Origin of the sequence: Longitalea luteola (assembly GCF_017356035.1) — a bacterium.
GTDB lineage: Bacteria > Bacteroidota > Bacteroidia > Chitinophagales > Chitinophagaceae > Niastella > Niastella luteola.
On record NZ_JAFIQX010000008.1, the window covers coordinates 230,686 to 288,356 of the forward strand.

Genomic DNA, 57,671 nt, shown 5'->3' on the forward strand with positions numbered 1-57,671 from the left:
CAACAAAGCAGGATGGAACATTCTCCATTAATGCACCTTCAGGAAGTGCAGTGTTACTATTCAGTTCTGTTGGATTTATTTCGAGAGAAGTACCAATAGAAAATAAAGCACAAGTGAATGTCGTAATGAGTGCTGGTGATAACGCCATGGACCAGGTGGTGGTCATAGGTTACGGCGCTGTTAAAAAGCGGGATGTGACAGGCGCTGTTGCCGGCATCAATGAAAAAGACATTAAATCAAGGCCGGTAAATGATGCCTTGCAGGCCATGCAGGGAAAGGTAGCCGGTGTTGATATCAGTTCCACAGAACGCCCCGGCACGGTGGCCACCGTGAATGTCCGCGGCGTACGGTCTTTAACGGCATCCAATTCACCGCTGTACGTTGTCGACGGCATTCCCCTGATGACCGGCGGCATTGAATACATAAATCCGAATGATATTGAATCCATCGATGTATTGAAAGACGCCTCTGCGACCGCCATTTACGGCTCCCGCGGCGCCAACGGCGTGGTGATCGTAACTACCAAACAGGGCAAAGTGGGTAAAGCATCGCTGAACCTGAATCTTGCCACTACCGCAGAAGAGATCGTGAATAGAATGGAAATGTTCAATGCCGCAGATTATATCACCTTTCGCCGCTGGGCCTATTACTACAAGAACCCGGCGGTAAATCCGCGTGGTGATCAGCCTAATATTGCTCATGACAGAAGTATTTTCCTGGCCACCAGCGATCCTTCGGCCTGGGCGAATATTGCCAGGGGGTGGGCTTCGGGAACATGGGATGGATCTCAGGTGCAAACAACGGATTGGTTTGGAATGGTAAGTCAGACCGGCATTACAAAGAACCTCACCCTCAGCGCTGGCGGAGGAAGTGAAAAAGCAAAAGCCTACGGTTCATTTGGCTATCTCGACAATACAGGTACACAAAAAGGACAAAGTTTTAAAAGATATAACGCCAACGTAAATGTTGACATAAATGCTACCAAATGGTTTTCATTCGGTACTAACATGACAGTTGCTTACAGTATACAGGAATATGGACAATCAAGAACAGGCGCCACAACAACACAGTCATCGCACAGCGTTTTTGAATCGGCAAGAGCGCTGTTCCCGTATGCGGTACCGTTTGATTCTGCGGGAAACCGGATCATTTATCCAGGTGGTGATATTGCCTTTAAAAATGTGGCTGACGAATGGACGCTGAATCAGGACCAAAGAACAACGCTGCGCGCATTCGGTAGCTTTTATGGCCAGCTTGACCTTGGAAGTATTCATTCCGCATTGGATGGATTGAAATACAGAGTGAACTTCGGGCCCGACTTTTCCACCTATCGGGATGGAACGTACATAGACCCAAATTCGGTGATCAGTACCGGTATAAGTTCTGCTTCGCTTACGAAGGCGCAAACATTCTCTTATACCCTCGATCACCTGATCTATTATAATAAAACCATCGGCCGGCATGATATAGGGCTGACTTTGCTGGGCAGCCAAACGAAGTTTAAATCAGACAGCAGTTATATCGCTGCCAACGGAATTGCTTTTGGAAGCCAGCGCTGGAACGCGTTATCCAAAAGCTATATTCCGGCCAATAACCTCACCGGATATACGTCAGGACTCACCGAAAGCCAGTTACAGTCTTTTATGGCCCGTATAAACTATACGTTTAACGACAAGTATGTGCTGACGGTATCTGCCCGGCGCGATGGCGCCTCCCAGCTGGCCGAAGGTCATAAGTATTCCTGGTTCCCATCTATGGCTGTTGCCTGGAAAATGAATGAAGAAAGATTTATGCAGAATGCAACCTGGCTGAATGACCTTAAGCTACGGTTTGGCGTTGGCGTTACCGGAAACTCCGCTATTAGTCCATATGCTACCCAGGGGCCCCTCACCTCGCTCTTTTACCCCTACACATCCACTATCACGCCAGGCGTTATTCCTTCACTAACTTTGGCCAATCAGTCGTTGGGCTGGGAAAAAACGACGCAATATAATGTGGGAATCGACTTTTCTGTGCTGAACAGAAGGATCTTTGGAAGCATTGACGTATATACATCAAGTACAAAAGATCTGTTAATGCAAATGTCTATTCCAACTGTTACCGGTTATCCGCAAACATTTGCAAATGTTGGGCAAACAGCCAATAAAGGAATGGATCTGAGTTTAACATCTGTTAATATCAGGACAAAGAATCTTACCTGGACAACCAATGCCAGTATTTCGTGGCAAAAAGACAAGATCGTTTCGTTAGCGAATGGCAAGCAGGATGATATCAATAACAACTGGTTTATAGGTCAGCCTATTGAGGTGATCTACAATTTCCAGGGCGCCGGCATCTGGCATCTGGAAGATTCAGCTGCTTACAAACAGTTTAACGCTAATGGAACGAATTTCACCCCCGGAAGCGCAAGACCTGTTGATATCAATGACGATAAAAAGATAGACCCCAATAATGACCGGACGATCATTGGGAATACAAGGCCAAGATGGATTGTGGGAATGACCAATACTGTCTCATTCAAATCGTTCGAGTTTTCCATTTTCCTGTATGGCCGTTTAAAATACCTCTACAATACCGGTGGCGAAGCACAAACCGCTCGCGGCACCCAGCGGGCGATCAGTTATTATAATGAGAACAATACGAATGCTGAATACCAGAAACCAATACATACTGAGGCAACCGGTGATCCATACTCGGTGGTGTTGGGTTTTAAAGATGCTTCATTTATCAAGATCCGCAATATATCACTCGGATACAGCCTGACCGGCAAGGCGTTGAAAAAAACGGGCTTGTCGAATTTAAAAGCGTATGTCCAGATCGCTAATCCCGGGATGCTTTTTTCGAAGATCGACTGGCTCGATATGGATGTAGTCACCGTTACTCCTGCTTTTAATGGTGCTACCTACAACAGAGGTATCACATTCGGATTGAACGCAACATTCTAACCAGAAAGTGTAACGTTAAAAAAATCATCAGCATGAAATCATTACAGTTAATTGTCAAGATATCCTTTCTTTCAGGCCTGATCTTTATGTCGTCCTGCAAAAAAGAATTCCTGAATGAGGAACTCACGACAGCCAGAGATATGGACTTTCTAAAGACCGATGCCGGTATCCTGCAGCTTGCAACAGGCACTTATTACCAGGTCTTCAATTTACCGTTTAGCACTGAATGGCCATATTGTACCCAAAACTACGGGGTGGATGAGTTTATGGTAGGCGGCGACGGGTCGAATGGCGTATGGAACAATTATGATGTCGGGTTCAGGTCTATTGTTACCATAAACAATGCGAATACCCAATTTGCCAACGCGCAGTGGGATAACCTTTATATCGGAATAGGTGATGCCAACCTGCTGATCGAGAATGCAACGGCCAGTACTTCCGGCGCTGATGCCATCAAAAAAACAGCGCTGGGCGAAGGCTATTTCTTCAGAGCATACTGTTACCTCAGACTCGTTTCCCAGTATGGTGCAGTTCCGCTGAAGACCACACCGAGTACCGCTGTTGAAAAGGAGTTTACCAGGGCTTCCCCTGAAGAAGTTTACAAACAGATAATAGACGATTTCAAAAAGGCCTATGATCTTTTACCTAATACAAATGCACCGGCAAAGATCACAAAAGATGCAGCAGCCCACTATTTAGCGAAAGCGTACCTGTTCCGAGCCAGCGAGATCAATGATTCCTGGAACTCGGCCACCAAAGCAGCCGATCTGGCTGCGATCATCCCGTTGTGTGATGAAGTTATTTCCAGGCATCCATTGACCACTAACTTCGCAAACCTTTGGAACTATACCGCCCCTGATGGACCAAACGAAAGACTGCCGGAGCTCATTCTTTCCGCGCAATTCACCGCAGACGTTTCTACCAACGGTACCAATCAACAACACCTGTACTGGGCATCCCGTTATGACGATATTCCTCAAATGCAACGGGATGTTACCGGCGACAGGCCGTTCAGCCGTTTGCGCACCAATTACTACCTATACAGGGTATATGACCAGGTGAACGACTCCCGGTTCTGGAAAAGCTTCAGAACAAAAAGCAGGTTGAACAAGTCAGCAGGCAATTATTATGTCAACGGTGATCTCGGTATAATCTACATTATAAACCAACCCGGCGATAACCGCTTTTCCAATTTCAAGCTCAACGACGTTGTTGTTTATTCCAAAACAGGAAAAACAATTCCGAACGCCTATATCGCTTTCCCTGCAGGCAGAACAACAAACGGCGCCATGGAGGCCGATGTTCGGTTTCCGTCCTGTAGCAAACATATGGATGGTTCAAGAATAGGTTTCAACGAAACCAGGGGACTGCGTGATCTGAACCTGGCACGCTCGGCAGAAACTTACCTGATTGCAGCGGAAGCCAAAATAAGGTTGGCAAAAGCAGGTACCGGCGCTTATACCGATGCATTGCCCTATATTAATGCAGTTCGCGTTCGTGCGCAATTTGTAACCGGTGAAGACCGCGCCGCGTATTATGACGGAGGCGGAGCGCTGGGCGCCTCCACTTCAGGCCAAAACCCTGATATCAATTCTTTCATGGCCGAAAATTCATATTACGAATCGAATAACATTCCTGTAACAACAGCTGCTACAAACCTGGCTATTACCGACATTAATACACTTCCTGCCAGCGACGAATATGTGATCGCTACGTTAGGAATAAGCGGCACGTATGACAGAATGCTGGCGCTTATACTGAATGAACGTTCTCGCGAGCTCTGTGGCGAATATAAACGCTGGGAAGATCTCTCAAGAACAAAGACCCTGGTTCAGCGGGTGAAGGCATTTAATTCGCAGGCAGCCCCTAATGTCAGGGAACACCACCTGTTGCGAGCGATCCCACAAACTTACCTCGATGGCATTCAACTAAACGGAAAAGCGTTGACGCCCGAGGAAAAACAATCGCAGCAAAACGCCGGCTATTGACCGCCGTGAAAAACTTAAGGTGTGCTACACTTCCAAAGTGCGGCACACCTTTACTTTTATACTTTGAAATTTAAGCTATGAACTTTGAACTATGAACGCCGCTGTATGCCTTCAGTTCAATAAGATCTGAGGAAGGATTGCTCTTATTCCACGATGAGTGAACCGACAAAGCAGCGCCCATTGCCGAGGCCTGCGCCATGGAGGCCGCATATACTTCGTGTTTGGGAAAAGCATTCGCCAGCAAATTCATGTATAATGGATTGCGGCTGAACCCGCCATCGACAAAGATCTTTTTGACCGGACTGTTATGCAGTACCAGGTTCAACGAGGCCACCTGCTGGCTCATGAGGTCGGCCATAAACTGGTGGTAGGCTGCTTCGTAAGTAGCAAAGCTGTTAAGATCGCGGGCGCCAAAGACCGATTCCTGCACCATGGCGGTTTTACCGGCTTTAGTGGCCTCGGCGTTTGCTGTTTGGGTAAAGCCAGACAAGAGGTCGGCATTAAACGCTACCTGCTTATAATAATCCAGGGCTACGTTAAAGTGCGCAGCCAGGCGTTTGGTTTGTTGCTCATGTTCATACCCGGCAAACAGGCGCGAAGCTTTAATAGGTTTGCCCCTGTACTCCATATAACACAAACAGTCCTGTTGCAGCTCTTCGTAGGTGAGCCTCGTTTGGTTGAACGGGTTTAGACTGATACACCAGGTACCGGTAGATAACAAAACAAAAGGTTCGGTGAAGTGAAACAGGTAAGGGATCAGGGCAGCAGAGCTGTCATGTAACCCCACCCCGGTAAGCAGGGCCTGTCCATATAATTGGGAAGGCATCAACTGGTCCGACGGAAAAATAGCCGCCAGTTTCTCATTGATGGCTTCGCGGTAGATCCATTCGTGGTAATGGTTCTGCGGAAAATTCCATAAGCCGGTGTGGCAGCCAATGCTCGTGATATCGCTATATGCACGGCCGGTGACCAGGTAGCTCATGTACTGTGGTAAGTGAAGGGAATAATTGATCTGATCGAAGAGTTCCGGCTTTTGGTATTTCAGCCGGTATAACTGCAAACCTGAGTTCAGATTGCCCAATACCGGTGAGGCCGTATGAATGGAGAAAGCTATTTCGCCACCATATTTTTTGTAAAATTCCTCCTGCAATTTGGCAGGATATGGCTTCAGGTAATTGTACAGCGGGGCAGCGGGTTTGCCTTCCTTATCGATATGAACAAAACTGGCGCCATAGGTGCTGAAATTCAGGGCACGCACCAGGAAGCGGTTGTCCTGGAACACCTCGTGCAAACAGGCATGCACCCATTTGGTAAGGGCCGTCAGGTCTTCACAGGCGTCGCCGTCTTCATCCTTTACTTCATCAAACTGCTCAGTTTTCTCCAGCACAATATTATACTGCTCATCAAAAAGAAATAACTTTTTATTGGTCTTGCCAATGTCGAATATTGCTATAACGGGAGTTTTGTTCATTAGGACGCTTTTTCTCTCACTTGTTCTTTCGTAGTATTATTAAAGAGTTACAGGTTGCAAGTTACAGGTTACAGGGTTTGCCAATCTTTTCACCTGTAACTTGAAACCTGTAACCTGTAACAGCTTTTTATAATCCAGTAGCAACAGTCTTTTGACCGCGCTCTTTTATCAGATTCTCTCTTACTTTCAACTGACGATACAATTGCAATGGCTGCAAAGCACCTCCGGCACGCATACGCGCTTCAGCCACGAGGGCACGTACATCTGTACGGTAAGCCTGTTGCAGAATTTCCTGGGCTTTGGCCACATCGCTTGCTTCCTGGGCGGCCTGCAAGGCTTTGGTATCTACCAGCAGGGCCTGTGCATAAGCGATCTTGATGGCTTCTACCGATTGCAGCAGATCTTCCAGCGGATCTTTTACGTTGTGCGATGCATCGATCATCCATCCCAGATCGGTAGCATGTTGCATACCACGGGCATCCATACCTTCTACCAGTTCATTGAAGATCAGGAACAGCTGGTAAGGATTGATGCTGCCGACAGTAAGGTCATCGTCGCCATATTTGGAATCATTGAAGTGGAAACCGCCGAGTTTGCCTTCGTTCAGCAACAGGGCAACGATCTGCTCGATGTTGGCATTGGGCAAATGATGGCCGAGGTCAACCAGCGTATAGGCTTTGGGACCCAGCTTGCTGGCATACAGGAGCGATTGGCCCCAGTCGCCCACCGTCATCGAGTAAAAGTTTGGTTCAAAGGCTTTGTACTCAACGAACATTTTCCAGTTATCGGGCAGCGCTGCATAGATCTCCTGCAGGCTTTCGAGGGTGCGTTGAAATGCCTTGCGGAAATTCAACTGACCGGGGAAACTGCTACCATCTGATAACCAAACGGTGATAGAATCCGAGCCCAGTTCTACCCCGTGTTTTATTACTTCAATATTATGATCGATCGCCTGTTTGCGGGTTGCTTTATCAACATGCTGCAGGGAACCGAATTTGTAACTCAGCTTTTGATCGGGCTGATCCTGGAAAGTATTGGAGTTTACAGCGTCGAAACGTAAACCGTGCTGCGCTGCCAGCGCTTTGATGGCTTTGGCATCTTTTGGAATATCCCAGGGAATGTGCAGGGAAATAGCGCCGCCGCTTTTGTTGAGGCTGTGTAACAAACCTACATCTTCGATCTTTTCTTCGAGTGTGCGGGGTTCGCCACCGCCGGAAAAGCGGCCGAAACGGGTTCCGCCAGTGCCCAACGCCCAGCTGGGAATGGCAATCTGGAAGTCAACCAGTTTTTTCAGGATACCATCTAAACCGGAAACACCTTCTGCGGCAAATTCGAACCGGCGTTTATGTTCTTTTAAAAGACTATTATTAAACTCGTCTATTTTATACTTATCGATCTGCATACGCAATCGTTTTTTATGTGTTTACTTATTACTTGACTGATCCTGGTTCTTAGGGTGCTTTACACTGAAAGTGGGGCGAAGCCCATGCCGGAAGTCGATGTCACCTCTGACTTCCGGCTTCTGACTAAGGCAGATAAAACACTTCCTTTAAAGGAACAGTAACTGGTGAGTTATCTGCATTACTCTCCATGATATCTTTCATGTACGCCCACCATTTCTGCATAACGGGGTGTGCAGGTAAGTCATCCAGCGCAGCCGGATCGTTCACATGTAGTACACCGAACAGGCTGTTGGTGGTTTCATCCAAAAAGATCGAATATTCACTGATGCCGGCTGCATGCAATAGCTCTTTCAATTCGGGCCATAAAGCGTCATGACGTTTTTTGTATTCGGCTTCCTGGCCTTTGAATAACTGCATTTTGATGGCAACTCTTGGCATAGCAAATGTTGTTTGTGGTTTGTAGTTCGTGGTTTGTAGTTATTCGAGTGCAGCTTCGCTACTAATGGCTTATGACTGATTTTACCGGCCATCCCAAAGCGCGAAGCAACAACAAACTACAAACCACAAACCACAAACGGTTAATTATCTTACAAACGCCGTAGCTACACCGCCATCAACATTGATGACATTACCGGTTGATTTGTTCAACAAACCACCTGTAACTGCGAAGCAGGCATTAGCGATGTCTTCAGGTAATATGATCTCGTTGAGCAGGGTGCGTTTGGCATAGTAAGCAGGTAATTCTTCTACTTTAATGCCATACGCTTTGGCGCGTCCTTCAGCCCATGCACCTTCCCATATTTTACTGTCAGAAATAACCGCATCGGGGTTCACCACATTCACCCGGATATGGTCCTTACCCAATTCGGCCGCATTCAGGCGGCTCAGGTGTAACTGGGCAGCTTTTGCAGAACCGTAACCGGCATTGTTGGGGCCGCTCATCAGGGCGTTCTTGCTTACGATGTTGATCACATCGCCGCCGATACCCTGTTTGCGCATCACTTCAACGCCAGCCTGGGTTACAAAGAACTGACCTTTTACCAGCACATCGTACAGGATATCCCAGTCCTTCTCGGTATGTTCTTCAATGGGCTTTGAAATAGATAAACCGGCACAGTTAACTACGATGTCCAAACCACCGAACGCGAGGGCTGCTGCATCGCAGGCGCCTTTAATATCACTGGCTTTGGTAACATCCAGAACAACGGCGGTAAATACGTCTTTACCGTATGATTTGTTGAAATCTTCTTTTGCTCCTTCGAGGCGTTGCGCATCATTGTCATTAATGATCACACAGGCGCCTTCGTCGGCAAATTTTTTGGCTATAGCTTTCCCTATTCCACCAGCACTACCGGTTACCAGCGCAATGCGGCCCGACAAAGCTTTTGGCTTGGGCATACGTTGCAGCTTGGCTTCTTCCAGCAACCAGTATTCGATATTAAAAGCCTCCTGGCGAGGCAGTGAAGTATATTCAGAGATGGCTTCGGCACCACGCATTACGTTAATGGCGTTGATGTAGAACTCTGCAGCCACCCGGGCAGTTTGTTTGTCTTTCGAGAAAGTGAACATACCTACGCCGGGGTACAGGATCACCACCGGGTTGGGATCGCGCATAGCCGGACTGTTAGGATGTTTGCAGGTATTGTAATAGTCTGCATACATAGCACGGTATGCTTCGAACTGCGGTGTCAGTTTCTCTTTGATCTTGCTTACATCGCTCAGGTCTTCGTTGGGTGTCAGGTTCAACACGAGCGGACTGATCTTTGTACGCAGGAAGTGGTCGGGGCAGCTGGTACCCATGGGTCCCAGTTTCTCGAGGTCTTTCGAGTTGATGAAGTTCAATACCCTTTCATCATCGGTGAAATGGCCCACCATTTTCTGGTAGCTCGAGCAAAAACCACGTAATACAGGCGCCAGGGCGGCAGCTTGTGATGTACGTTGGGCAGCAGGCAGGGAAGTAACTTTAGCACCGCCGAAAACAGCTTTCTGTTGGCGCACTTTTTCCTCGATGTATTCTGCGCAACGCTCAATCACTTCCAGGGTATTGATATAGCTTTCGTACGCTGTATCGCCCCAGGTGAACAAACCATGTGAGCCGAGCATGATACCGCGGATGCCGGGGTTTTCTTCCAGGCATTTTGCGAGTTTCAGGCCCAGGTCGAAACCAGGACGCTGCCATTCAACCCAACCTATTGTACCGTTGAATAATTCCTGGGTTATCTTTTTACCATCCTTTGCTGCAGCAATGGCGATGGCCGCATCAGGATGCAGGTGATCGATGTGTTTGAAAGGAAGGAAACCATGCAGCGGCGTATCGATGGAAGGCGCTTTTGACGCCAGGTCGAAAATGCAGTGATTGAACAATTCTACCATCTCATCTTCATGTTCGATACCCCGGTAAACATTTTTAAGGCTGCGTAAACGATCAACATATAAGGCAGCAAGACCGCTTTTCTTCATGGTGCCCAGGTCGCCCCCAGACCCTTTGATCCACATCACTTCAGTTTCTTTACCGGTTAAGGGGTCTTTTGCGATGGCTTTGCAGGAAGTATTGCCACCACCGTAGTTGGTAAGACGCAGATCGGCGCCCAACAGATTACTCCGGTAAATTAACAATGCTACTTCATCGCCCTTCAGGGAGGCCGCTTTGGCTTCGTCCCACAAATAGCTTACATGCTTAAACTTTACTGCACTTGTTGCTGACATAGTCTGTTCTTTATTTTGTTCGTTTAAATATTATCTTCTGCGGTGTGCCACACCTTCTGGGCTGCGGTAAAAAGGTGTGGCACACCTCCTCGAACCGTGGCACCCTTCATTGATATTATTACTTCAGCGAATTACCATATCCCACCAACAGTACTGATAAAATGATGGTAATAATGCCTATAATAACCGTTGTTTTAGTTTTCTTGCTTACACCTGCCCATTCTTTCAGTATCAATCCCCACGCATTGGCTATTAAGATAATGAAGGCCATATGCAGGATCCAGCTGCTGGGGCCATTGCCCAGTTTGCTTTCTCCCATGCCATAGAAAAAGAATTGCAGAAACCAGGTTGTACCGGCCAGTGCCGAGAATATGTAATTACGCAGCAGCGGGGTTTTCTTATTGGTGTAATCGCCAAATGTTCTGTTGCGGGCATTCAGGATCATACACCAGATAAAGTTAGTAGTTAAACCACCCCATAACACTACCACATAGGTAACATTGTTCTGATACAGGAACTCCCCCTCGCCGGGGTTGGCTGTCTTCCACAGTGTATTGGCTACATCGGCCATGGGCTTGCCGGCTTCCAGTCCGAAATTGAAGCAGGCGCTTAGCACCCCTGAAATGATAGAGACCAGTAAACCCAGACCGAACCGGTATTCGGTCTTTACCGCTACACCATGCGGATCGAGGCTGCCCTTCGACAACTCCTTTTCCTTACGGGTACCGGCTTTGCCGCAGATAATAATTCCGACTATACATACGGCCAGTCCCAATAAAACGGTGAGGCCCCATGTGGTGCCTACCAGGGCACTGAAAGTGTCTTTGCCGGCTGCGGGGAAAATGTCATAATAGATTGACGGGATAAGGGAGCCAAAGACCATGCAAAGGCCCAGGATAATGCTGCTGCCGAGCGAAACACCCAGGTATCGGACACCCAGGCCATAGGTTAAACCGCCAATTCCCCACAGTATGCCAAATAAGAACGTATAGCCTATTACGCTACCACCAGCCTGACTGATGATTTCTGAAAAGTTGGGGATGGTAAGCCAGGCGGCTAATGGCGGCACCACTAACCAGGAAAACAAACCACCCACGATCCAATAACTTTCCCAGGCCCAACCTTTAACTTTTTTGTAGGGTATATAAAAACTTCCGGATGCGAATCCTCCTAAAAAATGAAATATAACTCCAAGAATAGCATTCATTTGTAGCAATTTTCTATATGGCCAGCCTTTGCCGGATTAAAAAGGTGAAAGTATAAGTTACCGATTATTAGCCCATCATGGTCCATCATGGTCTTTTTTTACAAAACCAGCTTAATATTTAATGCTTTAACTAATTTTGATGGGTTTGATGAGCCATTGAACATCATGCGAGGTTATCATGAAAAAAGATTCCATATTTCAGCATTTATTTATCGATTACTATTCTGCCACCCCTAAATACCTGCAGCTTGCCAACTCTATTATTAAAGCCATTGGGGAGGGAAAGATCCAGAAAGATGAACTGCTGCCATCTATTAACGAACTTAGCTTTGAGTTCGAGATCTCGAGGGATACGGCCGAAAAAGGTTACAAACACCTTAAAAAGATCGGCATTCTGGGTTCGGTGCCGGGCAAAGGTTACTTTGTAAAGAACACCGAGGTGGGCCAGCACCTGAAAATATTTCTGCTATTCAATAAGCTGAGCCCGCACAAAAAGATAATATATGATGCGTTTGTGGCCTCACTGGGCGAAATGGCTTCCATAGATTTCTACATATATAATAATGACTTTGCTTTTTTCAAAAGGCTTATCCATAACAAGAAGAACGATTACAGCCATTATGTGATCATTCCCCACTTCCTCGATGGAGGCGAAAACGCCGTTGAGATCATAAATACCCTGCCTAAGGAAAAGCTGATACTGATGGATAAACTGGTGCCGGGTGTGGATGGCAAATACGGGGCCGTGTATGAAAATTTTGAAAAAGATATTTATGACGCCCTCGAACAGTCGCTTGAACCATTGAGCAAATACCATACGATAAAGATCATATTTCCGGAATATACTTATCACCCGGTTGAGATCCTGAAAGGTTTTTATCGTTTCTGCCAGCAATATGCGTTTAACTATAAGGTGGTGCACGACATCGCCAATGAGCCGATCAAGGAAGGGGAAGTATTTATTAACCTGATGGAAAATGACCTCGTGATCCTGATAGAAAAAATCCTGGCTACGAAATTAAAAGTAGGCAAACATGTGGGCGTGATATCGTATAATGAAACGCCTTTAAAAAAGATCATTCTCAATGGCATAACAACTATCTCCACAGATTTTCAGATGATGGGGGAAAAAACTGCACAACTTATACTGGAACAATCAACCGAACATATTGAAATCCCTTTTTACCTCACGCAGCGATCATCACTATAACGAACATACTAGAATAGAAAGAAATTGCTTTTAATCAAAAAATGGCCGGATGAGGGAATAGGTGTTCAAAAACGGGAAAAAGTTAATTAGCTTTGGTGAAAACCATTAACCTTATGGCTGGAAACAAAAAACACCACGCTAATACCAATCATTTTCCTGGTAATGGGGTTACTCACGCTTATGAAGATGATCATACGCCAACGGGTACCCTTTCCGCTCCGATGCCTGCAATTACACCCCGTGTACAAACGCAAACTACGGAGCCTTTTAATTTTGATTCATTAACTTCCCAGTACAAGATCGGCATTATCAGAAATGGTATCACCAAAAAACAACTGGAAGCAATTAAATCAGAAACCGATCTGGATTATCACACCCTGAGCACCCTGCTATCGGTATCCCGCACTACGCTTATTAAAAAGAAAGGCGATGAAAAGTTCGATCAGCCTACCAGCGAACGCATAATGCTTTTAGCTGAGCTTCTTAATTATGGTCGGGATGTACTTGAAGGCAAGGAGCGATTCAATGCCTGGATCAAACTGCCGAGTTTAACATTGGGTGGTAAGGCACCACTCGAATTACTTGACACGCTGTATGGCATTGAAGAAGTAAAAAAAGAATTAGGCCGTATTGAATACGGTGTATATTAACCTAACGGCTTCACCATTATGTTGCTTTACCGGATCGGAAAAACGAAATATGCCCATGACCTTACAGGTATGGGAGCCAAGTTGAATGGCGGAAGATGGAACCATGAAGGCATTCCCTGTATTTATTTGGCAGAAAGCAGGGCACTTTCGCTGTTGGAATACGCAGCCCATACAGGCATAGACAAAATACCTCCTACCCTTTCCTTTACCACGTTGGAAGTGCCTGACGATTCCGTGCATGAGCTATCGGCCGATGAATTACCAGCTAACTGGTTCCAGCGACCGCATAGTACTGAAAGCAGGGACATGGGCTCAGCACTGCTAACAAAAAATGACAGCCTGTTACTAAAGATCCCATCAGTGATCATAGAACAGGAGTATAATTTTATACTTAACATTTCACACCCACTGTTCAATTCGGTAAAAATCACTGAAGTGGAAAGATATAAGGGGTAGAGCACGTTACCGCTACTTACACATCAACTTACAACACCTTCGCGTTTACGGGTTCATCCAGGCACCGGGCAAGCCTGCAGGCAACTATTGCTCTGCCAGATGCTGTTCTATGCGTTTCCTCGCGTTAACAGCGGCGGCTTTGTCGTCAGGGTTAGCGTAGGAGCATGCATCTTATGCGCTAATAAACGGCATGAATAAACAGGCAGCATCTTACAGTAGTTTGATGCTGCTGAAGCAATAATGATTTTGCAATCAGTAGGCATTGCCTTATGCAGCACCCATTTTTGAGTTGTTGTTGCCTGTCGTTGGCAGGTTCAACCTGGGCTTTGTTTACTGATGAAGATCATAAATGGTAAACACTAAAGGTTATAAACCAGCCTGCTGTTCCTGGCCCGGTATTTTCATTACACGAGCAGGCAGCTTGCAGAAAGCTATAGCTAAGCGTAGATCGTAACAAGGGTTATGTTACTGTTACAGGGATAATTACCCTTAAAAAAAGTCACATTAATCCGTACATGATTTTGAGAATTTGTTTTTTACCTGTAATCTTGTAACCAGATACCCTGTATCTCCATTGGTAATTTTGAGATTTAGCGATCTTTTATAATTGAGCCTGTTGCAATTTGCTTTTAAGATATATAGAAATGACATACACTCCCTCATCGGCTCACCTTATCTTATTTTGACAAAGAAGACCGTTCCCCATGCCAACCTGATAACCAGAAACAAGAAGAGCATGCCATACCCGTGATGCGTATATAATTTACCGTAACTCGTTGTAAATTAGTTGAACTTTATTATCAAGGTTAGCAAAAAACAATCTTTCTGATGCGTTCACTTCCGTTGGAGAATGATATTATCGTGTCTTTTAAAAAAGGAGGTCCCGATGCTTTGCAATCATTGTTAAAGCAGTTCTATAATCCTTTGTGCCTCTTTGCCGAGCGGTTACTGGCCGATAGGGCAGCTGCAGAAGACATTGTTGGAGAATCTTTTATAAAATTATGGCACAAACGAACCGATTTTGAGACCTTGCAGAATATAAAGGCATTTATGTACATCACGGTACGTAATGCCTGCCTGAACTATTTGAAGCAGGCCAAACGCGATTCACTGAGCAAAAAACAACTGGCTTATTTAACAGGTGAAAAAGAGGAATTTGTATTGAATGAAATGATCAGGGCGGAGGTCTTGAGAGAAATAATGCATGAGATCAATAATCTGCCAGAGCAATGCGGGAAAGTATTGAAACTGGGCTATCTCGAAGGCTTAAAAAACCAGGAAATTGCAACGCTATTAAACATTTCGGTACACACCGTTAAAAATCAAAAAGCAAGAGCCATACAATTATTAAAATTAAGGCTTCGTAACCGCGATCTCATGACCTTCCTGTTGCTTTGTACCCTGTTACGAGTCACTTCTGATAGCTGCCAAAACATGAATCTTCCCGCCTAAACAACAAGTTCAGGGTAAAAAACAGCCTCGGAATAGGTGTAAATACCCATTTATCCATTTTTATTAAATTTTTTTTGATTTCGAATAGTAATAAAGGCGTGGAAAGTTGTTTTAATACTAAACTAGCAATTATTCGGCCGTGCGGGATATAAATACAAAGTTCTTTAAGCTTGAATATATTTAATGAGTATTGTTTTAAAAGTATAGCCATCTAAAACACTTTGGCAGTTTTATTAAATAATATTTAAGAACATACAGTGATTGTTGTACACAGTGAAGATTACAGTATAGCAATATGTAGTAACGAGAAAAATTACTGCTCACTGTATTATGTGTTTACTAGTGCGACGGGGTTAATTTGTTACGTGTATCAAACTTAACCCTGAACTATAAATGAACAAGTAGCCTTTATCAGGCCTTTTTTGTCCGCCCGATGTATGCATCTGTACTTTTCGTTCTTTCAGCCAGACGAGAAGACGGAATGTCGAGCGGGAATCTCATGTGACTGTTTGGTTGGGTCACTACAAGGGAGTGTTTCTACTCTCCCTTTTTTTTAAAAATTCGAACATCTCTATATAAAGTAATTGCCTTTATACCCTGCCTCGTCAGGTATTCATTCAAACCGAATCCATCTAATACACATTATATACGTGTATTAACTACATCAAAAGCATCTAAAGGCTCCACATTAGTAGAATTTTTCCAAAGGCATTTCTGATTAGTTAAACAATGCAAGGTTTGTACATCCATGCGGGCATACCAATGCCGAAATGGTTTATATACATCTTTAACCTAAAGCAATCAGGTAGTTTTTTTCTCATTCGCATTCCTCATGTGCATCAATTATCCCTCTTCCTGGTACAGAAGAGGCGCAGGAATCCCCCACGGCCGGGTAGTCTTACCCGGCTTTCCTTTTTCCTTACCGTTCCTGCCTTTTGCGTTCTGCTTACAGCCTATTTACCTTTTATCTATTATCTATTGCTTCCTGCCTTTTTTCCTTTTGAGTATTGCTTATTGCCTTTTGTCTATTGCCTTTAGCCTTCAGCCTTGTGCCTTTTGTCTATTACCTTTAGCTTTCAGCTTTCAGCCTTCAGCCTTGTGCCTTTTGTCTATTGCCCTTAGCCTTCAGCTTTCAGCCTTCGGACTTCAGACCTCCGCCTCCGACAAGAGTTTCCTTGATTACAATCATAACCTTTCAGGTTTTTACCAATTCGTTTAGGTAAATCCCCAATCTCATTTGTTTTATATTAATAGAGGATAAAGATTTTTTTAGCGCAGATGATTACAACCCGCTTGGTGATTGTCACTACATAAAAACCCGATTCACATTATCCGTATAAATAATACCTTCCCCGATCTTAGGAAAATTTTTATGTAAATTCCGGGTAAAATGGCTAAACCATTAGCATTCCTACCCATTTTTTGAAAATTATTCTGTAAACCTGTCAATTTATTAAAGATTTCTCCAAACCCTTTAGTACAAATGACAACAAATGTTGTTTTTACAATAATATCAAATGCAACATCATTTCCGCTGCACCGTTTTGCAGGATTGATCTTAGGCGTACCCTGGTTCCGACATACCCTGATTTACAACTAAAGCATTAAACTTATTCTGATGAATGAACAACAAATAGACAAAGTAACTCAAATCGCCTCCCTGATCGTCGGAAATATGCAGGAAAGGCTAACGCCTGCCGAACAGCAGCAACTGGATACCTGGCTGCAGGAGGATGACGAAAATCCGTTATTATTCCAGCAACTGATGGATGCCGAACTCCTGACCCACGACCTTAATGAAATGAACAGCTATGATCATAACCAGGCATTTGAAAAATTAACCCATCAGATCCTCCTCAATGAAGTGAGCGGCAAACGGGTATACTTCAGAATATGGTGGTATATGGTTGCGGCCCTTTTGGTACTGGTAGCCGGCGGTATTGCTTACTTTTCTTTAAACAAACATAAAAATAAAACCGCTACACCGGTCTCTGCTGTTGTTGCGCAAAAGAAAGCGGCCGGCGACCTCCCTGATACTAAAAAAGCTGTTCTGATCCTGGCCGATGGTTCAACTATAACCCTTAGCGAAATAAGTAATGGCAGCATTGCCCGGCAGGGTAATGTGATGATCCAAAAAAATCAAAATGGGCAGCTTGAATATAAGTTATCAGCAGCCACTGCCAATACAACCGGCTACAATACCCTTCGTACTCCACGTGGCGGCGAATACCAGCTTATATTGGATGATGGCACCAAAATATGGTTAAACTCCGCTTCTACCCTGCAGTTCCCGGTTCATTTCAATTCAGATGAACGCCGCGTCGTGCTCACCGGTGAAGGCTATTTTGAAGTACAATCATCCGTTATTCCCAACTCAGGCGGCCGTAAAAGATCATTCATAGTCAGCGTTGATAATATGGAAGTACAGGCAATAGGTACTTCCTTTAATATTTCTGCCTATAAAGAAGATAACCGTTCACAAACCACGGTTGTGGAAGGACTCGTTCAGGTAAACCGGAACAATAAAACCAACTTGCTCAGCCCAGGCAAGAAGCTAATTGCGCAGGACACGGCTGTTACCGTTGAAGATGTTGATGTAAAGCAGGAAATAGCCTGGACGCATGGAGAATTCGTTTTCAGGAACACCTCGCTTAAAATGGTCATGAACGAACTGACCCGCTGGTACGACATGGATGTTACGTATGATCCGGGTGTTCCGTCATTACACTTCAGCGGCGAAGTTCAACGCGCATCAGACATCAGGTCGGTACTGCATATGCTTGAATATACAGGAGGAGTAACCTTCACCATCAACAAACGGCTTATCACTGTTCATCCCGGTAAAAAATAATCATCCCGCCATAGATGTGATGCCGTCGATTTACACCGCGTTCATTATTTTTGTAGCTTGGCAGCTATGTTAAGCGGTACTGGTAAAAAATCATCAGCATATATTCCGAATAATAAGGTCAGGTTGGTCAGGGGAGGCAGGGACTATTTCACAACACTTGCCCAATTGATCAAAGAGGCGAAGCATTCGATACACCTGCAGGTGTACATTTACGAAGATGATGAAACCGGCCGGTCAATAGGCAATGCCCTCATGGATGCTGCCAAACGCGGTGTTCATGTATATCTGCTTACCGATGGTTATGCCTCAAAAGCCCTATCGGCCGGCTTTATAAAAGAGTTACTTACTGCCGGCGTTCATTTCCGTTTTTTTGAACCGCTTTTAAAAAGTGAGAACTTCTACTTCGGCCGCCGTATGCACCACAAAGTGCTGGTGGCAGATGGCCGTTATGGTCTCGTAGGCGGCATCAATATCAGCAACCGCTACAACGACCTGGAAGATCAACCCGCCTGGCTCGATTGGGCCTTATTTGTTGAAGGCCCGGCTTCCATAGCCCTGTATAGATTATGCATCGATGTATGGGCAAAGCCTGGGCAGATGGCTTTAAAAAGAAGCCTGCGGCACGAATTTCCTTCTATCCCACAAATGGGAAATACTCCCGTTCGCATTCGCCGGAACGATTGGGTGAAACGCAAGAACCAGATCTCGAGGAGTTATATCGACCTGTTGAAAAAGGCCACCTCGAGCGTGATCATCATGTCGGGTTATTTTTTACCAGGCACTATTATCAGGCACCACCTGTCAAGAGCCGCCAGGCGCGGTATTGACGTTCGCATCATCGTAGCTGAAAAATCGGATGTAAGGCTGGCCAAACATGCCGAACGGTACATGTACCGCTGGATGCTGAAGCGCAACATTAAACTTTACGAATACACCAGGTCGGTATTACACGGCAAAATGGCCACCCGCGATCGAAAATGGGTGACCATTGGCTCTTACAATGTCAATGACATCAGCGCCTATGCCAGCGTGGAATTAAATATCGATGTGAATGATCCGGAATTTGCCTCACAGGTGCACGAAAAACTGGAAGCCATTCTGGAAAATGATTGCGTGCTGGTGACGGAAGAAGAGTTCAATAAAAAGTACAATGCCTTCCAGCGGTTCATTCAATATTGTTCTTATTGGCTGGTACGAATTATTTTCTATTTATTTACATTCTACTTTAAACAACGATGAGCTAGTTAATTTATCGTGAAGCGACAGCTGAAGCTGATGCTGCAATTGTATCCATTGAGCCAATAGCACATTAGCTAATTGGCAAATTAGCACATTTGCAAATTAGCTAATTATGCCTACTCTCCTTTGATCCGTTGCAACATCGACATAAACGCGGCTTTATCCCAATTGGCAAAGCGGCCGCGCTGCACCACCATGTTATTGCCATAAGGCCGTTGCAGGTAATAATGAAAAACGAAACCGGCATTCGGTTTATACCAGCCTACCCGCTGACCAAAACGAAGATCGTTAAAGACAAGGTAATTGTCTTCCTTCTCAATGGTATAGTATCCCTGGGAAAAAATAAACAGGTCTTTCAGCTCTTCCAGGTCTTTTACCGGGTTTAATAACGAATCATTCCTGGGGAAATAAGTAAAATCAATATGCGGCTTGCGATCGAACACCGATCTGTACCCGATATGGTATCCGTTATCATCTTCCAGCACTACATACCATAGCAAATTGTTCAGCGGTGTAGGTGTGGTAAAATGACGGCGGTATTCTATTTTTTCCTTTTTTGTGACCCGTTGCACCGCCCCCTCTACAATCGCCTTGTTAAATACATCGATGCCTAAATAGAAAATACACCAGCCGATGGCAATGGTAGCCCAGCGTTTCCGGTTAAAATCCCGCCGCATAAAGAACAGCATTACCGCAATGATGGCCGGCAAAATGGTGAACAACGGATCAGCCACGAACATGGCATGCATACAAAACCGCCGGTGCGAGAAAGGCTCCAGCAAACCGGTGCCATAGGCATTGAAGCAATCGAGCAACAGGTGCGCCAATAGCTCCGTTGCAAAAAACCATAGCCAGATGGAAAAACGAATATCATGCGGACGCCGCCATCGGTCGGCCAGCCAGGCCAGCAGCGGCGTTACGATCAACACAAATAATAAAGAGTGGGTGATGCCCCTGTGGGCGATCAAATCGTGGGTAGGCGTCATCCAGAAGGAAGCAACAAAATCAATATCGGGCAGGCTTTGCGCTGCAGCTCCCATCACCAACGACCGTTTGCCCGCTTTCTTTCCTATAAACAATTCACCAATACAGGCTCCCAATACAATATGCGTAACAGAATCCATGGCGGAAAGTTAAGAAGTTATTCAATTATTCAGTTATTCGACATCGCGACAAATTACAAACCCAATAAGTCTGGAACCTAGAAACTATTAATTCAAAACGCAGCACTAAAAAAACCAGGTCCACCATTCCGCAAAAGTTTCACTATATTAGTAAGGGGGAAATTAAGTCGCTAAGTGGGGAAATTTCGTTTAACCGCCACCATTACTGCCATATCCATTCACATGACAACACTATTCATCGTATTGCTTTGCATTATTGCCCTGGTGCTGCTGATATCCTGGGTTAAGCTGAATCCGTTTTTAGCCTTCCTGCTGGTATCCATTGGCGCCGGCCTCGCGCTGGGCATTCCGCTCGACCAAATCACCACATCTGTTCAAAAAGGCATTGGCGATACGCTAGGGTCACTGGTTATAATTATCGGACTTGGCGCCATGCTGGGAAAACTGGTAGCAGAAAGCGGCGCCGCACAGAAGATCACCCGGGTGCTCATGCGCACTTTCGGGGAAAAGAACCTGCAATGGGCATTAATGATCACCGGTTTTGTGGTGGGCATTCCGTTATATTATAATGTTGGATTTGTACTGATGGTGCCGCTGATCTTTTCCGTTGTTTACCAGTATAAATTACCTGCGGTATATATCGGCCTGCCCATGCTGGCCGCGTTGTCGGTAACCCATGGGTTCTTGCCACCGCATCCCTCGCCCACTGCGCTGGTAACACAACTGAAAGCCGATATGGGCCTTACCCTGTTATATGGTATCTTACTGGCCGTACCAGCTATTATTGTGGCCGGACCTCTTTTCTCTAAAACGCTGAAGCATATCCGCAGCACGCCTTTGCAAACGTTTCAAACGAAACAGATCCCCGATGAGCAACTGCCTAATACGGCAAACAGTTTTTTAACCGCCCTGCTGCCCGTATTACTTATCGCCATCACCACCAGTATTCCGCTTATTATAATATTGCTCAACAAGATCCCGGCTATCCATATCACCTTACAAGGCACCGCCCGGCAATTCATTACATTTATAAGTGATCCGGTGATCGTCATGCTGCTCTCGCTGCTCACCGCCACCTTTACCCTGGGCATACACACCGGCCGTTCCATGAAAACGATCATGGATATTTATGGCGACGCAATCAAAGATGTGGCCCTCATCCTGTTGATCGTGGCTGGCGCAGGTGTATTGAAACAGGTGTTCACCGATAGCGGCGTAAGTAAGGCCATTGCAGAAAATATTAAAGGATGGCAGATTCACCCCCTCATCCTTGGCTGGATAATAGCAGGCGTCATCCGTATCTGTGTGGGATCGGCCACCGTGGCCGGCCTGACGGCCGCGGGCATCATTGCCCCGGTCATACCGCAAATGCACGTTAATCCGAATTTGATGGTATTGTCCATCGGGGCTGGCAGTTTGTTGTTCTCACACGTGAACGATTCGGGCTTCTGGATGTACAAAGAGTACTTCAACCTCAGCATCCGTGATACCATCAAATCGTGGTCGGTAATGGAAACGATCGTTTCGGTGGTGGGACTGATCGGCGTTCTGATCATGGATATTTTTATATAAGGTGGTTCTGCCATTTATTACCTTTGAAATGGTGAATGGTGAATGGTGAGTGGCTCACTATAATTGAAATTAATAACCGACCTTGCGCCGACCGAAATTCAAGGCCGATTGCCGTTTCACGACATTAAACGACCAACCATGCAAGCAAACTGGTACCAGATCCACAACATAGAAGAAATCGATTCCCCGGCGCTGGTCATATATCCTGAACGGGTAAAAGAGAATATAACCTTGCTCACGCGAATGATCGATGATCCGCAGCGGCTGCGCCCGCATGCAAAGACCCACAAATCAAAAGAGGCTACCCAGCTCCTGATGGCCGCTGGCATTGGCAAGTTTAAATGTGCCACCATTGCTGAAGCAGAAATGTTAGCCATGTGTGGCGCGCCCGATGTTGTGCTCGCATATCAACCTGTTGGTCCGAAACTGCAACGACTGGTAACGCTGACGCTGCAATATCCCGGCACCCAATTTGCCTGCCTGGTCGACAATGTAACCAGTGCAGCGGCCATTGCCAGTGCTTTTGCGGCAGCAAACGCTGTCATTACTGTTTATATCGATCTGAATGTCGGGCAAAACCGCACAGGCATACCACCGGGCGAAGAAGCGGTTGCCCTGTATAACTATTGCGCACAAACCAACGGTTTATCAATAGCAGGTTTACATGCCTATGACGGGCATAGCCGCGGCACGCTGGAAGAACGCACGGCCACCAGCAATGAAGCTTTTGCGCGGGCAGAAACGCTAAAAGCGACGCTGCAATCACTGGGCTATTCGGACATAAAGATCATTGCCGGCGGATCACCCAGCTTTCCCATACATGCGAAACGGGAAGCGGTAGAATGCAGTCCGGGCACTTTTATTTTCTGGGACAAAAGCTATCTCGATCAATGTACTGAACAACCTTTTCAAGTAGCAGCCCTGGTGGTAACCCGGGTGGTTTCGTTGCCCAATGCCGATCACATCTGTGTTGACCTGGGTCATAAGTCAATAGCGGCTGAAAACGAGATCGGCAAACGCGTTTTCTTCCCAGATGCACCCGCATTAAAAGCCGTTTCGCAAAGTGAAGAACACCTGGTTTTATATGCAGGCGAAGGTCATTCCTTTAAACCCGGAGATGTATTGTATGGCATACCACAGCATGTTTGTCCGACCATTGCCTTATACGAAAGAGCTTATACTGTTGAGCATGGCAAGGTCAGCGGCGAATGGATGATCGTTGCCCGTGACAGGAAAATACAGTTTTAAGTTCTAAGTTTTAAGTTCTAAGTTCTCAATACCCGTTAACTTGTCAGCTAAAAGCGAAATCATGAATTCCCCGATAAACGTTGGCTTAGTAGGTTTTGGCATTTCAGCAAAAGTGTTTCACGCCCCTTTTATAACTACCAATAACAATTACAGGCTGGTAAGTGTGGTAGAACGGCATAAAGCGGAATCCAGGGAGAAGTTCCCTTCTGTGCAGGTGGTGCGAAGCATTGAAGAATTACTCAATAACGATAGTATTGACCTGGTAGTGATCACCACGCCGAATGAAACACATTTTCCCTATGCCAAGGCTGCGCTGGAAGCGGGGAAACATGTGGTGTTGGAAAAACCGGTCACCAACACATCGGCAGAAGCCAAACAATTACTGGAGATCGCACAACAGAGCGGGAAGGTTTTGAGTGTTTATCAGAATCGCCGGTATGTAAGCGACTTTATAACCATACGCGAAGTGCTGGATAAAAACCTGCTGGGCGCCGTTCATACTTTTGAAGGCCATTATGACCGCTATCGCGCCGAGGCACGGCCACAGGCATGGCGCGAACATGAATTGCCCGGCAGCGGAATTTTATTCGATCTGGGCCCTCACCTGATCGACCAGGTATTGTACCTGTTTGGCATGCCCAATACCATTGCCGCCGATATTCGCCTGCAGCGGCCACATGCCAAAGTGGATGACTATTTTGATCTGCGGCTCGATTATGGATTTCTGAAAGTGATCTTGCAAGCCGGCATGCTGGTGCGGGAACCAGGCCCCCGGTATTTGATCCATGGCACTAAGGGATCATTTGTAAAATCAGGCGAAGACCCGCAGGAAGCCCTGTTGCGAGCCGGCGCACCACCGGTTGGCGATGACTGGGGTAAAGAAAACGAAGCTATTTACGGCATATTGCACACAGAGGCAGATGGAAAGCAAATCCGGGAGCGATATCCTTCGCATAAAGGAGATTATGCCCTGTATTATAAAAATCTGTATGAAACCATTGCAGGCAACAAACCCGTGCGGGAAAGAATAGAACATGGATACAATACGATCCGCCTTATTGAACTGGCTTTTGAAAGCCATCAGCAACAACGCACTCTTCCATGTACCGGATTAATGCCTGTTGCTTATCGGTAGTTCTTTCTGAACTACTCAAATTTCAATGGCGGGCCTACTATTTCCATGCCATGAATGCGGTATAAACGTTCAAAATCGCGCAAGGTGCCATCAGGCAGCTGGCTCGCCTGTAAGTAGAATTCATCCATCGTTCCGGCGGGTTGATACACCAGCACCATTCTGCCATTTGAATCACCTAGTTTGGCAAACGTATGGGGAATCTGGCGCGGCGCAAAAACCGCATCCCCTGCTTTGGCATTAAAGATATCATCACCGATCTTGAAAACGAATTCTCCTTCGAGGATATAGAACCATTCATCCTGCACGTAGTGAAAATGATAAGGTGGACCACCTTTAGCCATTTTAGTAGTATCATACACGCAAAAACCTTGTTTACTGTCATTAGAGGATACTTTACAGGCAAAGGTGCCACCTAAAAACGTGATCTGCTCATTAAAGCGATCATTGCCGGCATCTATTTTAAAGCCGCGCGTTGATTTGGTCTCCATGGCTGTATGTTAAATGGGGATTGTTCTCTGAAGTTACTAAAATAACTTCACACTTCATGTAGGAAGTTGCTAACCCTGCCAATGATGAACACAACGCCGGTTACAGCCTATCAGGTTATTTCAATAAAAAAAACCGCCATCCACAGTTGTTGGGATGGCGGCGTAGTTTATTTACGATTTTATTTTCCTTCTTCGATCATAACATCGGTAATGTCATATTTTGCCGTGGGCGGGCCATCGAACATCATACAATGAACACAATCGTTCGACTTTGGGCTGCTTGCTTTAAAGCGGATAGTAGCGCCTGCCTTAACGTCGGAAGGTATTTTACAGGCATTGCCGGCCGTAAATACATTATCGTATTGCGCATTGTTATTCGTCATGTCCTTCCAGCCATCCTCACCAAAAGAATCATTGTTCAATACCTGTACCACAAAGCTGGCACAGGAAATACGCACTACCTTTCCTCTTAAATAATCATCATTTCCCTTGTTCTTATTACATTTGGACGCCATTACGGGTAATGCAATCAGAATAAATAAAAATTTCATATCGGTTTTCTTTTAGCCTTTGACTAATGTTATGGTGCAATCGTTGCATACCAGGCTGTTAAAATCTATACACCTGCAATTAAGAGGTTACATCCCCTGATGTCGCTGGTATCTACCCGTCCCAGCACTTCAAAACTGCCATCTGGTTTAACAATGCCTACATCATCCGTTGCAATGAAAGAACAGGAATACAGGTTGGCGAGGTCAATAATATTGATCACCCCGCTGCCGGCTAGCCGAACATCGAGCGGATCATCATCCTGCCGCACCAGCACTTTCATCCAGGGCGCACAATTGAAAACGCCATGTCCGTATGAATAAGCCTGTGATAACAGCTCCGTCATGCCATATTCCGAATGCACAGCCGGGGTTTGAAAAGCAGTCGTCAACAATACATGCACTTCTTCCCGGGTCATTTCCCGGCGGCGGCCCTTCATACCACCTGTTTCCATTATTATCGTATGCTGCAGCGGCATCGGGAATTGCTCGGCAAAATCAAGCAACGCAAACGTAACGCCGATCAGTATGGTTTTTTGGCCCTGTTTTTCCAGTTCCTGTAAAACCGACGCCAGTTTCTCATATTCATATAAGTAAAACCCGCTATACGCATGCTGACTAAGCTTTATCATATCGTTGACCATAACTATCAGCGATGAGTTCTGCCGCTCGAGATAAGCAGGCAATAACCCGATAACACACCATTCCTGCAGCGGACCGTAAAATTTTTCCCAGGCCTTTAAAAAACTTTGCCGGTAAATATTCAGGTCCTTAACATAATGCCGGCTATTGATGGTTTGCGTGGTACCACTGCTCTCGAAAACAGCTTCCGGCTCAAAAGCGGTGGTTTTTATATCGGCCGTTTTGAAAAAACGGATGGGTAAAAAAGGGATCTGTTCCACCGAACGCACACCTGACCCAACTATTGACAGCGCGTTTACGTAATGCTGATAAATAGCATTATTATTGTACTGGAATTGGAAGACTTCGAGCGCCAGTTGTTCAAAATCAGCTGGTTCAACCGTAAAAATTTTATCTTCTATTTCACAAATCATAAATTTATTGCAGACTTTTGGCCTATAATTTTGTACACGATAATTAACAAATATGCAAAAGCTTGTTTTATATAGCGCTCTTTTTTTGTTAGGGATCGCCGCCTGCAGCAAAGATAAGTACCAGAGTAAACCTACTATTGAAATAAAGTCTATCGGGCCAAACCCCGTTCCCCTCAATTTCCCACTTACTATTGATTTAGAATATACTGATAAAGAAGGAGATATAACAGATTCCATTTTTGTTAGAAAGATCCGGATCAATCAAAAGAAAGTAGCCAGAACCCTGCGCGACAGCTTTGCCCTTCAATTGCCGGGCGATGTTCCTGAAAAAACAAAAGGAACCATCCGGCTTACTTTCGATTACCAGGGCTACGTCATTTCTGCCGAAGACCCGGGTTCACCCCCCAATGCAGCACCCGATTCACTTATTTTCCAGTTCGTTTTGCAGGATAAAGCCAAAAATATCAGCGATACCGTCGAGAGCGGATTGATCGTAGTTGAGCGCCAGCAATAAGCCTGTTTTTTTATAATCATTTTTTACCTGCAGATCTGCGCTGAAGGATGTTGAAATATTTATTCGATTGGTTCCTGTTTTCCAGTTGTTTCATTGCCGGTTGTGCCTTGTTGATGGTCGTTCAAACCAATCAGTTACTTTCCCTGCATTATGACATTTATGGCTATCTCGTATTTGTTTTTTTTTCAACCCTTTGCAGTTATAACTTCCATTGGTACCTGAGCGCCGATGCAACCAGTGAAAATGAGCGGGTACGCTGGACCCTGCATCATAAGCAGCTGCACCTGGTATTAACTGCCATTGGCGGTATCGTTTCCATATGGTATTTCTTTCATTTCGTTGAGCATTGGATCTGGCTGGGCGGCGCTGTGCTGCTTACATTCCTGTATTCAGCTCCCAAATTACAGTTCGGCCCGTTTGCCTGGCTAAGCAAAATAGCCGTGGGCAAAACCCTGTTCCTGGCCTTTGTATGGATGTATGTAACCACCTTCTTACCCATTGCCATCGATGACCATCACTGGCATGCAGCTTCCTTTTTATTCTGCACCAGCCGCTTTCTGCTTATATACGCCATTTGTATCATATTCGATTACCGCGACCGCGATTATGATAAAAAGGCAGGCATACGCAGCATGATCACGTACTTCAATGAAAGGGGCATCAACAACCTGTTTGCCCTGTCGCTTGTTGGTTTTGCCGTAAGTACGATCGCCCTGTACTTTTACGGATTTTCTGCGCTCACCATTGTTTTGCTGCTTGTTTCCGGCGTTATTACTGCCGCCCTGTACCCGGTGGCCAAAAAGAACTTCAGCGATTACCTGTATTATTTCGTGCTCGACGGGCTGATGATGTTTTCATCGCTGTTGACGATATTCGTTTCAAATAAGTAGTTTTGCGCCAATTAAATTGATATATTTATCATATATAGAACAGGATTTTACCTTTTAATACTGTAAATATGGCTAAAAGTAAAACGAACGCCGCTGTTACCTCCGGACTCTCAGATCAATCGCTGAAATTCCTCAAAACTTACATCAATACCCCATCACCCGTTGGCTTCGAAAGCAGCGGGCAGAAATTATGGTTAGAATATATAAAACCGCTGGTTGATACCACTTTTGTTGATCCTTACGGTACGGCTGTGGGTGTTATCAATCCCGATGCCACTTTCAAAGTGGTGATTGAAGCGCATGCCGATGAGATCAGCTGGTTTGTGAACTATATCACACCTGAAGGGTTGGTTTACCTGAAACGTAATGGAGGGGTTGACCATGTAATTGCCCCGGGACAACGGGTATTCATCCATGGAAAGAAAGGACCGGTAAAAGCTGTTTTCGGCTGGCCGGCTATTCATACCCGCTTACACAACCCCGATACCAAGGACCCGCAGCCGAAAGTGGAAAACCTCTTCCTCGACAGCGGCGCCCGTTCTAAAAAAGAAGTGGAAGAACTGGGTATTCATGTGGGTGCGGTAGTAACCTACCAGGATGGCTTCGACGAACTGGCCTTCGATTATTTTATCGGCCGTGCCTTCGATAACCGCGTGGGAGGCTTTATGATCGCTGAAGTAGCCCGGTTGATCAAGGAAAACAAAAAACAATTACCATTCGGTTTATATGTGGTAAATGCCGTACAGGAGGAAATCGGATTACGGGGCGCAGAAATGATCGCCCGCCGCATAAAACCCAATGTGGCCATCATTACCGATGTTACGCACGACACCTATACGCCCATGATCAATAAAGTGATTGAAGGCGACGTGAGCTGCGGAAAAGGCCCTTCACTGGCTTATGGACCAGCAGTACATAACAAACTGCTGAGCCTGGTACAGGATGTGGCGCAAAAACACGAAATTCCCGTGCAATTGCGCACCGTTTCCCGCAGTACCGGCACTGATACCGATTCATTTGCATACGCAAATGACGGCTGCCCGTCAGTACTAATTTCCATTCCATTACGTTATATGCATACAACGGTTGAAATGTTGCATAAAAGCGATATTGAGCAAACCATTAGATTAATGTATGAGACGTTGCTGACATTAACACCTAAAACAAATCTTAGTTACTTGTGATCCATTCCTGCATTTTATTATATGTTGACCCGGGTAGCGGCAGTTATCTGATACAAATGATCATTGCCGCTATCGTGGGCGCGTTATTTTACTTTAAAAATATCTGGTGGAAGATCAAGGCTTTTTTCTACAAGCCTAAAAAAGAAGACGCAGAGGGAGAAGAGATTGTGAAATGACAACGTACAAGCGCCATCCGTCATCATTTAAGGATCCTTCCGGTTTTGTATTCAGATCAGAAGGCACTGTTTACCGGCAGGTAAACCAGTTTTATGCCGTCGAATACCGCCAATTAATGGACTCGGGGTTATACCAGCAGCTGACAGGCAGTAAACAGCTAATTCCGCATGAAGAGCTGGCTGAAAACATAACCGACACCCCTGAATGGTATACCACCCTGCTGCCCGAGCCTGTTCCCTATATTTCTTACCCCTACGAATGGTGTTTTGAACAAATCCAGGACGCTGCCCTGCTCACCCTTTCGATACTGAAAACGTCGTTACAGCATGGCATGATATTGAAAGATGCAACGCCGTATAATATCCAGTTCCATAAGGGCAGGCCGGTATTCATAGATACCCTGTCGTTCAACAACTATGATCCCAAACTGCCGTGGATCGCTTACCGGCAGTTCTGTCAGAATTTCCTCTTTCCCCTTTACCTGGAACATTACCTGAAAACCGATATTCAAAAGCTGCTCAGCACTTATATAGATGGTATACCGGTTGATTTTGTGGCCAGGCTCCTGCCCTTAAAAAGCCGCCTGAGCCTGGGCGTATGGCTGCATGTATATTTACAGCACAGTGCTTCCACCAGCACCAGCGCCAGCGCCCGTTCGAATAAACCAAACGGCGCCTTTAATAAAAAGAAACTACTCGATGTGGTCAGTCACCTGACCAGCATCATTACAAATTTACCGGCGAATAAAACGTATAAAACCACCTGGAGCAATTATTATGAAGATACTATCCTGAGTAAGGAATACCTTCACGAAAAGGAAAGGATCATCCAGGATTTTTGCCGGCAAACGAATGCCCGGAGTGTGCTTGACCTGGGCGCTAACGATGGTCATTTTTCCAAATTATTCGCGGCTCACCAGCTGCAGGTGATTGCCACAGATGCCGACAACCGGTGTATTTCGAAGCTGTACCAGGAGGTGAAGAAAAATAAAATTGAGAATATCCTACCGTTGATGCTGGATGTTGCCAATCCCTCCTCGGCCATTGGCTTTCACAACCAGGAACGCGCTGCCTTTCATGATCGTATTAAAACTGACCTTGTGGCAGCGCTGGCGCTCGTTCATCACCTGGTCATAGGAAAAAACATTTCATTGCGGGTACTGGCAGATTATTTTAACGACATTGCCCCTGAATTGATCATTGAATTTGTGCCAAAAGAAGACGAGAAGGTGCAACAGATGCTAAGTAGCCGGCCCGATACCTTTATCGACTACGACCAGGCACACTTTGAACAGTTTTTTACCATGTATTTCAATATTGTTGACAGAAGACCGGTACCTGGTACCAGCAGAACGTTGTACAGAATGAAAAGAAAATAACGTATGTATTCAAAGCTTCAGCAGTACCCCATATATCTTTTTCTCTTACCCGTTTTCTTTATTTTGCATGGCTACCTCGAAAACTTTGGATTTATTACCGCCGGAGAATCAGCCATCCTGTGCCTCTCCTATCTTGCCGGTACGATTATTATTGCAGCTGTTTGCTGGCTTTATTTCAGAAACACAGCAAAAGCGGCGCTGGTTACCGTTAGCTTAATGGCCTTTTACTTTTTTTTTGGCGCCCTGCATGAATTTTTAAAGATCAACGCACCCCGTTTTTTCAGCAAGTATGCTTTTTTGCTTACAACATTTTTGCTGCTTATCACTACCCTGGTAATTTACCTGAGGAAAAACAGGTCCCTGAAGCGGGTAACCGCTTTTTTAAACGTACTGTTGATTATATATATCGTGGTAGACGGCGCCAGAATCTTTATAAAAGCAATGGATCCGGCCGGCAACAGTTTGTCAACCTATTCCTTTGCAAAGAACAATAGCTATACACCCTGTGATACCTGTAACAAGCCTGACATATATCTATTGCTGATGGATGAATATCCCAGCTCGGTATCACTTGCCCAACATTATAATTATAAAAATGAACTGGATGATTTTCTGATCGAAAAGAAGTTCAGCATTCAAAAAAACAGCCGGGCCAATTACAATTTCACGCCATTTTCGATGGCCTCCATCCTGAACATGTCGTACATCCGCGGTATAAAGAACGCAAAGGCGATAAATGGCAATGATTATGCGTCTTGTGAACTTTTGATCCGCAACAATGAAGTGATCAGTTTACTCAATGCAGCAGGATATAGCATAGAAAACTATTCCATTTTTGATCTGGCAGGCCATCCGTCCATGGTGCAGCAGCAGTTCCTGCCACTGAATACGCGGCTGATAACGGAAAGAACACTGTTTGCCAAAGTAAAAAAGGATATTGGCTGGAAACTGTTTACCTGGCATCCTTTTAAGTGGTTTGCGTCGAATGACATTATGGTCCATAATCGCAATAACCAGTTGTTTATTGAGCAGGTAAACAAGAGCACAACACCAAAAGCCGGCCAGCCAAGGTTTATATATGCACACTTTTATATGCCCCACCAGCCTTACTATTACGACAAAAACGGCAAACTGTATGATCTGCCAACCATAATACGTGAAAGTCGTAACCAAACCCTTTCGTTGTACCTGGAGTATATTACGTATGTCAACGGCCGCATAAAGGAAATGATCACTGCCATTCAAAAGAACAACCCTTCGGCTGTTATTGTGCTTATGGGCGACCATGGGCGCCGGGAGAAAACCCGGGAAACCTTCCCGGAACGTTTTTTTCAAAATTTGAATGCGGTTTATTATCCTGACAATGACTACACTTTGCTATATGACAACATATCCGGGGTCAACCAGTTCAGGATGATATTCAATAAGCTGTTCAACCAATCGCTGCCGGTTTTAAAAGATTCTTCAATATATTTAATTGAAAAATCGGAACCTGGTCACAACTAATCTATTCAAGGCTGATGAAACTGAGCAGTTTTAAAACATTTCCCTTTCATACATTTTTACTACCAGCCTTTTTTGTATTACATGTAGCCAATGAATATTTCAGGCTGTTGGCCGCAGAAACAACCATTGAGTTCTTTCTATACTATGTTTTACTGGGAGCGTTTTTACTGGTTGTGGGCCGACTGGCGTTCAAGTCGCTAATGAAAGGGGGTGTTTGGGCTACTGCTTTGTTGGTACCCTTTATATTTTTTGGAACGATCCATGACTTTTTAAAGACAACAGCGATCACCCGCTTTATTTCTTCCTATAGCATCTTATTGCCGCTCCTGCTGATCTGTTTGCTTGTCTTTTCCTGGTACTGCAAAAGGAAAACCGCAAAATTTGAGAAAGCGCACCACTATTTTACCGTCCTGTTCGTCATTCTGCCAGGCATCGAACTGGTGCTGCTGGCACAAAAGGTTATTACCAATAACCAGCAGAACAATCTTGCCCATCAGAATGATGCTATCATATCAATACCGCCCTGCGATACATGCACGAAACCGGATATCTTTTTTATTGTATTTGATGAATATGCCAGTTCACGCAGTCTGCGCCAATACTTCGGTTTTGATAACAGCCGTTTGGATTCCTCCTTAAAAAAGAATAATTTTTATATAGCAGAAAATGCAAAAAGCAATTATAACATAACGCCATTATCGATAGGCGCCACTTTAAATGGGCAGTATTTCAATGTGCTATTGGAGAATAAAGTAACCACTGGCCGTGTCATTCTACAGGGACTATATGCATTAGAGGAAAGCCGCCTGCCTCACCTGTTGGAGCGATCAGGTTATGCCATCCATAATTTCGGGCTTTGTGATCTCAAAAGGCACCCGGTGCAAACATCCCGTTATTTCGAAGAATATGAACGCCTCGCGCTTTACGACGAAACGTTATGGTACAGGATCAACAGGGATATACTTTGGAATATGTCCAGACTGAACCTGTCGTTCTGGAATATTATGCAGCAGCGGAAAAACCAACAGAACCAGGCCATATTTGTTGAAAGAAACCGAAAAAACTGGCAGTTGATATTGCAGGAATTGAAAGAACAGAACGATCAGCCCAAATTCGTTTTCGGTCATATCATGATGCCGCATTCGCCATTTTACCTGGACAAACATGGTAACAGAACCAACGATTTCAGCCGTGTTTACGAGAACCACAATAACGAAGGTGCATACCTTGAACAACTGCAGTATACCAATAGCTGGATCGACTCGTTATTAATTGCAAGCGATCGCAACTTTTCACGCCCCCGGGTTGTAATTGTTGCAGGCGATCATGGATATCGGGAAGTTCCTTACAACCCTGAACGGCGGGACAGGCATTTTATGAACCTGAACACTTATTATTTTTCCGATAAAGATTATTCTATGCTGTATGATAGCATAAGCCCGGTCAATACCTTCCGGGTTGTCATAAATAAGTATTTCCATACAAAGCTTCCTTTATTAAAGGACAGCACCATACTTTTGCAGGAAACCCAACCAGGTTTTTCCCTATCTTCACAGCTTCTAAATTAGCAATACCGGAAAAACACATTCGCACCTTAATATTTTTACTGTAAATCATTCGAAATGAAGGATATTATAAGAAACGACTGGACTATTGAAGAAATACAGGAAATTTACAATACCCCCCTGCTTGAGCTTATTTACCGCGCTGCCACCATTCACCGGCAATATAACGACACCGGAGAAGTTCAGGTTTGTACACTGCTTTCGATAAAAACCGGCGGCTGCCCCGAAGATTGCGCTTATTGCCCGCAGGCAGCCCGATATAATACAGGCGTTAACGTGCATGCTTTAATGCAGAAAGACGAGGTTTTGGAGTACGCTGCCAAAGCGAAAGCAGCCGGTTCAACCCGTTTTTGCATGGGCGCTGCATGGCGCGAAGTAAGGGACAACCGCGACTTTGACCGGGTAATTGACATGGTAAAAGGCGTAAACGAAATGGGTATGGAAGTATGCTGCACATTGGGCATGCTTACTGAAGCACAGGCCCAGAAACTGGCCGACGCTGGTTTGTACGCGTACAACCACAACCTGGATACTTCTAAAGAATATTATAAAGAGATCATTTCAACCCGCACCTATAACGACCGGTTAGATACACTGGATAATGTGCGCAAGGCCGGTATCTCTGTTTGTTGCGGTGGTATTGTTGGACTTGGTGAAACCCACGCAGACCGCATCAAAATGCTGCATACGCTGAGCACCATGCCCGAACATCCGGAAAGTGTGCCCATCAATGCCCTGGTGGCCGTTGCAGGCACTCCACTCGCCGAAAATCAGAAAGTAGATGTTTGGGATATGGTGAAGATGATCGCTACAGCCCGCATCCTGATGCCCAAAGCCATGGTTCGCTTAAGCGCAGGCCGCAGCACTATGAGCGTTTCTGACCAGGCCCTTTGCTTTATGGCGGGCGCCAACTCCATCTTTACCGGCGAGAAGTTGTTAACTACACCTAACCCTTCATTCGATGAAGATAAAGCCATGTTCGATCTGCTGGGAATTACGCCGAGGGTGGCTTTTAAGGAAGAAAAGGAACTAATCGGTTAGATTGCTAACATTGGATATATAAGTTTGTGAAGTCGGAAGTCTGAAGTCTGAAAATACAAAGTCCGAAGCCGGTTTTGCGCTGACTTCGGACTTCTTCTTTAATATAAGGCCTCCGGCTTCCGGCATCGTATTCCTACGAAAAAAACACCTCTTATTAGCAGAAACATTCCTATCCTATAATATCAGCAATCTCTTTACAGAAGTATCGCTTCCCTTCCATCACCAGCATAATGGCCCGGATCATTTCTTCACCGGAGGAATTTTTGGTAACATATCCATTGGCGCCCGCATGCATCAGGGCATTAACGTAGGGAAGATCGGTGTGAACAGAGATACCAATAATACGAATGTCATGAGTAAACCCCCGGATGGCTTTTGTAGCTTCAATGCCACTTACCGGATCCATATTAATATCCATTAAAACAACATCGGGCGAAAGCGTTTTGCAGGCTTCTATGACCTGGCGGCCGTTTTCGCATATGGCTATTATCGACAGCCTTTTATCCCTGCTGAGCAGCAGGTTCCAGGCCTCGCGTACCAGTTTGTGATCATCTGCTATAATCACTTTGATCATTAAGAAAAGGTTTAATTAATGGCAAAAATTAAGATTAAACAATTTGTGGGATAAACAAAGTTCCATGTCCCTTAAATTTTAAAAGTTTAAGGAAAGCGGTTAAGAATAGTTAAGGGGAAACAATTACTTATTTCGCCCGCCTTGTCCAAAATAATCGTTTAGCCTGAGGGTTAAGCCGAATTGATTGTAGGAAGTATTATTTTGATAATAACTCCTTGCATAACGGATCTGGATTTTTTTGAATAACACGCCAGCGCCCATTGAAAATCCGTTTAGTCCATTGCCGGCGTTCGTTACATTTAATTCTTTTCGGCGGAGGTAATTATATCCGGCAGTCACTTCTACTTTATCGCCAATGTATAACTGCACAGCAAGAATAACATGCCTGAAAAACTTGTCAAATATATATTTTTTTTCCTTGCTGTCTGGTGCTAAACCTATTTCGTTATTAAATAAAGTGTCACTGTAACGAGTATTAAAGGAATGCAATTGAAAGAGGGTAAGCGAGAACTGCAATGGCGCATGTGCCAGCCGTTTTGAGATGCCCAGCTGCAGGTCAAATGGCAGATCGCCGGCTGTGCTGCCGGTGTAATTTTTCAACTGGGCGCCCATGTTCTTAGCCACCAGCGAAGCCTGCCATAAATGAGCCGAATCACTATATGTTATACCCACGTCTAGGGCAGCGCCTGATGAGCGGTAAATGCCGTAAGAAGAATGGATGAACTTAGCAGTAACGCCATAATGCCAGCGCGCTCCGTATTGCCGGGCAGCACTTAGCTGCACTACATAATCAGCAGGCCGCATAGTACCCAGTACATTACCGGTCATATCTGTTTCGGGCAAGGAGCCATAACTGAAATAATTGATACCACCTGCAAACGTGGTCTTCAGCGGTTGATGGTGAAACCCGGCCATTACATGGTAATTCCTGACGCCCGCATAAAATGAGTTAAATACCATGGATGTGTGCGTATGCATGGCTGGCCGTAATAAAGCCGGATTGTTGAAAGCGGGGCCAATATCAGCTGTTTGATTGGTAATGTTAATGCCGCCTAAAGCGGTTAACTGGGGCGTATTGGAAAGTTTCAGGAAGTTATAAATGGTGTTGCCGCCCAATGTTTGCGCATTTGTCCGGGTAAAGATCAATAAAAATACTAATATATGCAGTTTGTTTTGCATGTAACGCTACCGTACGAAAATAAACAAAAAAGCGCAAGGCGAAAGGGTGAAGGCTGAAGGCTCAAGGCGCAAGGCGAAAGGCTGAAGGCGAAAGGCTGAAGGCGCAAGGCTGAAGGCGAAAGGCGCAGGGCTAAGGAAGAGCCAGGCGGTTTTGGCGTCGGTGTGAGATGGCAGCGGATGGGGTTATAGCAAAAAAAATTCCTCCATTGACATGGAGGAATTTCTTTAACCCTTAAAACAACCAACATGAAAAAAAATCTCGGTTGAATATTTATTAACAGGGTTGAATTGTTATTTGTTCAATGAGGTTCTGAAAGTTTATATTAAAATTCTATTAAAGGCCGCAAGGCGCAAAGCCAAGGCTAAAGGCGCAGGGCTAAAGGCGCAAAGCTAAAGGCTAAAGGCGCAAGGCTCAAAGCAAACTCCGTTAAGCGTTCGGCGTTTTGCGTTGTGCGTTCCGGGTTCGGCGTTCGGCGTTTTGCGTTAAGCGTTCCTCACCCCAACGCGATGTCGAGCACCTGCTGCATTGTTTTTACATAATGAAACGTTAACCCTTTAATGAATGCAGGCTCAATTTCCTTGATATCGCGCTCATTCTGCCAGCACAACACAATCTCCTTCAACCCCGCCCGGCGGGCAGCCAGCACTTTTTCTTTAATGCCGCCTACCGGCAACACCTGACCGCGTAATGTGATCTCCCCCGTCATGGCCAGATACGGTTTTACCCGTTTACCGGTCAAAGCCGAGGCAATCGACGTCATGATAGTTATACCGGCGCTGGGCCCATCCTTTGGCACGGCGCCTTCCGGCACGTGCACATGTATACTTTTCTTCTCAAAAAGCGACGGGTTAATGCCCGCTTTTTTCGCATTTGACATGAGATAGGTTAACGCCGTGGTAGCACTTTCCTTCATCACATTACCCAGGTTACCGGTGAGCTTCAGATCGCCCTTGCCATCACTGAGGCTGGTTTCCATAAACAGGATATCACCGCCAACATAGGTCCAGGCCAGGCCAATAGACACCCCGGGAATATTGGCTACCTTATATATTTCATTGTTGTATTTGGGCTTGCCCAGGATCTTTTCTATATCCTTTTCTGTAAGTGTACTTTTAACAGCTTCATTCATGGCGTATTCCTTTGCTTCATACCGCATGATGGAAGCCAGGTAGCGGTCGAGCTCGCGAACGCCACTCTCCCGTGTATAATCCTGAATGATCTTTTGCAGCACGGCATCACCGATCTTGAAATCAACCTTTTTCAATCCGTGGGCTTCTTTTTGTTTGGGAACGAGGTGCCGTTTGGCGATCTGTATTTTTTCTTCTACGGCATAACCGCTCAGGTTAATGATCTCGAGGCGGTCGCGAAGCGCCGGTTGAATATTGTTGATGTCATTGGCAGTGGCAATGAACAATACCTTGCTGAGGTCATATTCCAGTTCCAGGTAATTATCGTAGAACGCATTGTTTTGCTCAGGATCCAGTACTTCCAGCAAAGCAGAGGAAGGATCGCCCCTGAAATCGTTCCCTACCTTGTCAATTTCATCCAGGATGAGCACCGGGTTCGATGATTTGAGCTTCCGCAGCATTTGAATGATGCGGCCCGGCATGGCGCCGATATAGGTTTTACGGTGACCGCGGATCTCACTTTCGTCATGCAAACCTCCCAGACTGATGCGGCCATATTTTCGCTGAATAGCCGTGGCAATGCTGCGGCCCAAAGAGGTTTTGCCAATACCAGGAGGGCCTACGAAACACAGGATCGGACTTTTCATGTCGCCCTTCAATTTCAGTACGGCCAGGTATTCGAGCAGGCGTTCTTTTACTTTATCCATCCCATAGTGGTCATGATCGAGCACCTTTTTCGCTTTTTTCAGGTCGTACTGATCTTCGGTAATTTCCTGCCAGGGCAGGTCAAGCATCAGATCCAGGTGATTGTAAACCACGGAGTAATCGGGGGTGCTGGGGTGCATACGCTCCAGTTTTTCAACCCCTTTTTTGAACATTTCCCGGGCAGCTTCCGTCCATTTTTTAGTCTCTGCCCTTTTCAGCATTTCCTTTACTTCCCGCTCATTGGAATCGCCGCCCAGCTCTTCCTTGATGCTCTTCATCTGCTGTTGCAGGAAATATTCGCGTTGTTGTTTATCGAGCTCCGTTTTGGTTTTGGTGGTCACCTTGTTCTTGAGTTCGGCAAACTGTAATTCGCGCTGCAACAATTTCATCAACAGGTCCGCACGGGTCTCGATATTATTCAGTTCCAGCAGCTTCTGTTTTTCTGCCAGTTCGGTATTCAGGTTACTCGAGATGAAATGGATCAGGAACGAAGGGTTTTCGATATTGCGTAAAATGATCGAAGCCTCGGAGGGTATATTGGGCGAAAGCTGGATGATCTGTCCGGCCAGTTCTTTAATATTCGCCACATAGGCGTTAAAATCTTCCTTTTTAGGGGCTTCGTCGTCTTCCAGCAATTCGATCTGGGCCTTGAAATATGGGTCTTCAGCAGTGATCCTTGTCACCTTGAACCGGCGTTTGCCCTGGATGATGACAGTGGTGCCGCCATCGGGCATTTTGATCATTTTGATGATCTTGGCCACGGTTCCGATATCTTCCAGGTCGCTGACGGCCGGGTCTTCCACACTACTGTCTTTTTGCGCTATAACACCTACCAGTTTGTCAGCTTTGTAAGCATCATTTACGGCTTTTATACTTTTATCACGGCCTACCGTAATTGGTAAAACCACGCCGGGGAACAGAACGGTATTTCTTAATGGTAAAAGGGACAATTCCGACGGAATGACTATATCTGCGCTATTATCTCCTTCATTTTCATTGAGGGGAATAATTGGAATAAAATCCATTTCATCTTCTGGCCTGAATAATATGTTCGCTTCTTTCATTACTTAAATTATCTGTGACAAAATAACATACTCTTACTTAAAATACCATGAATTGAAGGCAATTGCCATATATGTCAAGTTTAATGCCAGTACAATAAAGACATAGTAATCAAGGGGATCGATACCCGTTTTGGCAGTTTTCGCCGACAACCAATGTTAATACAATGAATATCAGATTTATAAAAGAAGCCGGAAATTTATATAGGTATAAGCTACTACAAAAGGTAAGATTTACGGTTAGGCTATGTAGTTACTGTTGCCGGTTTTAGTTTCCACAACTGAGATGTATCGACAAGTATGGCTGAATAGCGGACCAAACGTACAAGTGAGTGACACAAGGGACGGCGATAGTAGTTCTTGCGATGGCATAAAAAAAAGCTCCTTTCGGGAGCTTGCTAGATCAAAGAACGTGTATGGAAAAAATTACCATTTATCAACTTCTTCTCCTGCATCAGCAACAGAACCAGTTCCATTGTTAGAAGCGGCGCTTACCTGTGATAATGCTGGTGCTTCGGCCACATCATCGATATCTGTATCTGCAACTTGATCGTGGTTGTAGGCGTCAAAATCGAAATTGGGCATCAGTTCAGTTTTAACATAATCTACTGCTTCGGTCAATGCCTTCAGGAATTTGTTGAAATCTTCTTTGTAAAGGAAGATCTTGTGCCTGTCGTACCCGTTTTCGTTGAATTTTTTGCGGCTTTCCGTAATGGTAATGTAGTAATCATTTCCACGGGTAGCCCTCACATCAAAGAAGTAGGTTCTTCTTTTCCCAGCTCTTATACGTTTGCTATAAACGCTTTCCATACGTTTGTCGTTGTTTTCGTACGCCACAGTCATTTAAGTTTTGCAGTTAACAATTATCAAATTTTCACAAAAAAAAGCGTTACAAATATAATATTGTTTTAGAATCAACAAAATTTCATTAGCATTTTACGAAGTAATTTCCCCTAGTTATCCCCATTTCTGGCTTAATTTAGCCTTCTTCGCGCTCCTGTTGCAGCTGTTGTTCGTATAAATACGCATAGTAACCGTTTAATGACAATAATTCATTATGTGTTCCGGTCTCTACGATCTTCCCTTCATCGAGTACAACAATGGTGTCAAAATCGAAAAGAGTGAAAATGCGGTGGGTAATGATAATGGCTGTCTTATGCTGCAGATAGATACTTAAATTACCGAGGATCTCCTTCTCCGTGCGGGCGTCAACTGCACTAAGGCAATCATCAAACACTACGATCTGCGGGTCTTTGGCCAATGCGCGCGCAATGGAAATACGTTGTTTTTGTCCACCACTGAGCGTAACACCGCGCTCCCCTACCATCGTTTCGTATTTGTCGTGAAAGTTCTCTATCTCCCGTTCCACACTGGCATAGCGGGCCGCCTTTACGGCAGTTTCGTTTTCAGTGCTGCCTGCAGGACTAAACAGGATATTATTATTAATAGTATCACTGAACAGGAATACATCCTGGGGCACATAACTGATCTGCCGGCGCAGCTCCTGCAGGTCCATCTGGCGCAGATCGATACCATCGATACGTACACTGCCCACAGTAGGGTCGTACATACGTAATAATAATTGAGCAATGGTAGTTTTGCCACTGCCCGTATGACCGATGATCGCGATCTTCTGTCCTTTCTTTATCTGAAGATTGAAATGGGTAAGCGCCTGGATACCGGTATTTGGATACACAAAATCAACATTATCAAAGACAATACTGCCCTGCAAAGCGGGCTTTACCGCATTTGCCGGATTCACAATAGCTGGTTCGGTATGCAGGAATTCATTGATCCGCTTTTGTGAAGCCGCTGCCCGCTGGATCATGCTGGCCGTCCACCCGATAGCACCCACCGGAAAGGTGAGCATGTTTATGTACATTACGAACTCGGCAATGGTGCTCATTTTAATATTATGCTGACCGTAAATAGCGTAAATACCGCCAATCATGATCGTAAGCAAAGTGCTTAAACCGATCAGCAGGGTCATGGAAGGAAAATACAGCGCTTCCGTTTTCGCCAAACCGATGGCATTCTGTTTATATTCTTCACTGTTCTTATCGAAAAATTCGAACATCGCCTTTTCCTGTACAAATGACTTAATGACGCGGATGCCTGAATATGATTCCTGGGCATTGGTGGTGAGATCGCTCAATAATGCCTGAATGCGTTCACTCTTTTTATTGATAATGGTATTTACTACATATATAGTAACCGCAAGAATAGGCAATGGCGCCAGCACATAGAGGGTAAGCAACGGATCTTTTTTTACCATATAGTATACCGACAGCGAGATCAGGGATACCAGGTTGATGAAATACATAATGGCAGGTCCTGTGAACATTCGAACCCGGCTAACATCTTCCGCCATGCGGTTCATAAGATCACCCGTGCTATGCGTTTTGTAGAAATTGGTATCGAGGGTAAGATAATGCTGAAAGATTTGATTTTTTTGATCAAACTCGATATGCCGGCTCATCACAATGATAGTTTGCCGCATCAGGAACATGAAAATGCCACGGATCAATGCCAGCACAAGGATGGTAATGCCGCAAAGGGCAATTACAGAAATAGTTTTATGCTGTTCGGCATACTGTATGAACCAGTTCACCAGCCAGTCGTAGGTAAAGGTTGTTTTTTGCGGTTCAATGCCAAATGACCGTTGCACCACATCGAACACATATCCGGTGACCTGGGGCGCCAGAACGGCAAAATAGTTGGAAACGACAATAAACAATATACCCAGGAAAAGCCGGTACCGGTATTTCCAAAAATAGCTTTCAAGCGCTTTTAAATGTTTCAACCGCAGGAATTTGAGGGGCAAATTTAAGTTGAAAAGTTAACTAGTTGAGGGGTTGGCAAGTTATCCTCATGCTCTGCACTTTAATTATTTGTTAATCTGCAGACTCCTCAACCGGCTAACCCGTCAACTGGTCAATGCTTCACCCGTTATCCTTCCTCCGGCGCGTTCATCTTGGGCGGCTCCCCGCCCTGCTTTTGCTCATTTTTAGCATTATCTTCATTTGGCAGCTGATTAAGCGCCGTGCCCTTATCATTTTCGTCGAGCTTTTTAGGCGTTTCTTCACGCACCACATTGAAATCGTTTCCAACGCTTGTTTCAAATTCACTGTGGACCTGTTCTTTAAGTCCTTCCTGCTTGATTTTTTTGTCTTCCATGGTTGTATGCGTTCAAAATTCATACCCGGGCTGCGATGGGTGAATGGGCAATGGGCAATGGTCAATGGGCAATGGGCAATGGGCAATGGTCAATGGTGAATGGTCAATGGTGAATGGTGAGTGGTGAATGGGCTCACTATATTCGAATTTAATAACTGAACGCACACCGCCTGAAATTACTGCACACAGCCTTTAGCCTTCCGCCTTTAGCCTTCAGCCTTTTGCCTTCAGCCTTCAGCCTTCAGCCTTCAGCCTTTAGCCTTTAGCCTTCAGCCTTTAGCCTTTTTCTGGGGTGGTATCGGAATTGCAAAATTTCAACAACATTAATCGTAACGTATGCATATAAAGGATAAAGAATGGTGGAAGGAAACCGTGATCTATCAGGTATATCCCCGCAGTTTCAAAGACAGTAACGGGGATGGTATTGGCGATCTGCCCGGACTAATTTCAAAACTCGACTATATTCAAAGCCTGGGTGTAGGGCTGGTATGGCTGAACCCTATTTATGCTTCGCCCAATGATGACAATGGCTACGACATTAGTAATTACGAAGCGATCTCCCCTACATTTGGCACGATCTCCGATTTCAATACGCTGCTCGTAGGGCTACACGCCAGAGGTATAAAATTGCTGATGGACCTGGTGGTGAACCATACCAGTGATGAACATCCCTGGTTTGTGGAATCAAGGAAATCGCGGGATAATCCTTTTCGCGATTTTTATCACTGGTGGCCGGCAGAAAAAGGCAAACCACCACACCGGTACAGTTTCTTCGATAAAAAAGGGGAGGCATGGCAATATGACGCGGCTACGGAATCATATTACCTGCACTATTTCTCCAATAAACAACCCGATCTTAACTGGGACAATCCGAAGGTAAGGCAGGCGATCTATCAAATGATGCGCTTCTGGCTCGACAAAGGCATTGACGGCTACCGGCTCGATGCCATTTCGTATATATCAAAAGATCCCTGCTGGCCGGTAGTTACCAAAAAGGATCTTATGGAGAAATACGATAATGACTGGTCTTACTTTTATTCAAAGGGACCTAAACTGCATGAATACCTGCATGAAATGAACCAGGAAGTGTTGAGCCAATATCCCCATGCAGTTACTATAGCCGAAACACCTGGTATCGAAAAGGAGGATGCATTGCTTTTTGTTCATGAAGACCGAAAGGAATTGCACATGCTGTATCATTTCAAGGGCATGGGACTGGGCTATGCAAAAGACGGTTTCAAACGGCCTGACCCCAACGGGTATTCGTTGCCCGCCTTTAAAAAATTATATACTGAATGGAATGATGTATTTGCAAAGGAAGGCTGGGGTACTATTTATCTGGGCAACCACGATCAGCCACGCATGCTTACGCGCTGGGGCAATGATGCACCGGAATTCAGGATCCCCTCTTCCAAACTGCTGATGACCTTCCTGCTGACCATGCGCGCCACGCCTATTTTTTATAACGGCGATGAACTGGGCATGGCCAATATAAAATTCGAAAGCATCCAGGAATACCGGGATATTGAAACCCTGTACATGTATCATTACCTCGAAGCGCAGAAAGAAGATGTGAAGCAGTTTATTAAAGACCAGCAATTTGGCGCCCGCGATAATGGCCGTACACCGTTTCAGTGGGATGCAACACCTTGCGCCGGCTTTAGTACCTGCGAACCCTGGATAAAAGTCAATAGCGACCACGTTTATATAAACAAGGAAGCACAGGATGCTGATGGCAACTCACCGCTTAATTATTTCCGCCACCTGGTGCAATTAAGAAAAGAGCACCTGGAGTTAATATGCGGAGAGTATAAATTATATGATCCTGATCATGAAAAGATCTATACGTATACCCGTACGATGGATAAAACAGCAACCCTTATTATCCTTAACTTTTCTGATGACCTGGTTCCTTATACCATCCCGAAGGAATTGCAAAAGAAACAATTTGAGCTCATCAGCAATAACGAAACCTCGCTGCAACACGATACCCACGAAATGACCTTATTACCCTGGCAGGCGCTTATTTTTAAATTAAAGTAAGACCCGGCAGGCGGGGTTCAATATGAGCAATAAATGACCCGGCATATTTGTTGAACACCATTTTTAAAAAACGTTATGGATAGCATTAATAAAAATCAACCAGAAAGAAATCGCGAAGACCTGAGTAATAAAGAGGCGATCGAAAAATTACGCGAACTGGTAGATAAAACAAAGACCTGTTTCTTTGATACAGGCCATCCTGTTGAAGGGCAATCGAGCGGTGTACGTCCAATGAGCGTACAACAGATCGATGATGCCGGTAATCTTTGGTTCCTGAGCGCCAATGACAGTCATAAAAACCAGGAGATTGCCATTGACCATTCCGTAAAGCTTTTCTTCCAGGGGTCGGCCCATGCTGATTTTATGTACCTCACAGGCAGGGCAGAGATCATTTACGACAGAAACAAGATAGAAGAATTATGGGAACCCATTATGAAGACCTGGTTTACAGAAGGCAAGGATGATCCCCGGATCTCTGTCATAAAGGTTACTCCTGAAGAAGGCTATTACTGGGATACCAAACATGGCAAGGCCATCGCTTTTTTGAAAATGATGGTGGGCGCGGCTAGCGGTAAAACACTGGATGATTCTATTGAAGGAAGGCTAACAATGTAATATTTTAAAAATGGAAGGTGCGGCACACGTCTTATTCAATAAGAGTAAATGTGCCACACCTTCTTTTGATTTATGACGAGTTGGTTGGGACTGGTTAATATCAATACCTGAATATGGCGGCCAGCTCACCCTGCTCGGGCATTTGGTCCGCTTCCATAAAATACACTTCTCCGCCGTTCTGAATGGTTTTGATCACGGCTTTATCGATCAGGTCATCTACTTTATCAGATTCCTGGTCTGCTATATCCAGCTTATTATCCTGCTCATTGAATGTTCCCCAGATCCGGCTGCCTTTTTTTACGAACAACTGGGAAACCCGTGAATAATAAGTAGCCGGTATGATTACACCAACGTTTGTAGACGTTAATTCAGTAGCTGACTTATTGCCATAATCTTCCAACGCCCGCCTTAATGGTTGTTCGAAATAAGGTTTCATCACCTCCATCGCTTCCTCATACAATTCATTGTCATTCTGTTGATGGTGATTACCAGTCAATGCTTCGGGCCAGATGTATTTATAATCGGATACAGACCGGTAAATAGGGATCAGGAAATCCTGTCCGGCCAAAAGTAACGGTACCGTTTCCCTGTTTAAATGGCTTTGCCAGATGGTATCGTCTACCTCTTCCAGGTAGAGGGCGATATTTTCTTTTTCATCCGGCCTGCCTGCTCCAATTCCATGAAAATTGGCACTACCAACGCCGCCTTTTCCGCCCGTTCTGAAAACTGCGTTATCGCCTTTCTCTTCGGTATGCACTACATCATCCACGCCACTTGGCAATTCTTCAACCTGCAGGTGTTCTATGCCTATTGCATCGGCACGATAAAAACGGGGGAACTTCTTGGCAATATCGAGGATATAAAAATATTCGGGGCGAACCATGAACGGTACCAACGGGCTCACATAAAAAGATGTATTTACCCGAACATGTTGTATCAATGGCGCCCGCAACTTTATAAACTTAAAGAAGCCATCGGCTATATATACCGCGAGGCCTTCATTCAGTGAACGCCAGAATTTGTCTTCGCGTAAAAGATCGTATCCGGGTTTCAGCATCCTTTTCGTAGTGATCGTTTCGGTGCCCTGCTCATTCAACATTTTTTCTGCCTGTTGTAAGGCCGATTTGAACGCGGTCATATCAACCTGCTCATTCACTTCCACCCCTGCTTTATGGGTTGGCAACAGGATGCTTATGCATGGCGGCTGATCATAGCTTGCAAGCTCAATAAAGATATCCTTCGTAAGATCACCAACCAGTTCCTCTGGCTGCGTTTTCGTTACCTCTTCCGTATAAGTTGCATTTCTGCTTTTGTTGGCTGTTGCTTCTGTTTTGGAATAATCTTCACCCTTGCTGGTATTTCTGTTAGGGTGACGTACCGGCAGATCAGACGGGATTTCCGGCTCACTTTTATTGGCACCGGAAGGCTTCCCTTTGCCGGGATGAAACTTTCCTTCTCTATCTTTTCCCATACAAAATCATTTTATGGTAAGACCTCAATAAATATACCAGCAGGTATTTTCAATATAAAGGCGCATAGTCAATTCAGGCAGGCAAATTATTGGGGTTTTTATGGCCCATTTTGTTGGCAAGTTTCCGCACTAACGACTGACTCATAAAACTTTATTGAGGCCAATGGGCTAACTTCATTGGCCGAACATTTTGGCAGCCCGGTCGTTTTTCCGGCATTTGCAGGCTCTACAGTACTGCAAAAGAAAAACCTGCCAGGTAGTACCTTGCAGGTTTTTGTAATATAAACAGGCTGTTAAAAACAGGGGTAAGCATAAACGGATGTCCAGCCGCTACCTACATAGCCGCTGCCATTATATACGTCTACCGTAAGGCTGATAGAACTGCGGTCAGGATACGTTATCCAGTAATCCAGATAGGTGATAAAAGAACTGCTGCTGCCTACATAATGCGTAACAGGCGGTTCGGTTCCATTACCCGGCACCGTAAGGTACCATTCATAGGTGAACGGACCAGCAGCTCCACTCACACTTGCCGACCATACGCCCTGGTCGCACATACTTAAACTGGAAGGACCACTGAGATCAACATTGGCGAGGGCAATGTTCTGCTGCGACCATTTTGAAACGGCAGCATGTTTTGCAGGTTGGGAAGGTACTGCCGGACGGAAGCTGCTGGTGATGAGCACGTGCAGCAATAAACAGACAAGCATTGTCATTTTTGTCATGTGGATGAAGTTTAATGTTAGGCAAACAGGTTACCCTTTGAAGTTACAATTTCTTCGGGAAAACCGGCTATACTTTCTTCTTCCACTTTCGCGCGATCTGCATAGCAGTCTCCAGCATGGCCGGATGCCACTGTTCCATATTCCACTCTGAATGTGCTAATGACGATTGATTCAATGCCGTTATCGCTTCGTTATAAGACATATCTGATTCGAGTATCTGCGACAGTTCTCTTTGCTGTTGATACAATTGGGCGTCTTCGACCGGCGGCTCGTTGCTTACGATATGAAATGGTAAAAAGTCGTTTTGTGCTTCGCCATTACGATGTTTGTTTTTGGCATCCAGCATATTTTCCATCTGCAAAAAATCCTGGTAGAACTGCTGCCGGCTGGCGGCCGTTTGCAGACCGGCACCCAGTTGTTCCAGCACCACGTATTTACATTCCGGACAACGATCGATAGCCATATCAAGTAATGAAAACACTTCAGCAGGTACAGCATCATCATGCGTATCCCTGCGAATGCGGCGATCCGGCTCCGATTCCACCGGCTCCCAGCTGCCACCGGAAATATGGATCTCTCGCACCTTATCGAGCGGATACAAGCTCAGCAGATCTTCTGCACTTATTTGAAAGTTTTCCAGCTGACAGTATACGTTATGAAGATCGAGAATAATAAATCCATTTACCGGCTGAATGAGTTCATACAAAAAGTCACCATGCCGTTTCACCTCATCCATAGAATAAGCAAAGGCAAGGTTCTCGAGGCCAACAGGACATAACGCAGCTTCCTGGATGCGCTTGAGGCGGTCACGGCCGATGCGCAAGGTGGTAGCAGAATAAGGAATAGCGAGTGGCGCTCCTTCATGGAAATCCTTGCCGGTCATGAATCCGAAATGTTCGGTAACCTGTTCCAACGGGAAACGCCGGGAAGTCGTGCGCAATGTTTCGAGCCATTGCGCCTGTTCGGGCAACCATTTACCGGAAAAAAGCGAAAAGAACACACCGTGACCGATGAGTCTTTTCGCATTGCTGTAAACCTGTAATAAGCCTTCGAACCATGGCGGCAAAACGCCCCGGTCGAACAAAGCATCGAACGACCATTCGATAGCCTGTACCCTTTCCTCTTCGAACAAGGGATAGCAGGCATTGAGCATATCGATATCAAGATTACAGGCGGCTGTCGCAAGCAGCTTGGTCATACAGGAAAATTTTAGCCCATTCCGCAGGCCGGGCAGTTATACGGAACAGTGGGTGGTTTGGGTTTGCCTTTGTCGTCATTCTCTTTATCCTGCTCTTCTTTTTTAGGCCCGTCCTTGTCCTTTGTACAGGACTGTACACCCTGCAGCGTAATGCCCGTGAGCATTGCTGCCAATAAAGCTTTTGACAGTTTCATGGTGCGTTCATTAGATTTTTGGTTGCAGGTATGACCAGCGAGGTAAAAAGAACGTTGCATGGCAGGTGGAATATGCGATATGATCTAAAAAGGTATGGCCTTTTCACTCTTTATTCAGGATCTACAGATTTATTGCCATAAAGACCTGGTGTACCCCCGAACAGGACATGCAGGTGACGGTATGCAATTTGCAGACTTGATATATTACCATCGATGCTGTATTACAGAGTCAATCAATAAACATATGCATGCAGTCACTCTTTTCTGTATAGTGTATATGGTGGCCCTTGTGTCGTGCCACACCTCCCAGCCTGGATTATTTGGAAAAAGAACCCCTCACGAAGCATACCGAAATAAACTGGAAAAAGCCGGACTGGAAAATACCCGCCTCGGCAAACTATGGATAGCCGCAGCCGATAAGAGTTTACAAAACCCTGTACCAGTTGCCATTCCTTATAAAGAAACCGGTTATTTTGAAATGAATGCCCCTGAGGCAGCCGGGTATATTTTTTCCGCTAAAAGAGGCGATCGGATAACTGTGCACGTTAATACCAATCCGGTCACAGGCATTTTATTATTTACAGAATTATGGGAACCACGTGTAAACGAGCAGCCGAAGCTGCTGGCCGCTGCGGATACAGCTACGGGCAATATTTCTTATGAGATCACCAAAGAAGGCTCGTATATCGTTCGCATACAACCTGAGTTGTTACAGGGACTCGCTTATACCATTACCATAAGCACAACACCATCATTGGCTTTTCCGGTGCATAAAAGCGGTGATCCGCGCATCATCAGCGTTTGGGGAGCCGACCGCGACATGGGTGCGAGGCGCCATGAAGGCATAGATATACAGGCGCCCAGACGCACACCTACCGTAGCAGCTGCCAATGGGATCGTGACGAATGTGAGTGAAAACAAGCTGGGAGGCAAAGTGGTGTTCCTGCGGCCGGCCGGGAAAAATTACACCCTGTATTATGCGCACCTCGACCAGCAACTGGTACGGTCAGGGCAGTCAGTACAGGTGGGCGATACCATTGGTTTGGTAGGTAACACCGGCAATGCTAAAAACACAGTACCTCACCTGCATTTTGGTATTTACACCATGGATGGGGCTGTGGATCCCCTGCCGTTTATTAATCCGAAGCGCGAGGAACCCAAGGAAGTTCGGGCAGACACTTCTTATCTTACCAGATACGCCCGTTTAAAAGCGAATACGGTCCTCCAGATGCAGGTACCAGGCGTAAAGACCAGTCAGACAAACCTGCCAAAAGGAAGCCTTGTAAAGATCCAGGGAGCAGCCGATCAATTGTATAAAGTACAATTGCCAGATAGTACGATTGGGTTTATAGCCGGTGCATCCATCACCAGCGATCCGCTGGATAAACAGCGTTTCTCCCAAGTACAGCCTTTATTAAACAGGCCCGATAGCAATGCCGCCGTAAAAATGCCCTTACCTGCCGGCAATACCATTACTTTGCTTGGTACCTATAAAGATTATTATTTCGTTGAATGGCAGGATACGCAGGGGTGGATCCGGAAGGGAGGCAATGGGCAATAGACAATTCGCCTTCGCCAAGGCTACGGCGAACAAGTAGACAATAGACAAAAGGCAAAAAGACAATAGGCTGTTTGGCTTTTAACTCCCCCTTTAGGGGGTTGGGGGGTATGGCGTTGGAGATAGGTAAAAAGAAAAAAGGTCCTCTGTAGAAACAGCCGACCTCTAACGATTGCTTGCCATATGAAAAAAAACGTAAGTCTTATTGGTGTGAAGCTTCTGCTTCGTGGTAGCTCCTCTCTCTTTTCCGTTGCTCTTACCTTGCTACCGTTGTTGATGATGTAAAAGTACATTGCCGCACATCATCCTCAAAAGCATGTTTTCGCTGATTTTATGATCGCAAAACTGTTAAATGAAATGCAAAACCCCGGTCAGGCAAGGGTTTCATTGATTTTTAGCATTCATCTCCAGCGGCTGAAAACAGCCGTTTTCTTTTATAGTTCGCCATCCCATTCGGGCGCCCCGGCCAGTTTCGCCAGTAAATTTTCAGGCAAAAAGGGTCTGCCCCCGCCCGCTTTTACACAGGTACCGGAGAATATGGCTTTGGTGACCACTTTATTATTCAACAAAATAGTCTGCTTAAAGTGCAGCACCGCTTTATTGCTCTTATCAACCAGGAGCTGGCAGGTTACAAGGAACTGATCATCTTTTTTCAATGACCGCACGAACTGCAGGGTATATTTCGACAATACCATATTAACACCCTTCCTTGCTTCTTCTTCAAAATCAAAACCGAGCACTTCCCGAATATAATCGTGCCGGCAATACTCCATGTAAAAAGGATAATATAATCCGTCCATGATGTTTTGAACATCTATGTGCTCGTCTTTAACTGTATAGGTCTTTGAATATTCCATAGCATGATATTGTTAGTGAATGGCCGCAAAAGTATATGGAATATTGCTTACCAGCTGTAAAAATAGCGACGCCGGTATCTCATTTGCAGGTCATTAACAAATGAAGCTCATTTTAAAGCTATCGCCATGAACACGACGCTTACCTTATTTGATCAGGCGCCGGCATTGCCGGAAGGGTTTTATTATACACCGGAATATATTACAGAGGACGAGGAACAGCAATTACTGGCAGCCGTCGAAGACATTCATTTGCACCCGATGGTGTTTCAGGGATATACGGCCAAAAGAAAGGTGGCCAGTTTTGGTTATGATTATAATTTCACTACCCGGCAATTGACGAAAGGGCTGCCCATACCCGCTCCTTTCGACTGGCTGATCGATAAAGTAGCCATGCAATTAAAGATAAACAGGGATCAGATAGCGGAGCTGCTGGTAACTGAATATCCGATAGGCGCGGTCATCAACTGGCACCGCGATGCGCCGCCTTTTGATAGTATCGCCGGCATTTCGCTGGCTGCCGATTGTATGTTCAAGCTGAGACCATATGAAAAATCATTACGATCCAGAAAAACAACCGTTTCCCTGCCTGTGAGGCGAAGGTCTTTATACATTATGCAGGGGCCCGCCAGAAGCGATTGGGAACACAGTACAGCACCCGTAACAGCCGTTCGCTATTCCATTACCCTTCGAACGCTTAGGTAAATCGAAAAAGTGAATACGGCGAAACAGCACCTGCCGAGTGATTCCCACCAAATATAAATAAATAAGCCGTAAACAACCCTTGGTTGTAGCATGCTTCATTTTCTGCCAAAGCAGGTGTGGCATACGTTTTTATTTATATCGTTTCGGTAAATTGATAGCCTAAAGCTACAGGCAATTAGCAATTGGCGATTGCGCCAACATCGAAACTGCAGACCGGTAACTATAAACCCCAACGACGGGGATCCGGCATCTGGAGCTTCACGTCATTTATACACTTCTCAAAAAGCTAACATATATGGAAACAGCTACTGTATTAGAAGGCTATAGCGACCGCGAAAAAGGCGCTTATCTGGGAGCCATTGCATCTATTGCCACGGCCGACCGCCATGCATCGGAAGAAGAAATACAACATATAGCTGCCTTGTGTGACGCAGCTGATCTGTCGGAACCACAAAAAGAAGTGGTGATAAGAGCTGCCGATGAATTGACCGGTGAAGAATTGAAACAGTGCCTGGATATATTAAAGAACAGTGATCTGAAATATTCATTTGTAACAGACCTGATTGCATTTGCCAAAGCAGATAACAATTATGGTGCGGAAGAACAGCAACGGGTAAAGGAAATGTCGGAGTACCTGGGTGTTGACCAAAATCAATTTTCATTGCTCAACGAATTCACGGATAAAGCAGCCGCCAAACAGGTGCCTGCTGAAGAAAAAGCCAGTCCGTCGTTTTTGTCGTCACTGGGTTTAACGGAGAAAATGAAGAACGCCGGCATCAACCCCAACAGCCTTATGAAAGGATTGTTAGGCATCGCCGGCCCATTGATCCTGGGTGGTATCGTGTCCAGCGCCCTGCGCAGGCGCGGACGCGGCACCGGCATGATGGGCGGTTTTGGCGGATTATTAGGTGGCGCCGGCCTGGGTTCGTTGATCGGGATGTTCAGTGGCGGAAGAGGATTCAGGAATACGGGTGGCTTGTTAGGACGGATCTTTCGTTGATCGCGGCGTGCAAGCAATTACAAATATGGAGTTTTGTGACTCCCCCTTTAGGGGGCTGTGAGGTAAAAGAAAAAAGGTCCTCTGTAGAAACAGCCGACCTCTAACGATTGCTTGCCATATGAAAAAAAACGTAGATCTTATTCGTGTGAAGCTTTTGCTTCGCGGTAACTCCTGCTTTAACCCCTGCCTTCTGCGTTTCCCTTGCTACCGTTGTTGATGATGTAAAAGTACATCTCCGTTTATCCTGGTCAAAAGCATGTTTTCGGCTGTTTTATGATGCCAAAGGCTTCTGCTGAGACATCAAACGCTGACCGGGCAAGGGTTTCATCAATTCCAGGCATTGGTCTCCAGCCGCTGCAACGCCATTTTTTTCACTGCATCTTACCCAGATAGATGAGATCATTTACTGATACGTGTAAGTTTTCAAGGTTACTCGTCCGTCACTGCCGGCTGCTCTTTCCTGGATCAGCCTTCTCTGCCCATCGTACTGGTAAGTATGTTGGGTTTCAATCGTTCTTCCATGCCGGGTAGTATACGTATGGGTAGGCAGTTTCTCCTGGAATGGAAAATAAGCAGGCTCCAGTTGTACCGTATTTATGTGCACAGAATCGTACCGGTAAGTGATCTCCGCATAGGTCTCAGTTACCCTGGTAAGTAAGCCCTGCAGATCGTAATGGTAATTGATCGTATTAGCCAATACCGGTTTGGAAATAAGGTAAGAATGTATATATTCCTTTTTTCGTACAAGCCTGTTCTCTTCATCATACAGGTATTTGAACGAAATGGTGTCATTCAGCTGGTTGTATTGAAAAGTGCTGTCGACCAGCGAATGGCTGTTCAAATAGTATGTGTTGTGCATGATAACTTTGTCGCCTTCTATCTTTTCAAAAGTAAATTTCCCGTTATCAAGATAGGTATATTCCATCCGGTAATAACCAGGCCTGTTGACAGACACCAAACTGGTTGGCCTGCCCTCGGCATCATAGTTAACATTATAAGTTTCCACTAAACGACCTCCAACGGCCAACACGTCCTCCGTATAGCTCTTTAATTTGTGGGAAGCATTGCTGTTGTTGGTTGATTCCTTTTTACAGGAAGTAGTCACTACAAACAGGGTTACCAGCGAAAAGGCAATTGTTTTCATTGTTGCAGGCATAAGGGCTTTAGATTGACCGGCGCGAAACTATAAAAATTTATCGTTTCGTTACTGTTAAACTGATAAGCGTGTTGTTTTGGGTGTTTTTCGTGCTGTTTTAGCCCAAAAACGCGCTATAATATAACGGCCGACAGTCGTTTAATTATTCATGGTTTTAAGGTGTTTTATTCCCCACTCTTCCAACAGTTTCAAAACAGGTTCCAGCCCTTTGCCGCTTTCCGTAAGCTCATACTCTACCCGCAGCGGTACTTCTGCAAAAACAGTTCGTTTTACCAAATTGTTCTTTTCCATTTTTTTCAACTGAAGCGCCAGCATACGTTCGGTGATCCAGGGTAAACGCTTTTTTAATTCACCAAAACGCAGTTTGCCATTGATCAAATGGCAACAAATGGCCAACGTCCATTGCCCGCCAATGATGTTAGCGGCATAAATTTCCATACACTCACCAGCAAGCGCTTTCTTATTTTCATTCCGGGAAGATGATTCTTTTATTCTTGTCATACTTACAAAAGTTATAGTACCCTACAATCGGATGCGCCCTTACAGGCAATCTGGTTTCCAGCTAAATTTGCCGGCAGCACAAAAAGATAACAGCATGCAAACCTTAATAGTTGTGATCCATCCCGATTTAAACCAATCGGTTGTAAATAAACGGTGGATGAATGAATTGAAAAAGTACCCTGAAAAATATACCATCCACGACCTGCACGCCGAATACCCCGATGAAAAAATTAATATAACAAAAGAACAAAAACTGATCGAGAGGTTCGACAAAATTGTTTTCCAATTTCCCTTTTACTGGTTTAATTGTCCACCCTTTTTTAAAAAATGGCTTGATGAAGTATTGACCTACGGCTGGGCTTACGGAAGTAAAAGCGGCTACAAATTACAGGGTAAGAAAATAGCGCTGGCGATATCAGCGGGCATCGATGAGGCGGATTACACTGCAGGCGGCAGGTACCGGTATACCATGAAAGAGCTCACTGCCCCTTTTGAAATTACATTTGAATATGTAAAAGCAAATTACCAACCGGCATTTGTATTTTATGGAATGGAATATAATGCCCGGCCGGACAGGATTGAAAAAAGCGTTAGCGATTACCTCTCGTTCCTGGAATCATTCTGAGGATGAAAGCGGGTCCAGCCAAAATAAAAGCCCCGGTGTGGAAACATCGGGGCTTCAGTTAAAGTACTGATCAGTGTACTATTAAAACAGTTGGAGGGCCCTCGTTGACTAAAACAATTCTCGTATTTTCCGGCAAAATCAGCATCCCCTTCCGGCAGCGGACTGATTCATAAGCAGTTACTATAAACAATAGGCAGGGGTGCAGTTTTTGCATTTATGATGAAATGGCGACATTCACTGAAAATATTGAATTGTACGAGCAGCAAACCCAAAAGGGTATTACCGATCCATTTCCTTACGACCGGCTGATGATCCATTACCGAAAACAAAAAGAATATAAAAAAGAATTGCAATTGATCAACCAGGCGCTAAAGGTGTTTAGTGATCAGTTACAAAAACAGACCACCAGGATCTTTGCAGCTGCCAAATCAAAAACAACCAGTAAAAGACTCATGGAAAAATTTGGTAAATCTGTGGGATTACTGGACAAAAAGGGAAACCTGAAAACGCTGCCTGAACCGCTTGCCCGCTGGACGAAAAGAAAACAAACGGTTCAGCAAAAGATCAAAAAAACAAAACCATGAGCCAGGCATTTGTAAAAGAAAACGATGAGCAGTGGTTACATGAAATTCCACCCACGCTTACTGCGCTGGTCAATTACCTGACACGCGAAAACAATGGGGTGCGCGTTTATGAAACGAAAAGCGAAACCGGTGAAACCGGAAAAACCCTGCACCACATGAGCAATGGCCTCATCTACTTTGTAAACGACCAGTCGCAATGGGAAATAAAGTGGTGATCACAAACTAAACTGAACGGTGAAGTAGCCATTCCGCTTATCTGCCGGTATAATGCCAGGTCCGGGATAACCATCAGCCCGCCGCGTAAAATAGCTTTCATCAGCCAGGTTATTGATACCAGTGTAAAAGGCCAGGCTTCTCCATTTATAACTTATACTCAGATCCAGAACGCTGAATGCAGGAATTGCTCCGTCCACCGCTGTTGGAGTGCTTTCGGTATTGGTGGCGTCGGAATACTGTTTGCCCTGGTAAGCATACTGCAAAGAAATGTTGAAATGCGGATCAGCAAAGCTAATGCCGCTTCTGAACACAACGGGTGGAACGTTCTCTACCAGCTTGTCAGCAATAGCCGTGTTCTTCGTATTGATGTACCTGGCATCAATAAGTGAAAAGCTCGTGTACACATTTAATTTATACTTCGATCCTGATCGCGCCGCTTTCAGTAGATCCCCATCGAGCAGGATCTCAGTGCCTATGTTGCGGCTGTCGCTTACGTTTGTACGTAACCTGTAGGTCATAAAGCTGGTATCGCGGGTAAAAACAGAGCCTATACGATTATTGTATTTCAACAGGAACACACTGATATCGGCATACAGCCATCCTTTAAAGTTGCCCCTGAACCCGGCGTCGACATTATAGCCATCTTCATCTTTCAAGGCAGGATCTACTTTCGCATTGGCATTCACAACACGTAGATCATTAAAATTAATTGAGCGGTAATTCTGTGAAATGTTTGCATAGAGCTCCGTGCCGTTGGTAAACTTCCAGGAGCTGCCCACACCCAGCAAAACAAAGGAACGTGGATTCGATTTGTCTTCCAGGATCTTTTCGTCGGCAATGAAAATATTCCGCTTGTAATAATAGCCATTAGCCTTTGTATTGATATGCTCAAGACGAATCCCGGGCGTAATACTCCAGCGGGGCGTTATCCTGAATACATTTTCGGCAAAAAACGCCAGGTTGTTACCAGGGAAACGGTAAGATGAAGCATCCGGTTCTTCGCCCTCAAAGTCAAAATCGGCGCCGCTGCCATCATTGCCCCTACCCTGCTTACGATCGGTCAATCCCTTATACCATCTGGCGCCTGCCAGGAAGGTGTTTTGCCTGTGCAGGAAGCCATAATCATGCATGAAGCGCAGTTCTGAAGCATAGTTGTTATAGTTGTCGGATAACAGATCGCGGTTACCCCCATTGTCAGGACGGTTGATATAAGTTAGCATACCCAATGCATCGCGGCCGCCCTGTAAAGTATAATTACGCCAGTTAATGCGCGTATGTTCATTGAACTGGTAATCGAATACCAGGCTGATCAGGTTCCATTTTACGGCAAACCAGTTACGGGCCCTTACTGAAACGGAAGCATCTTCCCTGAACTGTTCATCGGTTAATCCACCCGGCT

51 protein-coding genes (2 of these 51 only partly in view) are annotated in these 57,671 nt (G+C 45.3%); 27 read left to right on the plus strand and 24 right to left on the minus strand.

The window, feature by feature from the left end:
• Together JUB15_RS19435 and JUB15_RS19440 are read left to right on the plus strand one after the other, a co-directional pair.
• Nucleotides 1-2,945, plus strand: partial view of a SusC/RagA family TonB-linked outer membrane protein gene (locus JUB15_RS19435; protein ID WP_207514240.1) — the 3' portion only. 175 nt of this gene lie to the left of the window's left edge; only the last 2,945 of its 3,120 coding nucleotides appear in the window; its start codon lies off the left edge, out of view; its stop codon occupies nucleotides 2,943-2,945.
• Between the two features lie 32 nt (nucleotides 2,946-2,977).
• Nucleotides 2,978-4,933, plus strand: a complete 1,956-nt coding sequence (locus tag JUB15_RS19440; protein WP_207514241.1) for a RagB/SusD family nutrient uptake outer membrane protein — start codon at nucleotides 2,978-2,980, stop codon at nucleotides 4,931-4,933.
• Between the two features lie 70 nt (nucleotides 4,934-5,003).
• Here JUB15_RS19440 and JUB15_RS19445 read toward each other — a convergent pair whose 3' ends face one another.
• The 5 genes from JUB15_RS19445 to rhaT all read right to left on the minus strand — a co-directional run bounded on the left by JUB15_RS19445 (nucleotide 5,004) and on the right by rhaT (nucleotide 11,720).
• Nucleotides 5,004-6,404 (minus strand): FGGY-family carbohydrate kinase, encoded by a 1,401-nt coding sequence (locus JUB15_RS19445; protein WP_207514242.1) that lies wholly within the window; start codon nucleotides 6,402-6,404, stop codon nucleotides 5,004-5,006.
• 127 nt (nucleotides 6,405-6,531) lie between these two features.
• The gene (locus JUB15_RS19450) at nucleotides 6,532-7,806 is read right to left on the minus strand and encodes a sugar isomerase (protein ID WP_207514244.1); all 1,275 of its coding nucleotides are present in this window, start codon (nucleotides 7,804-7,806) and stop codon (nucleotides 6,532-6,534) included.
• Between the two features lie 124 nt (nucleotides 7,807-7,930).
• Nucleotides 7,931-8,245 carry an L-rhamnose mutarotase gene (gene rhaM, locus JUB15_RS19455; RefSeq protein ID WP_207514245.1) on the minus strand — a complete coding sequence of 105 codons (315 nt, stop codon included), beginning with the start codon at nucleotides 8,243-8,245 and terminating at the stop codon, nucleotides 7,931-7,933.
• 144 nt (nucleotides 8,246-8,389) lie between these two features.
• Nucleotides 8,390-10,513: a bifunctional aldolase/short-chain dehydrogenase gene (locus tag JUB15_RS19460; protein ID WP_207514247.1), complete on the minus strand. Its 2,124-nt coding sequence runs from the start codon at nucleotides 10,511-10,513 to the stop codon at nucleotides 8,390-8,392.
• 118 nt (nucleotides 10,514-10,631) lie between these two features.
• Nucleotides 10,632-11,720 (minus strand): L-rhamnose/proton symporter RhaT, encoded by a 1,089-nt coding sequence (rhaT, locus tag JUB15_RS19465; protein ID WP_207514249.1) that lies wholly within the window; start codon nucleotides 11,718-11,720, stop codon nucleotides 10,632-10,634.
• 178 nt (nucleotides 11,721-11,898) lie between these two features.
• On the opposite strand from rhaT, the gene JUB15_RS19470 reads away from it, so the two are divergent.
• From JUB15_RS19470 to JUB15_RS19495, 6 genes are all read left to right on the plus strand, one after another.
• A complete protein-coding gene (locus JUB15_RS19470; RefSeq protein WP_207514251.1) occupies nucleotides 11,899-12,930 on the plus strand; it encodes a GntR family transcriptional regulator in 1,032 nt (343 codons plus the stop codon).
• Between the two features lie 113 nt (nucleotides 12,931-13,043).
• Nucleotides 13,044-13,580 (plus strand): Xre family toxin-antitoxin system antitoxin, encoded by a 537-nt coding sequence (locus tag JUB15_RS19475; RefSeq protein ID WP_207514252.1) that lies wholly within the window; start codon nucleotides 13,044-13,046, stop codon nucleotides 13,578-13,580.
• An 18-nt stretch (nucleotides 13,581-13,598) separates the two neighbouring features.
• Complete coding sequence (locus JUB15_RS19480) at nucleotides 13,599-14,036, plus strand: RES family NAD+ phosphorylase (RefSeq protein ID WP_207514253.1); 438 nt, start codon at nucleotides 13,599-13,601, stop codon at nucleotides 14,034-14,036.
• A gap of 828 nt (nucleotides 14,037-14,864) precedes the next feature.
• Nucleotides 14,865-15,488, plus strand: coding sequence for an RNA polymerase sigma-70 factor (locus JUB15_RS19485; protein ID WP_207514254.1), 624 nt, complete (start codon nucleotides 14,865-14,867; stop codon nucleotides 15,486-15,488).
• Between the two features lie 1,618 nt (nucleotides 15,489-17,106).
• Complete coding sequence (locus tag JUB15_RS19490; protein ID WP_207514255.1) at nucleotides 17,107-18,339, plus strand: FecR family protein; 1,233 nt, start codon at nucleotides 17,107-17,109, stop codon at nucleotides 18,337-18,339.
• 66 nt (nucleotides 18,340-18,405) lie between these two features.
• Nucleotides 18,406-19,578 carry a phospholipase D-like domain-containing protein gene (locus JUB15_RS19495; RefSeq protein ID WP_207514256.1) on the plus strand — a complete coding sequence of 391 codons (1,173 nt, stop codon included), beginning with the start codon at nucleotides 18,406-18,408 and terminating at the stop codon, nucleotides 19,576-19,578.
• Between the two features lie 116 nt (nucleotides 19,579-19,694).
• Here JUB15_RS19495 and JUB15_RS19500 read toward each other — a convergent pair whose 3' ends face one another.
• Nucleotides 19,695-20,702 (minus strand): metal-dependent hydrolase, encoded by a 1,008-nt coding sequence (locus tag JUB15_RS19500; RefSeq protein WP_207514257.1) that lies wholly within the window; start codon nucleotides 20,700-20,702, stop codon nucleotides 19,695-19,697.
• 222 nt (nucleotides 20,703-20,924) lie between these two features.
• Here JUB15_RS19500 and JUB15_RS19505 point away from each other — a divergent pair, with 222 nt between their 5' ends.
• From JUB15_RS19505 to JUB15_RS19515, 3 genes are all read left to right on the plus strand, one after another.
• The gene (locus JUB15_RS19505; RefSeq protein WP_207514258.1) at nucleotides 20,925-22,274 is read left to right on the plus strand and encodes a gluconate:H+ symporter; all 1,350 of its coding nucleotides are present in this window, start codon (nucleotides 20,925-20,927) and stop codon (nucleotides 22,272-22,274) included.
• 138 nt (nucleotides 22,275-22,412) lie between these two features.
• Complete coding sequence (locus tag JUB15_RS19510) at nucleotides 22,413-23,522, plus strand: D-TA family PLP-dependent enzyme (RefSeq protein ID WP_207514260.1); 1,110 nt, start codon at nucleotides 22,413-22,415, stop codon at nucleotides 23,520-23,522.
• 61 nt (nucleotides 23,523-23,583) lie between these two features.
• On the plus strand, nucleotides 23,584-24,657 hold the full coding sequence (locus tag JUB15_RS19515; protein ID WP_207514262.1) for an oxidoreductase: 1,074 nt from the start codon (nucleotides 23,584-23,586) through the stop codon (nucleotides 24,655-24,657).
• An 11-nt stretch (nucleotides 24,658-24,668) separates the two neighbouring features.
• On the opposite strand, the gene JUB15_RS19520 is transcribed toward JUB15_RS19515, so the two are convergent.
• The 3 genes from JUB15_RS19520 to JUB15_RS19530 all read right to left on the minus strand — a co-directional run bounded on the left by JUB15_RS19520 (nucleotide 24,669) and on the right by JUB15_RS19530 (nucleotide 26,748).
• On the minus strand, nucleotides 24,669-25,145 hold the full coding sequence (locus tag JUB15_RS19520) for a cupin domain-containing protein (RefSeq protein WP_207514264.1): 477 nt from the start codon (nucleotides 25,143-25,145) through the stop codon (nucleotides 24,669-24,671).
• A gap of 179 nt (nucleotides 25,146-25,324) precedes the next feature.
• Entirely contained in the window at nucleotides 25,325-25,696 is a 372-nt protein-coding gene (locus JUB15_RS19525; RefSeq protein WP_207514266.1) for a hypothetical protein, read from the minus strand.
• A gap of 65 nt (nucleotides 25,697-25,761) precedes the next feature.
• The gene (locus tag JUB15_RS19530) at nucleotides 25,762-26,748 is read right to left on the minus strand and encodes a LuxE/PaaK family acyltransferase (protein WP_207514268.1); all 987 of its coding nucleotides are present in this window, start codon (nucleotides 26,746-26,748) and stop codon (nucleotides 25,762-25,764) included.
• Nucleotides 26,749-26,800: 52 nt separating this feature from the next.
• Here JUB15_RS19530 and JUB15_RS19535 point away from each other — a divergent pair, with 52 nt between their 5' ends.
• From JUB15_RS19535 to bioB, 8 genes are all read left to right on the plus strand, one after another.
• Nucleotides 26,801-27,262: a hypothetical protein gene (locus tag JUB15_RS19535; protein WP_207514269.1), complete on the plus strand. Its 462-nt coding sequence runs from the start codon at nucleotides 26,801-26,803 to the stop codon at nucleotides 27,260-27,262.
• Between the two features lie 47 nt (nucleotides 27,263-27,309).
• Nucleotides 27,310-28,152, plus strand: a complete 843-nt coding sequence (locus JUB15_RS19540) for a UbiA prenyltransferase family protein (RefSeq protein WP_207514270.1) — start codon at nucleotides 27,310-27,312, stop codon at nucleotides 28,150-28,152.
• 68 nt (nucleotides 28,153-28,220) lie between these two features.
• A complete protein-coding gene (locus JUB15_RS19545) occupies nucleotides 28,221-29,336 on the plus strand; it encodes a M42 family metallopeptidase (RefSeq protein WP_207514271.1) in 1,116 nt (371 codons plus the stop codon).
• Complete coding sequence (locus JUB15_RS19550) at nucleotides 29,333-29,512, plus strand: hypothetical protein (RefSeq protein WP_207514414.1); 180 nt, start codon at nucleotides 29,333-29,335, stop codon at nucleotides 29,510-29,512. The genes JUB15_RS19545 and JUB15_RS19550 overlap by 4 nt, the downstream gene beginning before the upstream one ends.
• Entirely contained in the window at nucleotides 29,509-30,891 is a 1,383-nt protein-coding gene (locus tag JUB15_RS19555; protein ID WP_207514272.1) for a class I SAM-dependent methyltransferase, read from the plus strand. Before JUB15_RS19550 ends, JUB15_RS19555 begins: the two co-directional genes overlap by 4 nt.
• 3 nt (nucleotides 30,892-30,894) lie before the next feature.
• The gene (locus tag JUB15_RS19560) at nucleotides 30,895-32,397 is read left to right on the plus strand and encodes a sulfatase-like hydrolase/transferase (RefSeq protein WP_207514273.1); all 1,503 of its coding nucleotides are present in this window, start codon (nucleotides 30,895-30,897) and stop codon (nucleotides 32,395-32,397) included.
• A gap of 14 nt (nucleotides 32,398-32,411) precedes the next feature.
• Nucleotides 32,412-33,965, plus strand: a complete 1,554-nt coding sequence (locus JUB15_RS19565) for a sulfatase-like hydrolase/transferase (protein ID WP_207514274.1) — start codon at nucleotides 32,412-32,414, stop codon at nucleotides 33,963-33,965.
• Nucleotides 33,966-34,019: 54 nt separating this feature from the next.
• The gene (gene bioB, locus JUB15_RS19570) at nucleotides 34,020-35,003 is read left to right on the plus strand and encodes a biotin synthase BioB (protein WP_242696434.1); all 984 of its coding nucleotides are present in this window, start codon (nucleotides 34,020-34,022) and stop codon (nucleotides 35,001-35,003) included.
• Nucleotides 35,004-35,172: 169 nt separating this feature from the next.
• Here bioB and JUB15_RS19575 read toward each other — a convergent pair whose 3' ends face one another.
• The 7 genes from JUB15_RS19575 to JUB15_RS19605 all read right to left on the minus strand — a co-directional run bounded on the left by JUB15_RS19575 (nucleotide 35,173) and on the right by JUB15_RS19605 (nucleotide 42,992).
• Nucleotides 35,173-35,577, minus strand: coding sequence for a response regulator (locus JUB15_RS19575; RefSeq protein ID WP_207514275.1), 405 nt, complete (start codon nucleotides 35,575-35,577; stop codon nucleotides 35,173-35,175).
• A 123-nt stretch (nucleotides 35,578-35,700) separates the two neighbouring features.
• Nucleotides 35,701-36,756 carry a type IX secretion system protein PorQ gene (gene porQ / locus JUB15_RS19580; protein ID WP_207514277.1) on the minus strand — a complete coding sequence of 352 codons (1,056 nt, stop codon included), beginning with the start codon at nucleotides 36,754-36,756 and terminating at the stop codon, nucleotides 35,701-35,703.
• Nucleotides 36,757-37,250: 494 nt separating this feature from the next.
• Nucleotides 37,251-39,653 (minus strand): endopeptidase La, encoded by a 2,403-nt coding sequence (gene lon, locus JUB15_RS19585; RefSeq protein ID WP_207514279.1) that lies wholly within the window; start codon nucleotides 39,651-39,653, stop codon nucleotides 37,251-37,253.
• 423 nt (nucleotides 39,654-40,076) lie between these two features.
• On the minus strand, nucleotides 40,077-40,493 hold the full coding sequence (locus JUB15_RS19590; RefSeq protein WP_207514281.1) for a DUF3276 family protein: 417 nt from the start codon (nucleotides 40,491-40,493) through the stop codon (nucleotides 40,077-40,079).
• Between the two features lie 136 nt (nucleotides 40,494-40,629).
• Nucleotides 40,630-42,453 carry an ABC transporter ATP-binding protein gene (locus tag JUB15_RS19595; RefSeq protein ID WP_207514283.1) on the minus strand — a complete coding sequence of 608 codons (1,824 nt, stop codon included), beginning with the start codon at nucleotides 42,451-42,453 and terminating at the stop codon, nucleotides 40,630-40,632.
• A 146-nt stretch (nucleotides 42,454-42,599) separates the two neighbouring features.
• On the minus strand, nucleotides 42,600-42,827 hold the full coding sequence (locus tag JUB15_RS19600; RefSeq protein WP_207514285.1) for a hypothetical protein: 228 nt from the start codon (nucleotides 42,825-42,827) through the stop codon (nucleotides 42,600-42,602).
• 12 nt (nucleotides 42,828-42,839) lie between these two features.
• On the minus strand, nucleotides 42,840-42,992 hold the full coding sequence (locus JUB15_RS19605) for a hypothetical protein (protein WP_207514287.1): 153 nt from the start codon (nucleotides 42,990-42,992) through the stop codon (nucleotides 42,840-42,842).
• Between the two features lie 171 nt (nucleotides 42,993-43,163).
• Here JUB15_RS19605 and JUB15_RS19610 point away from each other — a divergent pair, with 171 nt between their 5' ends.
• Nucleotides 43,164-44,870 (plus strand): glycoside hydrolase family 13 protein, encoded by a 1,707-nt coding sequence (locus JUB15_RS19610; RefSeq protein ID WP_207514288.1) that lies wholly within the window; start codon nucleotides 43,164-43,166, stop codon nucleotides 44,868-44,870.
• A gap of 75 nt (nucleotides 44,871-44,945) precedes the next feature.
• Nucleotides 44,946-45,485 carry a pyridoxamine 5'-phosphate oxidase family protein gene (locus tag JUB15_RS19615; RefSeq protein ID WP_207514290.1) on the plus strand — a complete coding sequence of 180 codons (540 nt, stop codon included), beginning with the start codon at nucleotides 44,946-44,948 and terminating at the stop codon, nucleotides 45,483-45,485.
• A 100-nt stretch (nucleotides 45,486-45,585) separates the two neighbouring features.
• Here the strand turns inward: JUB15_RS19615 and JUB15_RS19620 are convergent, their stop codons facing one another.
• The 4 genes from JUB15_RS19620 to JUB15_RS19635 all read right to left on the minus strand — a co-directional run bounded on the left by JUB15_RS19620 (nucleotide 45,586) and on the right by JUB15_RS19635 (nucleotide 49,073).
• Nucleotides 45,586-46,956, minus strand: a complete 1,371-nt coding sequence (locus JUB15_RS19620; RefSeq protein ID WP_207514292.1) for a baeRF7 domain-containing protein — start codon at nucleotides 46,954-46,956, stop codon at nucleotides 45,586-45,588.
• Between the two features lie 293 nt (nucleotides 46,957-47,249).
• Nucleotides 47,250-47,681: a hypothetical protein gene (locus JUB15_RS19625; RefSeq protein ID WP_207514294.1), complete on the minus strand. Its 432-nt coding sequence runs from the start codon at nucleotides 47,679-47,681 to the stop codon at nucleotides 47,250-47,252.
• A gap of 67 nt (nucleotides 47,682-47,748) precedes the next feature.
• Nucleotides 47,749-48,879 carry a multinuclear nonheme iron-dependent oxidase gene (locus tag JUB15_RS19630; protein ID WP_242696435.1) on the minus strand — a complete coding sequence of 377 codons (1,131 nt, stop codon included), beginning with the start codon at nucleotides 48,877-48,879 and terminating at the stop codon, nucleotides 47,749-47,751.
• Nucleotides 48,880-48,890: 11 nt separating this feature from the next.
• Nucleotides 48,891-49,073 (minus strand): chryseobasin-related MNIO class RiPP peptide, encoded by a 183-nt coding sequence (locus JUB15_RS19635; RefSeq protein ID WP_207514295.1) that lies wholly within the window; start codon nucleotides 49,071-49,073, stop codon nucleotides 48,891-48,893.
• A gap of 244 nt (nucleotides 49,074-49,317) precedes the next feature.
• Here JUB15_RS19635 and JUB15_RS19640 point away from each other — a divergent pair, with 244 nt between their 5' ends.
• Nucleotides 49,318-50,634, plus strand: a complete 1,317-nt coding sequence (locus JUB15_RS19640) for a M23 family metallopeptidase (protein WP_207514297.1) — start codon at nucleotides 49,318-49,320, stop codon at nucleotides 50,632-50,634.
• A 431-nt stretch (nucleotides 50,635-51,065) separates the two neighbouring features.
• Here JUB15_RS19640 and JUB15_RS19645 read toward each other — a convergent pair whose 3' ends face one another.
• Nucleotides 51,066-51,488, minus strand: a complete 423-nt coding sequence (locus JUB15_RS19645; RefSeq protein ID WP_207514299.1) for an acyl-CoA thioesterase — start codon at nucleotides 51,486-51,488, stop codon at nucleotides 51,066-51,068.
• Nucleotides 51,489-51,614: 126 nt separating this feature from the next.
• Here JUB15_RS19645 and JUB15_RS19650 point away from each other — a divergent pair, with 126 nt between their 5' ends.
• Both JUB15_RS19650 and JUB15_RS19655 read left to right on the plus strand, forming a co-directional pair.
• Nucleotides 51,615-52,190 carry an alpha-ketoglutarate-dependent dioxygenase AlkB gene (locus JUB15_RS19650; RefSeq protein ID WP_207514301.1) on the plus strand — a complete coding sequence of 192 codons (576 nt, stop codon included), beginning with the start codon at nucleotides 51,615-51,617 and terminating at the stop codon, nucleotides 52,188-52,190.
• Nucleotides 52,191-52,485: 295 nt separating this feature from the next.
• The gene (locus tag JUB15_RS19655) at nucleotides 52,486-53,190 is read left to right on the plus strand and encodes a tellurite resistance TerB family protein (RefSeq protein ID WP_207514303.1); all 705 of its coding nucleotides are present in this window, start codon (nucleotides 52,486-52,488) and stop codon (nucleotides 53,188-53,190) included.
• 403 nt (nucleotides 53,191-53,593) lie between these two features.
• Here the strand turns inward: JUB15_RS19655 and JUB15_RS19660 are convergent, their stop codons facing one another.
• Both JUB15_RS19660 and JUB15_RS19665 read right to left on the minus strand, forming a co-directional pair.
• A complete protein-coding gene (locus tag JUB15_RS19660) occupies nucleotides 53,594-54,346 on the minus strand; it encodes a hypothetical protein (protein WP_207514305.1) in 753 nt (250 codons plus the stop codon).
• Between the two features lie 138 nt (nucleotides 54,347-54,484).
• A complete protein-coding gene (locus JUB15_RS19665) occupies nucleotides 54,485-54,847 on the minus strand; it encodes a winged helix-turn-helix transcriptional regulator (protein WP_207514307.1) in 363 nt (120 codons plus the stop codon).
• Between the two features lie 94 nt (nucleotides 54,848-54,941).
• On the opposite strand from JUB15_RS19665, the gene JUB15_RS19670 reads away from it, so the two are divergent.
• The 3 genes from JUB15_RS19670 (at nucleotide 54,942) to JUB15_RS19680 (ending at nucleotide 56,271) form a co-directional block, all read left to right on the plus strand.
• A complete protein-coding gene (locus JUB15_RS19670; RefSeq protein WP_207514308.1) occupies nucleotides 54,942-55,472 on the plus strand; it encodes an NAD(P)H-dependent oxidoreductase in 531 nt (176 codons plus the stop codon).
• 224 nt (nucleotides 55,473-55,696) lie between these two features.
• Nucleotides 55,697-56,056 (plus strand): hypothetical protein, encoded by a 360-nt coding sequence (locus tag JUB15_RS19675; protein WP_207514309.1) that lies wholly within the window; start codon nucleotides 55,697-55,699, stop codon nucleotides 56,054-56,056.
• Nucleotides 56,053-56,271: a hypothetical protein gene (locus JUB15_RS19680; RefSeq protein WP_207514310.1), complete on the plus strand. Its 219-nt coding sequence runs from the start codon at nucleotides 56,053-56,055 to the stop codon at nucleotides 56,269-56,271. The genes JUB15_RS19675 and JUB15_RS19680 overlap by 4 nt, the downstream gene beginning before the upstream one ends.
• Here the strand turns inward: JUB15_RS19680 and JUB15_RS19685 are convergent, their stop codons facing one another.
• Nucleotides 56,272-57,671, minus strand: the 3' portion of a protein-coding gene (locus JUB15_RS19685; protein ID WP_207514311.1) for a TonB-dependent receptor. Its footprint extends 991 nt past the window's final position; the window shows 1,400 of its 2,391 coding nt (coding positions 992-2,391); the start codon falls outside the window, past its right edge; its stop codon occupies nucleotides 56,272-56,274.

Excerpts from the sequence above, each read along its gene's own strand:
- JUB15_RS19440 (WP_207514241.1), top strand. The coding sequence starts at position 2,978 with ATGAAATCATTACAGTTAATTGTCAAGATATCCTTTCTTTCAGGCCTG.
- JUB15_RS19445 (WP_207514242.1), bottom strand. The coding sequence starts at position 6,404 with ATGAACAAAACTCCCGTTATAGCAATATTCGACATTGGCAAGACCAAT.
- JUB15_RS19450 (WP_207514244.1), bottom strand. The coding sequence starts at position 7,806 with ATGCAGATCGATAAGTATAAAATAGACGAGTTTAATAATAGTCTTTTA.
- rhaM (WP_207514245.1), bottom strand. The coding sequence starts at position 8,245 with ATGCCAAGAGTTGCCATCAAAATGCAGTTATTCAAAGGCCAGGAAGCC.
- JUB15_RS19460 (WP_207514247.1), bottom strand. The coding sequence starts at position 10,513 with ATGTCAGCAACAAGTGCAGTAAAGTTTAAGCATGTAAGCTATTTGTGG.
- rhaT (WP_207514249.1), bottom strand. The coding sequence starts at position 11,720 with ATGAATGCTATTCTTGGAGTTATATTTCATTTTTTAGGAGGATTCGCA.
- JUB15_RS19470 (WP_207514251.1), top strand. The coding sequence starts at position 11,899 with ATGAAAAAAGATTCCATATTTCAGCATTTATTTATCGATTACTATTCT.
- JUB15_RS19475 (WP_207514252.1), top strand. The coding sequence starts at position 13,044 with ATGGCTGGAAACAAAAAACACCACGCTAATACCAATCATTTTCCTGGT.
- JUB15_RS19480 (WP_207514253.1), top strand. The coding sequence starts at position 13,599 with ATGTTGCTTTACCGGATCGGAAAAACGAAATATGCCCATGACCTTACA.
- JUB15_RS19485 (WP_207514254.1), top strand. The coding sequence starts at position 14,865 with ATGCGTTCACTTCCGTTGGAGAATGATATTATCGTGTCTTTTAAAAAA.
- JUB15_RS19490 (WP_207514255.1), top strand. The coding sequence starts at position 17,107 with ATGAATGAACAACAAATAGACAAAGTAACTCAAATCGCCTCCCTGATC.
- JUB15_RS19495 (WP_207514256.1), top strand. The coding sequence starts at position 18,406 with ATGTTAAGCGGTACTGGTAAAAAATCATCAGCATATATTCCGAATAAT.
- JUB15_RS19500 (WP_207514257.1), bottom strand. The coding sequence starts at position 20,702 with ATGGATTCTGTTACGCATATTGTATTGGGAGCCTGTATTGGTGAATTG.
- JUB15_RS19505 (WP_207514258.1), top strand. The coding sequence starts at position 20,925 with ATGACAACACTATTCATCGTATTGCTTTGCATTATTGCCCTGGTGCTG.
- JUB15_RS19510 (WP_207514260.1), top strand. The coding sequence starts at position 22,413 with ATGCAAGCAAACTGGTACCAGATCCACAACATAGAAGAAATCGATTCC.
- JUB15_RS19515 (WP_207514262.1), top strand. The coding sequence starts at position 23,584 with ATGAATTCCCCGATAAACGTTGGCTTAGTAGGTTTTGGCATTTCAGCA.
- JUB15_RS19520 (WP_207514264.1), bottom strand. The coding sequence starts at position 25,145 with ATGGAGACCAAATCAACGCGCGGCTTTAAAATAGATGCCGGCAATGAT.
- JUB15_RS19525 (WP_207514266.1), bottom strand. The coding sequence starts at position 25,696 with ATGAAATTTTTATTTATTCTGATTGCATTACCCGTAATGGCGTCCAAA.
- JUB15_RS19530 (WP_207514268.1), bottom strand. The coding sequence starts at position 26,748 with ATGATTTGTGAAATAGAAGATAAAATTTTTACGGTTGAACCAGCTGAT.
- JUB15_RS19535 (WP_207514269.1), top strand. The coding sequence starts at position 26,801 with ATGCAAAAGCTTGTTTTATATAGCGCTCTTTTTTTGTTAGGGATCGCC.
- JUB15_RS19540 (WP_207514270.1), top strand. The coding sequence starts at position 27,310 with ATGTTGAAATATTTATTCGATTGGTTCCTGTTTTCCAGTTGTTTCATT.
- JUB15_RS19545 (WP_207514271.1), top strand. The coding sequence starts at position 28,221 with ATGGCTAAAAGTAAAACGAACGCCGCTGTTACCTCCGGACTCTCAGAT.
- JUB15_RS19555 (WP_207514272.1), top strand. The coding sequence starts at position 29,509 with ATGACAACGTACAAGCGCCATCCGTCATCATTTAAGGATCCTTCCGGT.
- JUB15_RS19560 (WP_207514273.1), top strand. The coding sequence starts at position 30,895 with ATGTATTCAAAGCTTCAGCAGTACCCCATATATCTTTTTCTCTTACCC.
- JUB15_RS19565 (WP_207514274.1), top strand. The coding sequence starts at position 32,412 with ATGAAACTGAGCAGTTTTAAAACATTTCCCTTTCATACATTTTTACTA.
- bioB (WP_242696434.1), top strand. The coding sequence starts at position 34,020 with ATGAAGGATATTATAAGAAACGACTGGACTATTGAAGAAATACAGGAA.
- JUB15_RS19575 (WP_207514275.1), bottom strand. The coding sequence starts at position 35,577 with ATGATCAAAGTGATTATAGCAGATGATCACAAACTGGTACGCGAGGCC.
- porQ (WP_207514277.1), bottom strand. The coding sequence starts at position 36,756 with ATGCAAAACAAACTGCATATATTAGTATTTTTATTGATCTTTACCCGG.
- lon (WP_207514279.1), bottom strand. The coding sequence starts at position 39,653 with ATGAAAGAAGCGAACATATTATTCAGGCCAGAAGATGAAATGGATTTT.
- JUB15_RS19590 (WP_207514281.1), bottom strand. The coding sequence starts at position 40,493 with ATGACTGTGGCGTACGAAAACAACGACAAACGTATGGAAAGCGTTTAT.
- JUB15_RS19600 (WP_207514285.1), bottom strand. The coding sequence starts at position 42,827 with ATGGAAGACAAAAAAATCAAGCAGGAAGGACTTAAAGAACAGGTCCAC.
- JUB15_RS19610 (WP_207514288.1), top strand. The coding sequence starts at position 43,164 with ATGCATATAAAGGATAAAGAATGGTGGAAGGAAACCGTGATCTATCAG.
- JUB15_RS19615 (WP_207514290.1), top strand. The coding sequence starts at position 44,946 with ATGGATAGCATTAATAAAAATCAACCAGAAAGAAATCGCGAAGACCTG.
- JUB15_RS19620 (WP_207514292.1), bottom strand. The coding sequence starts at position 46,956 with ATGGGAAAAGATAGAGAAGGAAAGTTTCATCCCGGCAAAGGGAAGCCT.
- JUB15_RS19625 (WP_207514294.1), bottom strand. The coding sequence starts at position 47,681 with ATGACAAAAATGACAATGCTTGTCTGTTTATTGCTGCACGTGCTCATC.
- JUB15_RS19630 (WP_242696435.1), bottom strand. The coding sequence starts at position 48,879 with ATGACCAAGCTGCTTGCGACAGCCGCCTGTAATCTTGATATCGATATG.
- JUB15_RS19635 (WP_207514295.1), bottom strand. The coding sequence starts at position 49,073 with ATGAAACTGTCAAAAGCTTTATTGGCAGCAATGCTCACGGGCATTACG.
- JUB15_RS19640 (WP_207514297.1), top strand. The coding sequence starts at position 49,318 with ATGCATGCAGTCACTCTTTTCTGTATAGTGTATATGGTGGCCCTTGTG.
- JUB15_RS19645 (WP_207514299.1), bottom strand. The coding sequence starts at position 51,488 with ATGGAATATTCAAAGACCTATACAGTTAAAGACGAGCACATAGATGTT.
- JUB15_RS19650 (WP_207514301.1), top strand. The coding sequence starts at position 51,615 with ATGAACACGACGCTTACCTTATTTGATCAGGCGCCGGCATTGCCGGAA.
- JUB15_RS19655 (WP_207514303.1), top strand. The coding sequence starts at position 52,486 with ATGGAAACAGCTACTGTATTAGAAGGCTATAGCGACCGCGAAAAAGGC.
- JUB15_RS19660 (WP_207514305.1), bottom strand. The coding sequence starts at position 54,346 with ATGCCTGCAACAATGAAAACAATTGCCTTTTCGCTGGTAACCCTGTTT.
- JUB15_RS19665 (WP_207514307.1), bottom strand. The coding sequence starts at position 54,847 with ATGACAAGAATAAAAGAATCATCTTCCCGGAATGAAAATAAGAAAGCG.
- JUB15_RS19670 (WP_207514308.1), top strand. The coding sequence starts at position 54,942 with ATGCAAACCTTAATAGTTGTGATCCATCCCGATTTAAACCAATCGGTT.
- JUB15_RS19675 (WP_207514309.1), top strand. The coding sequence starts at position 55,697 with ATGGCGACATTCACTGAAAATATTGAATTGTACGAGCAGCAAACCCAA.
- JUB15_RS19680 (WP_207514310.1), top strand. The coding sequence starts at position 56,053 with ATGAGCCAGGCATTTGTAAAAGAAAACGATGAGCAGTGGTTACATGAA.